Genomic DNA, 57,671 nt, shown 5'->3' on the forward strand with positions numbered 1-57,671 from the left:
AAACACTCTCTGCTGCAACTGCGACAGCACGCTCGGCTACCAGCCGGCCACGCGCAGCGTCAACAGCTTCGAGCAGACCGACGACGGCCTGTGGCGAAGCCTGAACCACAACGATGAAGGCAAGCTCTACAAACAGTGCAGCAATTACGTGCAGCACAATGTCTGCAACTGGATGTTGCCTGCGGACGACCCGCACGAGCTATGCGCCTCATGCCAGCTGACCGTGATCATCCCGGCGCTGACGTCCGAAAAAAACCATATCTTGTGGGCGCGCCTCGAAGCCGCCAAGCGCCGCCTGCTGTTTTCGCTGGCGACACTGAACCTGACCCCGGCCCCGAAGGAAGACGAGCCCGAAACCGGCCTGGCCTTCCAGTTCCTTGAAGACGGTGTGACCGATCAGTGCGTGATGACCGGCCATGCCGATGGCGTGATCACCCTGAACATTGCCGAAGCCGACCCGGCCGAGCGTGAACGCACGCGCGAACAGATGCACGAGCGCTATCGCACCCTGTTAGGACATTTCCGTCATGAAAGTGGGCATTACTATTTCGACCGCCTGGTGGCCAACAGCCCATGGATCGACGAGTACCGCGCCCTGTTCGGCGACGAGCGCCAGGATTACGGCGAGAGCCTCAAGCGCCATTACGCGAATGGGCCGGCCGACGACTGGGCCGAGCGCTTCGTGAGCAGCTATGCCAGCTCGCACCCGTGGGAAGACTGGGCCGAGACCTGGGCCCATTACCTGCATGTCATCGATACCCTGGAAACGGCGCATGCCTGCGGCCTGCAGCTCAAGCCCCGCAAGGCCGACGAGCCCGCAATCGACGGCATCACCCTGCCGACCAGGACGGATGCGTTCGACGATACCCTGAACGACTGGTTCGCGCTGACTTATGTGCTCAACAGCCTGAATCGCAGCATCGGGATGCCTGACTCGTATCCGTTCACCCTCAGTCCCCCGGTACGGGAAAAGCTGGCCTTCGTGCACCGGGTGGTGCGCGCACAAATCAAGAAAGATCCAGCGCCGACCATGCCGGCCGCTGCCACGCCGGCCGCCTGATTCGACGCACCGTCATGAAGCGCGCGCCGCCGTTTTTCCTCAAGACGGTGCGGCGCGCGATGTCCTGGTGCGCCGTCCGCTCACGCCGTCTGGGTCTGGGTTTGCGTCATCCCGGACAGGGTCTGCGTCTGGGACTGGGTTTGCCCTTCTTCGGGCACGGGCGGTTCGATCGGGATCAGGAAGTCGCGGCTGATGCCGTTGCCCAGCGCGTCGACCGACGCCAGGAAGCGGGTCAGGAATGGGTGCAGGCCTTCTTCGAGGATGGCGCCGATCGGCGCCGCTTGCAGCATGGCGTACAGCTCCATGGCCAGGCGCTCGGTGTCGTGCGACTGGGCGTTGCGCACATCCTGCAGGTTGGCTACGACCGCGGCCATGCACGCCACCAGCGAGCGCGGCATTTTTTCCTGCAGGATCAGTAGCTCGGCGACCCGCTTGGGCGTGATGGCGTCACGGTAGACCTTGCGGTAGATCTCGAAGGCAGAGACGGAACGCAGCAGCGCCGCCAGCTGGTAGAACTCGGCCTGCGATCCCGCCTGGACCGCGTCGGACGGCGTGAACCTGAACTTGACGTCAAGAATGCGCGCCGTATTGTCGGCCCGTTCCAGGAAGGTGCCGAGGCGGATGAAGTTGAACGCCTCGTCCTGGAACATGGTGCCCAGCGTAACGCCGCGCGACAGGTGCGAGCGGTACTTGACCCATTCCAGGAACTGGCCGGGATCGTGCTCGAAGGTGCGGTTCCGGAGATGCTGCTGCAGCATCAGCCAGGTCGTGTTCTCGGTTTCCCATACCTCGGTGGTCAGGGCGCCGCGCACGGCGCGCGCGTTCTCGCGGGACGCGCGCAGGCAGCTGGTAATCGAGGACAGGTTGTCCGGATCGCGCACCATGAAGTCGATCACGTCCTTCTGCGTCAGCGCCGGGTACTTGGCCTCGAACTGTGCTTCCAGCTCGGACACGCCCAGCATGCTGCGCCAGCCCTGCTGCTCGGCCTGGGCCGATTGCGGCATCAACGAATACTGGACCCGGACATCGAGCATGCGGGCCGTGTTTTCGGCCCGCTCGGTGTAGCGGGCCATCCAGAACAAATGATCTGCGGTGCGGCTCAACATGCTAGTTCTCCAGTATCCAGGTGTCCTTGGTGCCGCCGCCCTGCGACGAATTGACCACCAGCGAGCCCTCTTGCAGGGCCACCCGGGTCAGGCCGCCCGGCACCATCGACACGGTCTTGCCCGACAAGACGAAGGGGCGCAGGTCGATGTGGCGCGGCGCAATGCCCGCTTCGACATAGGTCGGGCAAGCCGACAGCGCCAGCGTGGGCTGGGCGATATAGCCGTCGGGATTGGCCAGCAGGCGCGCGCGGAAGGCCTCGACCTCGGCCTGGGTCGAGGCCGGCCCGACCAGCATGCCGTAGCCGCCCGCGCCGTGCACTTCCTTGACCACCAGCTCGGGCAGCCGGGACAGGGTGTAGGCGAGATCTTCTTTTTTGCGGCACTGGTAGGTCGGCACGTTGTTCAGGATCGGTTTTTCCCCCAGGTAGAATTCGATCATGTCCGGCACGTAGGGGTAGATCGACTTGTCGTCGGCCACCCCGGTGCCGATGGCATTGGCCAGGCCAACCCGGCCGGCGCGCACCGCGTCGAGCAGGCCCGGCACGCCCAGGGTCGACTCGGCGCGGAAGGCGCGCGGGTCGAGGTAATCGTCGTCGATGCGGCGATAGATCACGTCGACCTGCTTTGGACCGCGCGTGGTGCGCATGTAGACGGTGTCGTCGCTGACGTACAGGTCTTGTCCCTGCACCAGCGCCACGCCCATCTGCTGGGCCAGGAAGGCGTGTTCGAAATAGGCCGAGTTATGCATGCCGGGCGTGAGCACGACCACGGTCGGATCGTCCAGGCCATGCGGCGCCACGGTGCGCAGGTTGTCGAGCAGCAGGTGGGGATAGTGCTCGACCGGCGCCACCCGGTTGCTGGCGAACAGGGCCGGGAACAGCCGCATCATCATCTTGCGGTTTTCCAGCATGTACGACACGCCGGAAGGCACCCGCAGATTGTCTTCCAGGACGTAGAACTCGCCTGCTCCGGCGCGCACGATGTCGACCCCGGCAATATGGGCGTAGATGTCCAACGGGACCTTGAGGCCCCGCATTGCGGGCCGGTACTGCGCATTGTTCAGGATCTGCTCGGGCGGAATGATGCCGGCCTTGAGGATAGTCTGCTCATGGTAGACGTCGTGCAGGAAGCGGTTCAGCGCGGTGACCCGCTGCACCAGCCCGGCCTGCAGCTGGGCCCACTCGGCCGCGTCGATCACGCGCGGGATGATATCGAACGGAATCAGCCGTTCCTTGCCGGCGTTGTCGCCATAGACCGCGAAGGTGATCCCCACCCGTTGGAAGGTCAGCTCGGCCTCGGCCCGCTTTTGCGCGATCAGTTGTGGCGATTGCAGCGCATGCCAGCGCGCAAACGCATCATAATGAGGTCGTGCAGTTGCCGCAGCGGAATACATTTCATCGTAAAAATTCGGCATCGGATCCTCCAGTGACCTAAGTGCAATCAAGAAACGTGCCAGCCGGGCCGACGCCGTACGAGCCGATTATATTGTGGGTATGAATCATGCTTATGTTCTGTTGAAACAGGCACGTATCGACCAGGCTGGTATCGTGCGTGATCACCTCATAAAGGCATCGACGCATGGCTATCCGAATCGCGCTGCACCACAAGACCAGTTACCGCTATGACCGGCAAGTCGCCCTCTCGCCGCATGAAGTGAGGCTGCGGCCGGCGCCCCATGCGCGCACCCCGATCCTGGGATATTCGCTGTCGGTGTTGCCGAAAGAGCACTTTATCAATTGGCAGCAAGATCCATACGGGAATTACATCGGCCGCTTCGTGTTCCCGGAAAAAACGGACACGCTCGAGTTCACAGTCGACCTGATTGCCGACATGACGGTCATCAATCCCTTCGATTTCTTCATCGAGAAATACGCCGAGAATTTTCCGTTTTCCTATCCGGAGCAGCTGCAGGCGGAGCTGAGCGCCTACGCCCAGGCCGAGCCGCCCGGCCCCCGCCTGCTGGCTTGGGTGGCCGCGACGCGGCGCGAACTGCTGGCGCAGCCGATGAATACCAATGATTTCCTGGTGGCGATCAACCAGCGCCTGCAGCGCGATATCGCCTATCTGTTGCGGATGGAGCCCGGCGTGCAGACACCGGAAGACACGCTGGAAAAATGTTCCGGCTCGTGCCGCGACACCGGCTGGCTGCTGGTGTTGATCCTGCGCGAGATGGGGCTGGCGGCGCGCTTCGTGTCGGGCTACCTGATCCAGCTGCGCGCCGACCAGGAAGCGCTCGACGGTCCGAGCGGCCCGCTCGAGGATTTTACCGACCTGCACGCCTGGACCGAGGTGTACATCCCCGGCGCCGGCTGGATCGGGCTCGACCCCACCTCGGGCATGCTGGCCGGCGAAGGCCATATTCCACTGGCCTGCACCGCCATGCCGTCGTCGGCGGCGCCGGTGACGGGCTTCAGCGACAAGGCCGAGGTCACCTTCGTCCACGAGATGACGGTCACCCGCATCCATGAAGACCCGCGCGTGACCAAACCGTATGCGGAAGGCGACTGGCAGGCCATCGACCGCCTGGGCCAGCAGGTCGACGCCGATCTGCTGGCCCAGGACGTGCGCCTGACCCAGGGCGGCGAGCCCACCTTCGTCTCGATCGACGATATGGACGGGCCGGAATGGAATACCCTGGCGCATGGCGACAAGAAGCGCGAACTGGCGGGCAACCTGATGCACCGGCTGAAGAACCACTTCGCGCCGGGCGGCATGCTGCACTACGGCCAGGGCAAATGGTATCCGGGCGAGCCGTTGCCGCGCTGGGCGCTGAACATCTTCTGGCGCGTCGACGGCCAGCCGATGTGGCTCGATCCGTCCCTATTCTCCGACGAAACCGTCGACGACGGCTACGGCGGCGATGAGGCCGGCCGCTTCATCGCCGAGCTGGTCAAGGCGCTCGGCCTGCCCGCCGGCAGCGCCATCCCGGCCTATGAAGACGTGCTGCTGCAGGCCCAGCGCGAACAGGCGCTGCCGCGCAATCTCGACCCCTTGCAGGCCGACCTGAAGGCGCCGGAAGAACGGCGCCGGCTGGCGCGCCTGCTCGAGCGCGGCCTGGGCCAGGTGGCCGGCTACGTGCTGCCGCTGCAGGCGCGGGATTACGATCCGGCGGTCATGCTCGGCAGCAGCTGGCGTACCTCCCCCTGGCCGCTGCGGCGCGAAAACCTGTACCTGCTCGAGGGCGACTCGCCGATCGGCCTGCGCCTGCCGCTGGCCACGCTGCCCTGGGTGCTGCCCGGAGAACGCGATCCAGATTTCGACGTCGATCCATACGCGCCGCGCGCCGCCTTGCCGGCGGTGAAAAAAGACCGCCGGCCGGTACTGGGCCTGGCCGCCGGCAAGACGGCGGACAAGGCCGCCAGGGCGGACAAGCCGGCCACCCCGGCCGCGCCGCCCGAGCCGGCCGCGCGCGACGTGATCCATACCGCGCTGTGCGTCGAGGTGCGCGCCGGGCGCCTGTACGTGTTCATGCCGCCGCAGAAGCGCATCGAGGATTACCTGGCGCTGGTGAGTGCGGTCGAGGCCAGCGCCGCCAGGCTCAAGATGAAGCTGCGGATCGAGGGCTATGCGCCGCCGTGCGACCCGCGCATCAAGCTGCTCAGCGTCACGCCCGATCCGGGCGTCATCGAAGTCAATATCCATCCGGCCGCCTCGTGGAATGAGCTGGTGCACAACGTGACGACCCTGTACCAGGAAGCGCGCCTGACCCGCCTGGGCACAGAGAAGTTCATGCACGACGGCCGCCACACCGGCACCGGCGGCGGCAACCACGCCACCCTGGGCGGCGCCAGCGTCGAGGACAGCCCGATGCTGCGCCGTCCCGACCTGCTCAAGAGCCTGATCACCTACTGGCAGGTCCACCCGGCGCTGTCCTACCTGTTCTCGGGCACCTTCATCGGACCGACCAGCCAGGCGCCGCGGGTCGACGAGGCGCGCGACGACAATCTGTACGAGCTGGCGATCGCCTTCCAGCAAATGGACCAGGTGCTGCCGACCCTGCACCCGGGCGACAAGCCGTGGATGGTCGACCGCTTGCTGCGCAACCTGCTGGTCGACCTGACCGGCAATACCCACCGCGCCGAATTTTCGATCGACAAGCTGTACTCGCCGGACGGCCCGACCGGGCGCCTGGGCCTGGTGGAGTTCCGCGCCTTCGAGATGCCGCCGCATGAGCGTATGAGCCTGCTGCAAATGCTGTTGCTGCGGGCCCTGGTCGCGCGCTTCTGGCGCGCGCCCTGCCAGGCCGGGCTGGTGCATTGGGGCACCGCGCTGCACGACCGCTGGATGCTGCCGCACTTCGTCGCCCAGGATATCCGCGACGTCGCGCGCGACCTGCGTGCGGCCGGCTATGCCTTCGAAGACCACTGGTTCGAGCCCTTCATCGAGTTCCGCTTCCCGCGCTTTGGCACCGTGGTCTACGAGGGTGTCGAGATGGAGCTGCGCCAGGCGATCGAGCCGTGGAATGTGCTGGGCGAAGAAGTCGCGGCCGGCGGCACCGCGCGCTACGTCGATTCGTCGGTCGAACGCATGCAGCTGCTGGTGCGCGGGCTGACCGACGGCCGCCATGTGGTGGCCTGCAACGGCCGCATGCTGCCGCTGCATCCGACCGGCGTGCCGGGCGAGTACGTGGCCGGCGTGCGCTTCCGCGCCTGGAGCCCGTGGTCGGCCCTGCATCCGAGCATCAAGGTGCAGGCGCCGCTGGTATTCGACCTGGTCGACACCTGGAGCGGGCGCTCGATCGGCGGCTGCACCTACCATGTGGTGCACCCCGGGGGACGCAATGAAACCGGCTCGCCGGTCAATGCGAATGCCGCCGAGGCACGCCGTTTTGCGCGCTTCTGGCCGCATGGACACACGCCGGGTCCGATGACGGTGCGCAAGGAGCCACCTAACCCTAGTTTCCCCATGACACTAGATTTACGCTGGCAGCCGGGTTAACCTATCATTCCGTACCATTTGTAACCAGCCGCATGTCCATGCCGAACCAATTGCTTGCCCACTATCTGGCCGCGCCGGATGGTTTCGACGAAATGCTCGACGCGGCCAAGGCGCCGCGCACGCACTGGCGCGCGATGCTGGACCACCTGGCGCACGAGGCGCCCGCCATCATGCGCCAGCGCCAGGAGCTGGTGCAGCGCCAGGTGCGCGAGAACGGCGTCAGCTACAACGTTGCCGCCGACGCCCACGGCCGGCAACGGCCATGGGACCTGAACGTGCTGCCGCTGATCGTGCCGCACGAGGAATGGAGCGGCATCGAGGCGGCCGTGATCCAGCGCGCCACCCTGCTCAACAAGATCCTGGGCGATGTCTACGGCAAGCAGGAGATGCTGCGCGAAGGCCTGCTGCCGTCGGCGCTGATCGACGGCCATGCCGGCTTCCTGCGGCCCTGCCACGGCATGCGCCACCATGACGACGTGGCCCTGCACTTCTATGCGGTCGACCTGGCGCGCGCGCCGGACGGCCGCTGGTGGGTCATGGCCGACCGCACCCAGGCGCCGTTCGGCGCCGGCTATGCGCTGGAAAATCGCGCCATCATCGCGCCCACCTTCCCCGACCTGCTGCGCGAACTCAAGGTGCGGCCCCTGACCAGCTTCTTCCGCACCATGCACGACAGCCTGGTGCACTGGGGCCGCCTGTGCGCTGCCGGCGGCGATGCGCCGGCGCCGCTGCGAGAGGGCGAAGCGCCGCTGATCGTGCTGCTCACGCCCGGCCCACGCACCGCCAGCTACTACGAACAGGCCTACCTGGCGCGCTATCTCGGCCTGCCGCTGGTCGAAGGCGGCGACCTGACGGTGCGCGACGGCGTGGTCTACCTCAAGACCCTGGCCGGCCTGCACCGGGTGCACGTGATCATGCGCCGGGTCGACGACGAATCGTGCGATCCACTCGAACTGCAAAGCTCATTGCTGGGCGTGGCCGGACTGACCCAGGCCGCCATGCGCGGCAATGTGCTGGTCGCCAACAGCCTCGGCTCGAGCCTGCTCGAGTCGGGCGCGCTGCTTGGCTTTTTGCCGGCGCTGTCCAAACGCCTGCTGGACGAGGCGCTCAGGATGCCGTCGGTGGCCACCTGGTGGTGCGGCGAAGAGGCGGCGCTGGAAACCGTGATCGGCAAGCTCGATCGGCTGGTCATCAAGCCCGGTTTTTCGCAACTGCCGCAAGCGGCGGTGTTCGGCCAGGACCTGGACGGCGCCGCGCGCGTGGCGCTGATCGCCCGGCTGCGCGCCAATCCGAACAACTACATTGCCCAGGAACTGGTGCGGCTGTCACAGGCGCCGGTGTGGAAGGATGGCGCGGCGCCAGGCCTGCAGGCGCGCGCCGTCGGCCTGCGCGTGTTTGCCTGCGCCACGCCGAATGGCTATGTGGTGATGCCGGGCGGCCTGACCCGCGTGGCCACCGGGCCGGATGCGCGCGTGCTGACCATGCAGATGGGCGGCGCCAGCAAGGACACCTGGGTCCAGGCACGCTCGCGGGTCGAGGTGCACCGCCTGCAAAAACGCAGCATCACGAGCGCCGACCTGGTGCGCGAAGACAGCAACCTGTCGAGCCGCGTCGCGGAAAACTTGCTGTGGTTCGGGCGCCATGCCGAGCGCTGCGACAATATCGCGCGCCTGCTGCGGGTCGCGCTCAACTTCCTGTTCAATGTGCGTTTCGACCAGCGCGGCGCCGAATGGCCGACCGTCGAAGCGCTGTGCATCTGGTTCGGCCTGATCGACGCCGAAAGGAAGCCGGCGCCCGCGGGCCATGGCGAAGGGGCGGGCCAGGCCAGCGCCATCTTCACCGATGCCGAACTCGAGTCGGCCCTGCTGCTGGCGGTGGTGTCGCCCAATGTGCCTGGCCTGGCGCGCCAGCAGCAGCAACTGCACCGCATCGCCGGCCTGTTGCACGAACGCTTCTCGGTCGACAACTGGCGCGCGTTGAACCGCATGGTGCAGCCGGCCTCGGCCAGCGGCGAGCGGCCATCGCAGTCGGGTGTGATGACGATCCTCGACGACGCCACCGCCGCGCTGATGACGCTGGCCGGCTTCGCCTTCGACGGGATGACGCGCGACCTCGGCTGGCGTTTCATGTCGCTGGGCCGCCGCCTGGAACGCCTGCAGTTCCAGAGCCTGGTGCTGCAGCGCGCGCTCGCAATGGACGAGAACGGCAACCTGGAATGGCTGCTCGAACTGTCCGACAGCATCGTCACCTACCGCGCCCGCTACCGGACCCAGCCCGAATGGCTGCCGGTGCTCGACCTGCTCTTGCTCGACGAGACCAATCCGCGCTCGATCCTGTTCCAGCTCAACGGCATCCTGGGCACCGTGGCCAGGATCGCACAGACCCAGGGCGCCTGCGGCGCCGACACGCTGGCGTCCCTCAAGGACGAGCTGGTCGCACTCGATCCAGGCGCCGACCTGAACCACGGCAACACGATGCTGAGCGGCCTGCTACAGCGGATCGGCCAGGCCAGCGCGGCCCTGTCCGAGCAGATCAGCGTACAATTTTTCAGCTATACCGATAACGGCCGCCAAAGGAACCGCAGCTCATGATCGCGCAGCCCAGGATCGATTTGCCGGCGAGCGCCGGCGTCTGCGCGCGCTATCGCGTGGTGCATGAAACGCGCTACACCTACAGCAGCACGGTCACCCTGTCGCAGCAATACCTGCACCTGACCCCGCGCTCCTTCCCATGCCAGCAGACCGAGTCGCACCTGATCTGGCTCGACCCGGTGATCAGCGACAGCCAGGAAGGTGTCGACTATTTCGGCAACCTGACCCGCCACGTGGCGCTCACCCTGCCGCATGACAGCCTGCTGGTGCACGCCGAATCGACGGTCTCGCTGCGCGCGCGCTACACGCTGGCGCAGATCGCCGGCACCCTGCCATGGGAATGCGTGCGCGACATGATGGGCAAGGAAAAGAGCGCCGCCACGCTGGAAGCCTGCCGCTACCTGTACGCCTCGCCGCTCGTGACCAGTTTCCCGGAACTGGAAGCCTATGCCCGCATCAGCTACACCCCGGGCCGGCCGCAACTCGATGCGGCGCTGGACCTGACCCACAGGATCTTCGACGACTTCGAATTCGACGCCAAGGCGACCGATATTTCCACCCCGCTCGAGCAGGTATTGCGTGGCCGGCGCGGCGTGTGCCAGGACTTCGCCCAGTTGATGATCGGCTGCCTGCGCAGCATCGGCCTGCCGGCACGCTATGTGAGCGGCTACATCCTGACCCACCCGCCGGCAGGCAAGCCGCGCCTGGTCGGCGCCGACGCCTCGCATGCCTGGGTGTCGGTGTTCTGCCCGGCGCTGGGCTGGATCGATTTCGATCCGACCAACCGCTGCCTGGTGCAACACGAACACATCACGCTGGGGTGGGGACGCGACTTCAGCGACGTGACCCCGCTGCGCGGCATCGTGCTTGGCGGCGGCAAGCAGGAGCTCGACGTGCAGGTGACGGTGACGCCGTTGCCGTTGTTGCCGGACGAGGCGTAGAGGGCCACTCAGGCGCCGTCCTTGTGTCCAGGCCCGCCAGGGATGGGCATGCCGGGGCCACCGCCATCCATGCCGCCGCCGTTCCTGCTTCCCGCGCCGCCGCCCTCGCCTTTCGCACGATTGCCACCGCCCTGGGTGCGCGTCGGTCCCTGCAATGGAATCATGACCTCGCCGGGCATCGGATCGAGGTCGAGCGCCGCGCGAATGAAGGTGCGCAGGCTCACCACCAGTTCTGCCGTGTGGATCGGCCGCCCGGCAGCCAGGTCGGCCGCCGCCTGCGCCGTCAGCCGGCAGTGTTCTTCGGTGCCGAGCAGCAGGATGTCCGCCAGCGCGGCTTCGACCGCATCGCGGATGCGGCGTGACCGATCCGAACTCGCCGCGCCATCGCCCGCCTCCTCGCCCGATAGCGCGCGCTCGCGCATCTCACGCAAATGCGTCGGATCGACCGTCAATTGCCCGGTGAACGAACCGCCAAGCGTGCGATAGGCGGCGATCAGGGTTTTCAGTCGCTCGTTGATCTGGCGGTTCATGCGCTCGCGCCGTTGCTGGATGGTCTGCATCATCAGGATGCGGATACCCACGCCGAGAAGGGTAATTACGGCAAGCCCGATGATGGTCGTCATCGCACCCTGCCACGAACTGAAATCCATATAGCGCATCCTGGTTCCGGCTTGATTCTCGAGACAGCCAGTGTACCCATTCAAGAAAAAACGCCTCGGCCAATTGGTTTTTTTTGCGTGAGATGTCACAAGCCTGCCACCTCATTCGTCTTGTCATGGACAGCCGGCGATGTTGCCGGTGTCGACCCATTCACCACTTACGGAAACAAGACAAATGAATCGCGAAAACTGGTTCCAAGCTTCGCCCGAGGGCGCCAAAGCCCTGGGCGGCGTCCACCACTACGTCACGAAGAATACCCAGCTCCCGTCCCAGCTGATCCACCTCGTCTTCCTCCGGGTCTCGCAAATCAATGGCTGCGCGCATTGCATCGACCTGCACTCGCGCGACCTGATCAAGGAAGGCATGTCGGTCGACAAGCTGTTGCTGGTCCCGGTCTGGCACGAAGCCGCTTACCTGTTCTCGGACCAGGAACGCGCCGCATTGGCATGGTCGGAGGAAGTCACCCGCGTCAGCGAAACCCATGTCTCGGACGAAGCCTATGCTGCGGCATCGGCAGCCTTCGGCCCGAGAGACCTGGCCGACCTGACGATTGCCATCGCTGCCATGAACGCGTTCAACCGCATGGGCGTGAGCTTCCGGCTGAAGCCGGCCGCCAAGGCCTAGGCCACACACAGGTTCGGATGACGGTGTATCCGAATGACGTCATTCGAACCTGCGCTTGTTGGCAAGGCTTCGCAAACCGCGCGATATCGCTCCTTTGTCACACGCCTGTCATTACACGGGCGGATGATGGTTCAAAAGTGAGCTCCGGCAAGTGTTCACGCCGGATTGGCCAACGCTACCCGGATGCGAAGACATCATGTATAAAAGCGACAAGAAGCTCCTGATCCTCGATGCGGACGGCACCACCATCGATGCGTTTTCAGCGATCGAAGCGGCATTTTCCCGCCACGGCCTGGTGATCGGGGAAGAAACCCGGTTCCAGAAACGCCATAACCTGCTCAAGTACCTAGGCGGCCTGAAGGAATTCCCCTCGATCATCCGCAAGAACCTGCGCAAGAACAGCCGTGCGCAGCTAATCGACACCCTGACCGGCATCTACCGGCAAGAAGCCAGGCTGTACGACGGCATCGCAGACCTGATCCGCGAATTGATCGCCGCGCCCGACATCACGGTCGGCATCGTGACGCGCAACGTCACGCTCGAGCCGCTGGAAACCCTGCGCCAGCTATTCCTGCGCCACGACATCGATATCGCCGAACTCGACTTCCTGGTCCATATCCCCCTGAAAGAGAAAAAGACCGCCCAGTTCCGCGCCACCCGCGAACAGTTCGGGGTCAACCCGGCGCGCGCCTATATCTGCGGCGACGAGCACAAGGATTTCGCGGCGGCGATCGGCACCGGCATGCACCCGTTCATCGTCTCCTACGGCTTCGAAGACCACGACCGGCTCACGACCAAGTTCGAGATTCCGCACGAGCTGATTTCACGCACCTCGACCGAACTGTGCTGCCGGATCCGGCATGCGCTCGACCTCGGTGTGCTGGCTCAGGCGCCGTACCAGAACAGCAGCAGGCTGATGGCGCCGAATATCCAGTAGTCGACCGGCGCACCCAATGCCCAGTGCTTGTGCCAGGGCACCAGCTCCTGCTTGAAACGGCGCCAGCCGAAGGCGGGATTGATGACGAACCACAGGTAGTCCTCGACGATCCAGAACAGCATGATCGAGGCCGCCACGCTGGCCTCGAGCTCCAGCGACCACTGCCCCATGAAGAACAGCGGGAAGTGGAAGATCAGCCCGATGAAGGCGAACATCCACAGGTGGTAGCCGGTCAGCGCGCGTCCGCCCATGAAGATGTCGAGCAGCGGGTGCTGCTCGATGCGCCAGGTCGGCAGGTTTGCCGCCCAGCCGGCATCGCCCTCGATTTCCACTTCTACCCGCGCGAACAGGTAGGCCGCCACCAGTACCGCACCCACCATCGATACGACCCTGCCACCATCCGACAATTCAACCATAAGCCTCTTCACTTGTTTGTTCGCGCGGCTGTTCGCATTGATACAACACCGTTTCCAGCACCTGCGTGGCCGCATGCGGCCGGCCCAGCGCGCGCGCGCGTTGGGCCATCGCCTGCAGCTGCTCCGGGTGCCCCAGCAGGTAGCGAACCCGGTACTCCAGGGTCGACAGATCGGATGCCTTGAGCGCCGCGCCGTGCTCCAGCAGGTAGTTCGCGTTGTGCTCTTCCTGCCCCGGGATCGGGGCGTTGACGATCATGGGCAGGCCCATCGCCAGGCATTCGGCGCTGGTGGCGCCGCCCGGCTTGGTCACCACCAGGTCGGCGCAGGCCATCAGGCGCTCGACCCGGTCCGTGAAGCCCTGCGGCGCCAGCCGGCCCGGATGGCGCACGGCCAGGCGCTGCAGGGCCGCCAGCTCGGCCGCGTTCTTTCCGGCCAGCGCGATCAGCTGGAAATCGCCGGGAATGGCCAGCAGCTTGTCCGCCACCCGGTTCAGGCCGCCCAACCCGGCGCCGCCGCCCATCAATAAAATGGTTTTCAGTGCGGGATCGAGGCCCAGCGCGCGGGCGCATTCGGCGCGGTCGTGCGGCATCGAAAACGCCGGCATGGTGGGGATGCCGGCCACATGGATCGCTTGCGCCGGGATGCCCTGCTCGCGCATGCGGAACGCCACCTCGTCGTTGGCCGCGAAATAGCCGGCGATGTGCGGGTGGATCCACATGCGGTGCAGGTCGAAATCGGTCACCTGCACCCATACCGGGCAGGTCAAGGCGCCAGCCGCGATCTGCCGAGACAGGATCTCGGCCGGCTGGAAGTGGGTGCAGACGATGGCGTCCGGCGCCAGCGCGGCGACTTCCGCGGCCAGCAGCCGGCAGTCGCGCCGCTCGATCCAGCGCCGCAGGCGGTTGATCCAGCCATCAGGCGCTGCCTCGTCGGTCAGCCGGTACACATGCCGCCACAGGCCGGGCATGCGTTTGACCAGCAGCAGATAGAAGTCGGTGTACACCTTGCGCAGGCGCGGCGTGGCGAAGGCCATCGCGTCCAGGTGGATCGCCTTGACGTCGCCATAATCGGCCGCGGCGCAGGCACGGATGGCTTCGGCGACCCGCGTATGGCCGGCGCCGGCGGGAACGCTGAGCAAGAGAATCTTCTTGCCGGCGATGCCCTGCTGGAAGTCGCCCTCCCTCACGCAGTGCGCCTTGTTGCGCATGCCAACGCCGTCCTGACTGTCGAATTGCTCCACGCCATGCACACGCCCCTCGGGTCACGATATGCCAGCGAATGTAATCGCGGATTGTGACCCGGCCATGACGGCGGGCGGATTGTGGCGGTATGACTCGATTACGCCAGGGCCAGCGACTCGCCCTGCTTGAGGATGGAGCGGAACAGCCGCAGCTGGCCGGCCGTGGTGTCGTCCCAGCTGAAGCGCTCGGCGTAGCGGCGCACGGCCGCGCGCTCGGGATAGTTGGCGCGCAGGCGATTGACGGCTTCGGCCACGCCTTGCGGCGTGCGCTCGTTCATCAGCACGCCCGCTTCGGGCGCCGCCACGACTTCGGGCGTGCCGTACACGCGGCTGGCCACGACCGGGGTGCCGCAGGCCATCGATTCGAGCAACACATTGGCCCAGCCTTCGCGGCTGGACGACAGCACCATCGCATCGGCGGCGCCATACTGCACCCGCAGCTCCTGCTGCGAGACGGCGCCCAAAAAGGTGACGCGATCCTCGAGTTTCAGTTCACGCACGAGGTTTTCGAGCATCGGGCGATTCGGGCCTTCGCCGGCGATCACCAGGCGCACGCCCGGCAGCAGGGGCAAGGCGCCGATGCTCAATTCCTGGGCCTTGACCGGCACCAGGTGGCCCACGGTCACCAGGGTAAATGGCTTGTCTTCCCGTTGTTCCGGTGGCCGGAACAGCTGCAGGTCGACCCCATTGCGCAGCGCGACGACGCGGTTCGGGTCGATGCCCAGGCCGATCACTTCGTCGCGCAGCGCACTGGCAACGGTGATGATGCCATCGGCGCGGCTGGCGGCCCAATGAATCATCTTGCGTGGCAGCGCGAATTTCGGGAACAGCGTGATGTCCGAGCCACGCGCCGTAATCACGAACGGCTTGTTGAAGTAGCGGGCCAGCATCGCCGCCGCCACGCCATCGGGATAAAAATAGTGGGCGTCGATCAGGTCGAAGTCGTAGCCTTCGTCGATCATGCGCGCGATCGTCCCCTTGGCCGCCTGGAACAGCAGCGCAGGCGCCACATTCATGCCGACCTTGGGCACCACCAGGTAGGGCGGGTGTTCGACGCGGATGCCGTGCCGCACCTCGCTGCGCGGCACCCTGGCCTGGCGCGCATACTGACCGAACATCGGGTTCTGCGAAGGGAACCACGGCGCCGGCGCCACCACGCGCGCCTCGACCTGGCCGCTGGCGACCAGGTGGCGCAGCCGGGTTTCGACAAAAATGCCGTGGCCCGGCTTTTCGCTGTTCGGGAACAGCGTGCTGAACGTCAGGATCTTCATCAGGCCGCGGCTCCCGTCAGGCGGCCGTAGATGCTCTTGTAGCGGCCGACGCTGGCTTTCCAGTTACGCTCGCTTTCCACGAACTGGCGCCCGGCCGCGCGCAGCGCCGGCCAGTCGGCCTGGGCGTCGGCCAGGGCGCCGACCTTGTCGGCCAGGGCCTGCGGGTCGTCGGCCTTGAACAGCACGCCGGTCTTGCCGTCGACGATCAGTTCCAGGTGGCCGCCCACGTCGGACGCGGCCAGCACCCGGCCCTGGGCCATCGCCTCGAGCGGCTTGAGCGGCGTGACCAGGTCGGTCAGGCGCATCGACAGGCGCGGATAGACCAGCACGTCGAGCAGGTCGTAGTACATCTGCACCTGCTCGTGCGGCACCCGGCCCGTGAACACCACCTTGTCAGCGATGCCCAGGTCTTGCGCCATCTGGCGCAGGCGCGCGTCTTCCGGGCCGCCACCGACCAGCAGGATGCGCAGGTCGGGCCGCTCGGCCGTCAGGGCCGGCACCGCGCGCAGCAGGATGTCCAGGCCCTCGTAGGCATAGAAGGAGCCGATGAAGCCGATCAGGCGCGCGCCCTGCAGGCCGAGCTTGGTCTTGAGGTCCTGGTCGGCCACGCCGCCGACGGCGAACTTGTCGATGTCGACCGCGTTCGGGATCACGGTGATCTTGTCGGCCGGGATGCCGCGCGCAACGATGTCGCGGCGCAGGCCTTCGCAGATGGTGGTGACGGCATCGGCGCGCTTGAGCGCATGGGTTTCCAGCGCCCGCGTCAGGCGGTAGCGCAGGCCGCCCTCGGTCGAGGTGCCATGGTCGACCGCGGCGTCTTCCCAGAAGGCGCGCACTTCATACACCACGGGGATGCCGAATTTTTTACCTGCGCGCAGGGCCGCGATCGCATTCAGCGACGGCGAATGCGCGTGCAGCACGTCCGGCTTGATCTGCGGGATGATTTCCGACAGGCGCCGCACGAGACCATCGATCACCTGCTTCTGGTTCAGCACCGGCAACTTGGCCAGCGCGCCGTCGAGCGGCGATGTGCGGTAGAAATGCAGGCCGTCGACGGTTTCTTCGCGCATGTCTCCCGAGTTCTGCTTGGAACCCGTCACGTGGAACGTCTCCCAGCCCAGCGCGCGCTGTTCGTGCAGGATCGATCGGGTGCGGAAGGTGTAGCCGCTGTGCAGCGGAATCGAATGATCCAGGACGTGAAGCACACGCATGACGAGTTCCTTTACTGCTTAACGACCGGTGGCGCTGAGGTAGCCGCAGGTATCGATCATCACCTTGTCGGCGAACAGCGACTCCTTGAGCGACAGGAAAGGCCGGTGGTTGACCAGCATGACCACGATCTGCGAACGCGCCAGCGCATCCTGCGGGGTGCGCAGCTCGCCCTTGTCCAGGCTCGCCGGCAGCGCCGAGATGTTCGGCTCGACCACGATCACGCGGCTATTGTGCGTCTTCGCGATCTCGGCGGCGATGTCGAGGGCCGGACTTTCGCGCAGGTCGTCGATATCGGGCTTGAAGGCCAGGCCGAAGCAGGCGATCGTCACGTCCGATTCCTTGCGCTCCGGGTTGGCGGCGAGGTATTTATTCACTTCTTCGCGGACCTTCTCCAGCACCCAGTGCGGCTTGTGGTCGTTGACTTCGCGCGCCGCGCGGATCAGCTTGGACTGCTCGGGCGCGCTGTGCACGATGAACCAGGGGTCGACCGCGATGCAGTGGCCGCCCACGCCCGGGCCCGGACGCAGCACATTGACGCGCGGATGGCGGTTGGCCAGCGCGATCAGTTCCCACACATCGATGCCGAGCTTGCCGCAGATGACCGACAGCTCGTTGGCGAAGGCGATGTTCACGTCGCGGAACGAGTTCTCGGTGAGCTTGCACATCTCGGCCGTGCGCGAATTGGTCTCGATGCACTCGCCCTGCACGAAGGTCTGGTACAGCGCGATGGCGCGCTCCGAGCAGGCCTTGGTGATGCCGCCGATGATGCGGTCGTTCGACACCAGCTCGTGGATCACCTTGCCCGGCAACACGCGCTCGGGGCAATAGGCGAGATTGATGTCCGCTTCGTCGTCCGGGCCGAGCGGGATCTTGAGGTCGGGACGTTCTTCGGCCAGCCATTTGGCCAGGCTCTCGGTGGTGCCCACCGGCGAGGTCGATTCGAGGATGACGAGGTCGCCCTTTTTCAGCACCGGCGCGATCGAGCGCGCGGCCGCCTCGACATAGGTGACGTCCGGTTCGTGGTCGCCGCGGAACGGCGTCGGCACCGCGATCAGGAAGGCGTCGGCCGGCTGCACGGTGGTCGAGGCCTTCAGGTAGCCCTGGTTGACGGCGGCGGCGACGATCATGTCGAGGTCGGGTTCGACGATGTGGGTCTGGCCGCTGTTGATGGTGTCGACCGCATCCTGGTTGATGTCGACGCCGATGACGTTCTTTTTGCGGGACGCAAACATCGCAGCGGTTGGGAGGCCGATGTAACCCAGACCGATCATCGAGATAGTATCAAAGGTGCTGCTCATGTTTTTCTCTTAAAAAGTTGAGGATGCGGGTAGCGGCGGTGCCGTCGCCGTAGGGATTGGTGGCGGAACTCATGCGCCCGTATTCGTCCGGGTCGCTCAGCAGCGTGCGGATGCCGCCGACGATCGACTCGATGCCGGTGCCGACCAGGCGCACCGTGCCCGCCGCTACCGCTTCGGGACGCTCGGTGGTGTCGCGCATCACCAGCACCGGTTTGCCCAGCGACGGCGCTTCTTCCTGGATGCCGCCGGAATCGGTCAAGAGGATCGCCGCGCGGTTCATCAGGTAGACGAACGGCAGGTAGCTCACCGGATCGATCAGGTGCACGTTCGGATTGCCCTTCAGGATGCGCTGCACCGGCTCCTGCACGTTCGGATTCAGGTGCACTGGATACAGCACTTCGACGTCCGGCATGCGGCTGACTTCGTCGAGCGCGCGGCAGATATTCTCGAAGCCGCTGCCGAAGTTCTCGCGGCGGTGGCCCGTGACCAGGATCAGTTTCTTCTTGCTGTCGAGGAAATCGAACTGGGCTTCCATCTCGCGCTTGAGCTGGGTGTCGGTTTCCAGGCGCGCGACCACGTCGAGCAGGGCATCCACGACGGTATTGCCGGTGACGCAAATATTCTCGGCCGGCACGCCTTCATTCAGCAGGTTCTGTTGCGCGTGGTCGGTCGGCGCGAAATGCAGGCTGGCGATCACGCCGGTCAGGCAGCGATTGACTTCTTCGGGCCATGGCGAGTAGATGTTTCCGGTACGTAGGCCGGCTTCCACGTGGCCAACCGGTATCCGCTCGTAATACGCGGCGAGGCTGGTCGCGAATGTCGTGGTAGTATCGCCATGGACGAATACATAATCTGGACGCCACTCGCGCAGCACGCCACGCATGCCCGTGAGCACCTTGGACGTGATGTCCGAAAGATCCTGGCCCGGCGTCATCAGGTTCAGGTCGAAATCGGGCGTGAGCGAGAACAGGCTCAAGACCTGGTCCAGCATTTGACGGTGCTGGGCGGTCACGCAGACCTTGACGTCGACATCGGGAGATTCCGACAGCGCGCGCACGACGGAAGCCATCTTGATTGCTTCCGGCCGCGTTCCGAAAACGGTAAGAACTTTAATAGTCATCTAGAGTATTACTACCAAGTGCATGGGACGGGTCAGGACGAGAAACCGTTGCGCAATCGTCAGGATGTGAACAGCGATTGTTTCCTGAAGGATAATTTTTTGACCAGGAAATTATACCTCAAGCAATCTAGATCGAATTTCAATCGTGCGTTCCTCTTGGAAAGCATTTCAAGCTGTCTGCATGACCTCGCCGAGCGACTTCAGGCGCGAAAGATCCTGCGATACTACAGCATTTGTTAAAACTAAAATAATAAAGTTTTATGGTCAATAACGCAACTTTTCAACTGCTACGTTATTGACCAATTATTACGCCATGTTTACACGACACTATTCCATGACTTCGACAGGCGCATGGCGCAGTTGATCAGGCCAACCATCGAGTATGTCTGTGGGAAATTGCCCCACATTTCGCCCGTGACCGGGTGAGTATCTTCCGACAGCAGCCCCAGGTGGTTGCGCGCCGCCAGCATTGCTTCGAATACCTCGCGCGCCTCTTTCGTACGCCCAATGCGCGCCAATGCATCGATGCGCCAGAAGGTGCAGATATTGAAGGCGGTCTCGGGCCGGCCGAAGTCGTCCGGCGCTTCGTAGCGGCGCATATACGGGCCGTCGCACAGCGATTTTTCGAGCGCGTCGACGGTGGCGACGAAACGTGGATCCTTGGGGTCGATGAAATTAATCTCGGCCATCAGCAGCACGCTGGCGTCGAGGTCGCGTCCGCCCAGGCTTTCGGCAAAGGCCTGGCGCTCTTCGCTCCAGGCTTCGGCCAGCAGGCGATTGCGGATCAGTTCGGCGCGTTCGGCCCAGAAGGCGGCGCGGTCCGGCAATTCCAGCACGTCGGCGATCTTGGCCAGGCGATCGCAGGCAGCCCAGTTCATCAGCACCGACGAGGTATGCACGCGCGCCCGCGTGCGCAGTTCCCACATGCCGGCGTCGGGCTCGGCCCAGACGCGGAAAGCCTGCTCGCCCACCGCCTCAAGATGCTTGAACTCGGCGTGGCCGGCGCGCCGGAACAGGCGGTGGTCGAAGAAAGCCTGGGCTGCACCGAGCACGATATTGCCGTACACATCGTGCTGGAAGTGTTCTTGCGCCTGGTTGCCGACCCGTACCGGACGGTGGTTGCGGTAGCCCGGCAAATGATCGACTATCGACTCGGGCAATTGTTCCTCGAGCCCGATGCCGTATAGCGGCTGGATGTGGCCGCCCTTGGCGCGCGCCACCACATTGCTCAGCCAGCGCAGGTAGTCTTCCATGGTTCCCACTTCGGACAGGCTGTTCAGGGCCCGGATCACGAAGAAGGCGTCGCGCAGCCAGCAGAAGCGGTAGTCCCAGTTGCGTTCGCTGCCCGGGGCTTCCGGCACGCTGGTGGTCATGGCGGCGATGATGGCGCCGGTGTCTTCGTACAGCGACAATTTGAGGGTGATCGCGGCGCGGATCACCACGTCCTGCCACTCGAGCGGCAAGGCCAGGCGGCGCGACCAGGTGCGCCAGTAGCCGATCGTCTCTTTCTCGAAGCGGTGGGCGGTGTCCTGGATGCCGTCGGCCAGCGTCTCATCCGGTCCCAGCATGAAGTTCACCGGGCGGTCGAGCAAGAAGTACGATTCGGCCAGCACATAGCTGAGCGACGCATCGGTGTTCAGGCGCAGGGTCTGGTCGGGGCCGACGTAGCGGATGTGGTGGCTGCCTTGCGTGATCTCGGGCAGCTTGGCGCCATACTCGAAACGCGGCCGCAGTTTCACGCGCACGCGCACGCCGGCGCCCAGCGGCTTTACCCGGCGCACCAGCATCAGGGGGCGGAACATGCGGTCGCGACTCAAGAAGCGCGGCGCGAAATCGGTGATCTCGATGCCGTTGCCGGCGCCATCGTACAGGCGCGTGTGCAGCACCGCCGTGTTCGGTTCATAGACCTGCTCGCTGCGCACGACGCCTTCGAGCTCGATGCTCCACAGGCTGCCGTTTTCGCTGGGGTCGAGCAAGGCGTTGAACACCGGGTCGCCGTCGAAGCGCGGCAGGCAGCACCACACCATCCGGCCCATGCGGTCGATCATGGCGCTGAAGGCGCAATTGCCGACCACGCCGCAATCGAGGGAGCCCGGCGCTTCGTTCACGGCGGTCGAACCTGGTTGTTGGGAAACATCGTTCATGCTGTGTCCTTTCAATTGATTGACGTGGCAGCGGCTTGCGCCAGCGCCTCGCGCACGGCCTGGCTCGAGGCAATCCGGCAGCTCGCCACACTCGGTCCGGGGCCGACCTTGAGGCCGATCCCGCCGACGCGCTGCACGTGGTCGAAGCCGGCTTCGTCGGTGGTGTCGTCGCCGATGAACAGGGGCCGGTATCCGGCGAAAGGCGCCTCGGCCAGGAAGTCGCGGATCGCCGTGCCCTTGCTGACGCCGGCGGCCTTGATCTCGACGATCATCTTGCCTTCCATGAGCAGCAGGCCCAGGCTGGTGCGCACGGCTGCATCCATGGTCTCGACGCACAGCGCCTGCAATTGAGGCGCCTGGCGGTAGTGCAGTGCCAGCGCGCCATGCTTTTCCTCGACCCACAGGCCGGGGTGACGGGCGGCCAGTGCATACGCCTGGGTGCGCACCGCCGTGAAGTCCGGCGCCGGCAACTGGCGCAGCACGCCGTCGAGGCCACGACGCTCCATGCCGTGCACGCCGGCGGCGGGCAGCGCCAACGGCGCCAGCATCCGGTCGAGCTCGGCGACCGGGCGGCCGGACACGATGGCCAGGCGGCCGTCCAGCCGCTGTTGCAGCGCGCCTAGCGCGGCCAGCAATTGCGGCGTCACCACCACCTGGTCGGGGCGCGGGGCGATGTCCACCAGCGTGCCGTCGAAGTCAAGGAAGAGCGCGCAGCCTGGGGCCGCGAGCAGGTCGAGTGCTTCCTGTTCGTTGGTGTCGATGGTCGCATTCATATTGTCCATCATGCCTCCCCCTTTCGTACCCGGTTCTGGCTGAGCGAATTGATCCTGGAGCGCACGCGCTCGCGCTGGCGCAGGCGGGCCGCGTCCTGCAGCATGCGGCCGGCCCAGCGATAGACATTGAAGTCGCGCACCCGCACCCGCATGGTGCGCATGCGCTCGCGCTGCTCGTCGGCCGGCATGCGCAGCGCGCGGTACAGCGCTTCGGCGCCTTCCTCGATGTGATAAGGATTGACGATCAGCGCCTCGTGCAGCTCGCGCGCGGCGCCGGTGAACTGGCTCAGGATCAGCACACCCTGCTCGTCGTCGCGCGAGGCGATGAATTCCTTGGCCACCAGGTTCATGCCATCGTGCAGGCTGGTCACGCTGCACACCTCGGAGGCGCGGAAATAAGTACGCAATTGTGCTTGTTCATGGTGTTCGGTCTTGAGGATGATAGGCAGGTAACTGCCGCTGGAGAAGCGCTGGTTGATGCGCTGGGCCAGCGCGCGCACCCGCGCTTCGAAGTTCTGGTATTCGTCGAGCGAAGAGCGGGTGGGCGCTGCGATCTGCACGAAGGTGAATTTGCCGACTATGTCCGGATGCAGCTCGAGCATGCGCTCGACCGCCTGGAAGCGCTCGACGATGCCCTTGGTGTAATCGAGGCGGTCGACGCCGATGCCCAGCAATTGGTCGGCCGGCAGCGCCAGCGCCTGGCGGATCTCGGCGCGGCAGGCCGCCACGTCGCACTCGTCCGGCACCGGCTCGGGCCAGGCGATCGAGATCGGATACGGTTTCACCTGGGTCAGCTCGTTGCCATAGCTGACGGTCGAGGCTTCGTTCTCGATGCGCGTCTCGAGGTAGCGGTCCACGGTATCGAGGAAATTCTTGCGGTGGAAAGGCGTGTGGAAGCCGAGGATCGTGCTGCCCAGCATGCCGTCGAGGATTTCCTCGCGCCACGGGCAGATGCCGAACGATTCCGGGTTCGGCCAGGGGATGTGCCAGAAGGTGATGATGGTGGCCTTCGGCAGCACCGCCCGCACCATGCGCGGCAACAGGGCGAAGTGGTAATCCTGCACCAGCACCACCGGATTGTCGGAGCGCGCTTCCTGGATCACGGCATCGGCAAAGCGCTGGTTGACCTTGACGTATTCGGCCCAGTCGGACGAGCGGAACACGGGACGCACGTGGGCGATATGGCATAGCGGCCACAAGCCCTCGTTGGCGAAGCCGTAGTAATAGCCCTGCTCTTCTTCCTTCGACAGCCAGACGCGGCGCAGCGTGTAGCTCGGGTGTTCGGGCGGCACCGGCACGTGGTCGTTGGCGTCGACCGTATCGCGGTCGGCCGAGCCGGCGCCGTGCGCGATCCAGGTGCCGGAACAGGCGCGCATCACGGCCTCCACTGCAGTCACCAGGCCGCTGGCGGGACGCTGCACCTTGACGCCATTGGGCGTATTGACGTGGATATAGGGTTCGCGGTTCGAGACCACCAGGATCTGGTCGCCGGCGAGATCCTGGTTCAGCAGCGTCTTGAGCGTGTCGGGGCCCCAGGGCTGCGACTCGACGCCATTGCCCTGCAGCTCGCGGTTGTATTCGTTGAGCAGCGCGCGCAATTCGCTGGCCAGCGGCGCGATCTCGGGCGGCATCGGCCCCTGCGGGCGCGGCGACAGTTCGCCGCGCAGCATGTCGCGCACGCCATTGAGCCAGCCGTGCCAGCTGAGGTGGGCGATCAGCACCGTGATCAGGGAAATCGCCCCGGCCAGCAACACGAACAGGCCGAGGATATATTTCTTGGTGTCTTCGCTGCGGCGCTCGATGAAACTCATGTCCTGCACCAGCACCAGGCGCCCGGCGGCGATGCCGTCCTGGGTCAGCTCGCGGCTCGAGACGTGCACCGGTCCACGCGGCAGCTTGACGACGGGGTTGGCCTCCTCGCCCTCCGCGCCCCGGGGGCAGCCGAGCGAGACCGGGTAGGTATCGGTCTTGTACGCCAGCTTCCCGGAGGGATCGCAGAAGGCGAGCGCATACAGGCGCTCGTCCTGGATCGCACGGCTGAACGCATCGTTGATGCGCGCGGAGTCATTGTCCTCGAGGTAGTTGAGCAGCGGCTGTTGTAGCGTGCTCGATACCAGCTGGGAACGCGTATCGAGATCCCGTACGAACCAGCGCACGGTGAGATTTTCCATCCATGGAATCGCGAAGTAACCGAACAGCGCCAGCACCAGGGCCAGCGGCACGATGAAGCGCATGGATAGTTGTACCGACCTGAACCGCATGTAGCTCCTTCAAGATGGGACGACGTCGCCGACCATTTGAGTATAGCTATTTGCAAATTATCATGTCGCAACGTTGCGCACTGCAACATCCATCGCCCAGGCCGGCCCGGCTGTTATCCCGGCACGCGCTGCAGCACGAATTCGGCGCGCGGCTTGGCATGCCGCTCGAGACGGTAGGTCAGGGTCTTGCCATCTTCGCTGAGGGTGACGGTCCAGACATTGGTATCCGCGCCAGGCACCAGGTCGGCGGTGTATTTGTCTGCCAGGAAGGCTTGGGAGCGGGCCGTGCCGCCATCGCGGGCCATGCCGCCGTACATCGTCACCTTGTCTGGCGTGCCGTCGGCGTGGCGGTGGTCGTGGCGCAATTCCAGGCCGGCTTGCGGCCGGGTGAAGATCCAGGTGCGCGAACGGTCTTCGCCGACCTGCACCGGCATGCGGATTTCCGTCGGGCTGCAATTGACCTGGGTCGAGATCTTCTTGCCGGCGAATTCATTGTTCGGATCGACCGCATACGACTGCCCACCTTCGAAGCGCTGGCCGCACATGCCCTGCAGGGTGGCCATGAAGGCGTCGCGCGAGTCGGCGGGCGCCGGCGTGGCGGCGCAGCCTGCGACCAGGGAGGTGACGGCGAGTATAGGAAGAATGGCTTTCATGGGGTTCCCGGTTGTTATTGGATGATCGACAAGCCTAGCACGGCGGCCCGACGCGACTTGCTTTTGCTTGCTCGACGCATTTACTTAGTTGAATTGATCGCTTGCCAAGCGCGCCGCGCGCGCCGAAGATGAACCATCCCTGACCAGTGTGCATGTCGATGGCCAAGCCCGAACCTTCTCCCGCGACGACGATCCTGTTTGTCGGCAACAGCTTCACCTACGGCGACCCGGCCGGCGACGCACCGCTGGTGCAAGACTTCCGCCCCCACACGGTCAGCGACCTGAACGGCACCAATATCGGCGGCGTGCCCGCCCTGTTCAAGGCCATGACCGAACGGGCCGGCCTGGATGTCAGGGTGAGCCTGGAAACCGAAGGCGGCAAGGGACTCGACTTCCACCACGACACGCGCTACGGGAACATCGTCCAGCCGTGGGACCTGGTGCTGCTGCAAAGCTATAGCACGCTCGATGAAGACGAGCCCGGCAATGCCGACAAGCTGATCCGGTACAGCAGCCTGCTGGCCCAGGCCTTCCACGAACAAAATCCGGCTGTCGACGTGCGCCTGACCTCGACCTGGTCGCGCGCCGACCAGACCTGGCTCGACAGCGGCGCCTGGTATGGCCAGCCGATCGAGCGCATGGCGCTGGACCTGCGCCGCGGCTACGACGCGGCGGCCGCCGCCTCGCCCCTGATCAGCGGCGTGATCCCGGTCGGCCAGGCCTGGAACCGCGCGATCGCGCGCGGCGTGGCCTGCGCCAATCCCTACCAGGCCCTGGCGCCCGGCCAGGTCAACCTGTGGGCGCCCGACGCCTATCACGCCAGCGTGCATGGCTACTACCTCGAGGCGGCGACCATCTTCGGCCATGTAACGGGGCGCGATCCGCGCCTCCTGGGAGCGTTCGACCCGATCGCGCGCGCACTGGGCATCGAGGCCCGGATTGCGGGCGCGCTACAAGCCATCGCGGCAGCACAACTGGCGGCGCCGGCCCGCGTGGAGCGCGCCGCCATGGCGGCGTGAAATAAAATGCAAATATTTGTCAAAAATTGTATAAAAATTGTCGGAAAATCTTACATTTTTTATCCTAAAATAAATAGTCTAGGATATTTCCCTTAGAAATCAAGCATTTGATTTACTGGCACAGTAAATGCTTTTAGTCATCATGCCGTCATAAATCAATGAAGGCAACCAAGGTTCGCGCCGCCTTATCAAGTCGCTGCCGACCGCATACCTATTGGAGCGTACCCGCATGATGAAGAACGTTTTACTCGCAGTCGCCATCTCCGGCGTCATGGCCAGCGCCCAGGCCGGTGTCCTGATCAACGAGGGATTCGATGACGTGTCAGCACTCGGCAGCAAGGGCTGGATCATCGACAATGCCAGTTCGCCGGCAGGCCCCCTGACCTGGTTCCAGGGCGACCAGAGCGTGTTCCGGGCCCAGAATGGCGCGCCGAACAGCTACGCCGCCATCAACTATCTCACTGGCAAGGACGGCGGCACCCTGGCCAATTGGCTGATCACGCCCGAATTCTCCACCGTCATGGGCACCAGCGTCTCGTTCTGGCTACGCGCTGATCCTGTCGCCAACTATTCCGACCAGGTGAAGTTCGGCGTCAGCGCCGGCGGCAGCGCGCTGACCGAATTCGCCCTGTCGCAGGCAGTGACGGTGGCGACCGGCGAATGGACGAAATATGTCTTCAACCTGGCGCCGACCAATGGCACCATGCGCTTCGCGATCCAGTACACCGGCATGGCCGACTCCGCCAATTACCTCGGCCTGGACAACCTGCGTGTGACCGAAATCCCGGAACCGGCCAGCCTCCTGATCCTGGCCGCGGGCGCAGTCGGGCTGGTTGCCGCGCGCCGCCGCAAGCGCGCCTGATCGACCGAGCCGTGCACGCCGAAGCGCCCTGCGCTTCGGACCCCGCTTCGCTCCCCCGCTTTGCTCCCCCATTACCAGGAGATCGTCATGCATTACACCATCCAGTCCGGCCAGCGCCTGCTGCGCGCCGGCATCGCCGCCGCCCTGCTGGGCCTGGCCGGCCAGTCCGCCATTGCCCAGGAAATCCCGGTCCACGAAGCCCACGCTCAGGCGAAGGAATCGCTGACCGTGGTGCGCGACCGCGAAACCGGCGAGCTGCGCAACGCCACCGCCGCCGAACAGGCGGCGCTCAAGGCCCAGGCCGCCTCCAGGTCGCGCAGCGCGCGCGTGGCGCCCCAGCAGGTCCTGCCAAAAACCCACGCCAGCGGCGCCCGTGGCGTGCGCCTGACCGATGACTTCATCAGCTCGTCGGTCGCCGTGCGCAAGGCCGACGGCAGCATCGAAAAGCAGTGCTTCGAATCGCACGGCGGCGCCAGCGGCGCCATCGCGACCGGCCACGTCCACGCCACCCAAGCTGTCACGGAGTAAACATGCGCACCCAACCATCTTCGCCAATCGCCGCACGTTCCCTGCTCGCCGCAGCCAGCCTCCTGACCTGCATGGCCGCGCAGGCCGCCGCCACGATCACCATCCAGAGCCGTGACCTGCCAGGCGTCGGCTTCAACGACACGACCCCGGCCAGGCCGGTCGGTGGCAATGCCGGCACCACGATCGGCCAGCAGCGCATGAACGTCTACCGCCACGTGGCCGACATCTGGGAACGCAACCTGGACAGCAACGTCAACATCACCGTGTCGGCCGGCTGGGAAGCGCTGGAGTGCACCGCCGATTCGGCCGTGCTGGGCAGCGCCGGCGCCTGGAATATCTGGTATGACTTCCCGGGTGGCAAACCCGGCACCTGGTACCCGCAAGCGCTGGCCAACAAGCTGGCCGGCGTCAACCTGAGCGAAGGCCAGCCCGACGACGGCAGCGGCTTCGCCAACGTCGACATCAAGACCCAGTTCAATATCAACCTCGGCAAGGCGGATTGCCTGACCGGCAGCGAGTTCTACCTGGGCCTGGACGGCAAGGAAGGCAGCAAGGTCGACTTCGCCGCCACCCTGCTGCACGAACTGGGCCACGGCCTGGGCTTTGCGCTCGGCACCACCTATACCCCGCTCGGCTATCGCCTGAACGCTGCCGGCACCCACTACGTGGCCACTGGCGGCTTGCCCAGCTTCTGGGAAGAGTTCATGTACGACAACACCATCGGCAAGCGCTGGCTGGACATGACGTCCGCCGAGCGGGCGCGGTCGGCTGTCAATTCGCTGCAATTGGCCTGGACCGGCCCGAACGCGGTGTCTGGCGCACGCCTGCTGGGTCAGCTGCCGATCGTCAAGGCGGCGAGCCCGGCGGGTGCGGTGCCGACCACGGCGTATTCAGCCTCGTCGTTCGGACCTGCAGTCCCGGTCAATGGCAAACTGGGCGTGCTCACGACCATCGCCATCCAGGCAGGTGAACTCGGCCATGGTTGCTCGCCATTCAACGCGGCCAATGCGGCAGCAGCGAAAGGCAAGGTGCCGATCATCAGCCGCGGCGGCTGTAACTTCGCCCTGAAGGTGAAGAACGCACAGGATGCCGGCGCAGTCGCGGTGCTGCTGTCGAACAATGTGAGCGGCGGCTTCGCACCGGGCGGTGAAGACCCGAGCGTCGTCATTCCGTCGGTCGGCATTTCGCAGGAAGACGGCAGAGTGCTGCTCGCAGCGATCGAAGCGGCCAAGCCCTACGGCACGCGTGCCCAGGCGGGCGCGGTCACGGCCTCGCTGGCCACCGACCCGAACCGCAAGGCCGGCGCCGACCGCCAGGGCCGTCCGCTGCTGTACACGCCAAGTGTGCTGGCCCAGGGTTCCTCGGTGTCGCACTGGGACACCTCGGCTTCGCCGAACCTGCTGATGGAACCGGCGATCAGCCGCGACCTGACGCTCGAAGTGAGCCCGCCGCGTGACCTGACGCTGCCGCTGCTGAAGGACGTGGGCTGGTAATTGTCCGAGGGCCACGGTGCAACCGCACCGTGGCTTCTCTCAGGCGCCAGTCATGACCGGCGCGCAAAAGCAAAGCGCCACCCGAGGGTGGCGCTTTGCTTTTCCGGGGACTGACTGCTCTCAACCGAAAATAAAGTACAGGATGACCAGCACGACAGCAGGAATACCCAGCAGCCAACCGATGAAATACTTACCCATGATGAACCCCTTTCGTATGCTCGTGATCGATGGGTCCATGATGCCGCGCACGAATGACCTTGTCGGTTAGATAAGGCACATCCGAGACGAAATTGACCATCTGCTTGTTTCGTCGACGCAAGGACGCGCGCGCCAGGCGACGCGGTGCGCCGGGCATTTTCGTGCAGGGCTATACTGGATCATCACTTGCCGCCACGCAGAAGTCCTGGCTCGACGCTATCGGGGCCGATGCTGGCGATTGCCATCACAACATTTTTACAGGGGGTAATATGCCAACAACCTGGACCATCGCAGCCAATGCCGGCCGTGCACGTGTCTTCTCCGATGCCGACAACACGGCATCCTTGCAAGAAGTGGATGACCTCGTCAATCCAGGCGCGCAGCAGCGCGTACTGGACATCGTCACCGACAAGATGAGCCCGCGTTCCGCGCAAAACAGCGGCCACAATATCGGCGGCGGCCAAGGCGGCGGCTTCCAGCATGCAGCGCCTGCCGGCGCGCAGGGCAACGATTACCAGCCCGCCGTCACGCCGAATGAACACGAGGCACAAAAGTTTGCCAAGGATATTTCTAACTATCTGCAGCAGGCGCACCAGGCAGGCCGGTTCCAGCAACTGGTCGTGGCCGCCTCGCCGGAATTCCTCGGCGTGCTGCGCGCGCAGATCGACCCGCAGCTGAAATCGCTGATCAAGCGCGAGGTCAACAAGGATTACACGCACTCGAACGGGCAAGAGCTGCGCGCCCAGCTGGACGCGCACCAAGACAAGTCGGCGTAATCCAGCAGTATCCCAAGCTGCATGCCCGCACGGGCCTGCAGCTTCGCTTCTACAGTTGCCGGCCATCATGCCCTGCGGTACGCTTGCCGCATGCACATCAGTGAACAACCCACCCACACGCTCGACCTGCGCGTGCGCGAACTGCAGCAGCTGTTCAACTCGCTCGATCCGGCGCCGTTCCTGAACAAGGACCTCGACCACGCCTGCGAGGCGTATATCGAGAACTGGGCGCTATCGCTGCCGCCCGCCAGCCTCCTGCACCTGAACATCCACGTCGCGCAACTGCCGCCCGTGGGACAGGCCGGCGAGATGGTTGCCGATGCGATCCACAACTATTATGGCTACAAGGTCGAACTGGTGCGCGGCGAACTGAAGCAGTTGCTGCGCCAGGGCCGCATCAGCCTGGCAATTGGCATCGCCTTCGTCGTCAGCTGCCTGCTGCTGGCCGCCGTCATCGAGACCTTCACCACCGGCCACGCCGCGAAGATCGCGCGCGAAAGCCTGACCATCATCGGCTGGGTGGCAATGTGGAGGCCGGCGCAGATCTTCCTGTACGACTGGTGGCCGTTGACCGGCCGCATCAAGGTATTCGAGAACCTGCGCTTCGCAAGAGTCAGCGTGGTGCAGGACTGATCACGCGGGCTGGCCCGGCGGCGCCAGCGAGAAGATGGCGCGCAAGTCGTCCGCTTGCAGGCCCGGCGCCAGCTCGCTTTCTCCTTCGTTGGACAGCACCGCATTGGCCAACTCTCCCTTGCGGCGCTGCAGCTCCTGGATTTTTTCTTCCAGCGTGCCGCGCGCGATCAGCTTGTAGACAAACACCGGCTGCTGCTGGCCGATGCGCCAGGCGCGGTCGGTGGCCTGGTTTTCGCTGGCCGGGTTCCACCAGGGATCGTAGTGGATCACGGTATCGGCCGCCGTCAGGTTGAGCCCTACCCCGCCGGCCTTCAGGCTGATCAGGAAGACCCCGACCTTGCCTTCCTGGAAGGCGGCGACGGGGGCGGCGCGGTCGAGCGTGCTGCCGGTGAGCTCGACGAAATCGACCCCGCGCGCCTGCAGGGCCGCGCCGATCAGGGACAGCATGCTGGTGAACTGCGAGAACACCAGCACCTTGCGGCCCTCGCTGGTCAGGGTATCGAGCAGTTCCATCAAGGTGTCGAGCTTGGCCGAGCCGGTCTCGCTCGCCGGCTCGACCAGGCGCGGGTCGCAGCATACCTGGCGCAGCTTGAGCAAGGCCTCGAGGATCACGATATGGCTGCGCGCCAGGCCCTTGCGGTCGATCTCGGCGCGCACCTTGCGGTCCATCGCCACCCGCACCGTCTCGTACAGGTCGCGCTGCGCGCTGCACAGCTCGACAGGCAGCAGGATCTCGGACTTGGGCGGCAACTCGGTCGCCACCTTGTCCTTGGTCCGGCGCAGCATGAAGGGTTTGACGCGCCGCACCAGGAAGTCCTGGCGCAGCGTGTCGCCCCCCTGCTCGATCGGCTTGCGGTAATTGGCCTTGAACGATCGCTCGTCGCCCAGCAGGCCCGGCATCAGGAAGTGGAACTGCGACCAGAGCTCGCCCAGGTGGTTCTGCACCGGCGTGCCGGTCAGGCACAGGCGGTGGCGGGCATCGAGCAGGCGCGCCGTTTGCGCCGCCTTGGCGCGGCTGTTCTTGATGTACTGCGCTTCGTCCAGGATCAGCAAATGATAACGATGCCGCCGCAGCGCATCCTCGTCGCGGCCCAGCAAGGCATAGGTGGTCAGCACCAGGTCGTATTCGCCGATGGCGTCGAACTGCGATACGCGTTCCTTGCCGTGCAGGAGCAGCACCCGCAGGCCGGGCGCGAAGCGGGCCGCCTCGGCCTGCCAGTTCGGCATCAGGCTGGTCGGCGCCACGACCAGGGCCGGCGCATCGAGGCGCCCGGCCTCTTTCTCGAGCAGGATATGGGCCAGGGTCTGGATGGTTTTACCGAGGCCCATATCGTCGGCCAGGATGCCGCCGAAGCCGTATTCGCGCAAGAACTGCAGCCAGGCCAGGCCGCCCAGCTGGTAGGGCCGCAGCGCGGCCTGCAGGCCAGCCGGCGGCGTAACCGACTGGATGCCGCCGAAGCTGTCGAGCTTGCGTCCAAGCTCGCGCAGGCGCTCGCCACCGATCCAGCGCAGCCGTGCGGCGCGTTCCAGTTCGGCCAGGCGCGCGGCATCCATGGCCGGCAGGCGCACCCCATTGCCCAGGCGCTCGCCGAAATACAATTCGCCCAGGGTGGCCAGGATCGGCTTGACCCGGCCCCAGGGCAGGGCGACGCGCTCGAAATTCGTCAACTCGACCAGCAGTTCTTGGTCGTCGCCGCGCGCGGCCAGCGCCGCTGCGGCGAAGTCGCGGGGCGCGGCGCGCACCATCTGCACCAGCAGCGGCAGTAGCGCATGGCGCTCGCCGCCGACAACGATGCCCAGTTCCAGCGAGAACCAGGCGTTGCCGCCCTCGTCTTCTTCGTCGAGCTCGGCGTACCAGTCGTCAACCCTGGCCAGGTCGAAGCGATAGTTGTCCTCCATCTCGATCTGCCAGCCGGCCGCCTGCAGGCGCGCGACGCCCTGACTGGCGAAGGCCAGCCAGGCGCCCTCGTCGGCCAGCGTGAGCACGCCGGGCCAGTCGTCCAGCGGCGAACCGGTCGGCGGCGAACGGAAACCAAGTTCGGAAAGCACGGCGGCGGCGGCGGCTTCGGCGACCGGATCGCGCTCGATGAGTTCGACCACGCCGTCCCGCACCGAGCGCAGCACCGGTCCGTCGACGTCTTCGGTGGAGTGACCGTCGTACTCGAAGGACAGATGCGCGTGGTCGTGCCAGACCTCATTGCGGCCCCAGCCGGCCTCGATGCTGTCGAGTACCAGCCACGGCGTCGGGACCACATCGCCGCGGAGCCGGGTCTCGACCGCCTGCGGCGGTGGCACCAGATGATCCAGCCCCAGGGCGGCCAGTTGCGCGGCCATGCCGGCACGCTGTTCGGCTTGCAGCCGTGGCGCGCCGGCGACCAGGTTCACCAGGGCCGCCGGCGGCAGCGCCGCGAGGGAAGCGCGCAGCGCCAGCTCGCCCAGCGTGTCCTCGCCGAGGTACAGGGGCGGATCGGTCGGCAGTACGCCCATGGGGGAACCATCATCGAAGGACCAGTCGAGCCAGGCGGCATCGTCGCCGGCGGACGAGCGCCAGCCGAGCGTGGCCTCGCGGCGCGGGCCGGGCTGCAGGCAGAACAGGTGATTGCGGCGCAAGTCATCGTCGGACCACGCCAGCAGCAACTGGTCCTCGGCGCAGAGCCGGGTCAGCAGGCGCGCGCCGATCGCGCCCGACACCATGGCATCGCTCGCCACGATGTCCCCTGCCTGCAGCGCCGCGAACAGCCGGAGCGATTCGTCGTCGCCGGGTTCTGGCGATCCCGCCGATGCGCGCAGCAGGGCGTGGACGTCGTGGATCGGCGTAGTGCCGTTGAAGCCGCCGTTCTTGCGCAGGCGCGCCCGGCGCAGGTGCAGGCGCGGCGGTCCGCCGGCCGGTTCCGGGACCAGCACCCAGGCCAGCGTGGACGCCGCGCCAGGATTGGCGGCGGCTTGGGCCAGCGTGGTCCGGGACAGCAGCGCCAGGTCTTGCAGCCACGCTTCGGCGCGCGCCGCGCTTGCCGCCGGCGACTGCGCCATCGCGTGCCGGTAGCGTTCGAGTTCGACCAGCAGCACCGCCACCACATGCTTGCAGTTGTAGCTCATGGGACAGCTGCAACTGCCGTGGAAATCGATGCCGCCACGGCCCGACTTGAAGCGGATGGCCTGGCGGTACAGTTCACCGCCGCTGCCGCCGACTTCGCCGATGAGCTTGTCGTCGTCGCGGCGCGCGCTGCGCACCTTGCCTTTGCGCGTGTAGTCTTCTCCGCGCTGCAGGGTGCCGGCGTCGAAGTTGCGGCTCAGGTCGGCATGGTCGAAGTACATGGGCGGGACGGCGTGGCGGTCAAACCGCCATTATCGCCCACGCCGCCGCTCGCGGTGCTCAGTTGCTCACGACCTTGATCTGCTCGACGTCGAGCTTCGATTCGCCGAACATTTCCTTGTCAAACTCGCCGGTCAGCTCGACCACCGTGTTGTGGTCGACCTTCACGCCCTGCGGGAAACGGTCGGCATCGATCTCGACCGTGATCTTGCCGCTCGCGTCGGTGAACTCGTAGTCTTCGTCGCCCTTGTGGCTGGTCAGCTTGCCTTTCAGGCGCACATACTGGTCGTCCTTGCCCTTGGCCTGCAAGTCCTTGGCCGTCATCATCGGCGCGCCCGACGGGCCGGTATAGCCCGAGACCCGTTTGACGTCGATAGCCGCGCCGGGCGGCGCATCGGCGATATTCTGTGCGGCGGCAGTACCCGAAACAGCGAGCAGCGCGGCGATGCAGGAGAGGTGGAAAATATGCTTCATGATCGATCCTTTGTCCGGGTTGGTTGTCGTCGCCTGCGCCGTAGCGGCAGGCACAGGCGCATTACAACGGCCGGACATTAAACCGATCTTAAGAAGACTCGAGACTGACTCAGAATGCGTCGTCCTGGCGATCCTCCTTGCGCATCAGCAGTGCGATGCGTTTCTTCTTCTTTTTCACGACGACAGCCTGCTCCTGCGCCGGCTTGGTGGCCGGCGGCGGGGCGACGGGCAATGGAAAGCCCAGGAAGGCCATTACGAAGAAGATCGGCAGAAGGACGTAGAACAGGGGCCGCTTCCAGTTCAGTTTCTGTTTCAGCATGCGCAGCACATTGTGCCGGGCCGGCTTAAAACAAGAACAATTTCTTACCCACAGAACATAATCTACACAGGGGGCAGATCCAGCATCACGCCCAGTCCACGGCCATCGATCCCCGGGCCGAACGCCAGTTCGATACCATGCAGGTCGGCGATGCGCTTGACGATCGACAGCCCCAGCCCGCTGCCCTGCTGTCCCTGTCCCAGCACGCGGAAGAAGCGCTCGGTCAGGCGTTGACGACTCTCCAGGTCGACGCCGGGGCCGTTGTCGCGCACTGCAATGCGCGTAGCGCCCGCGTGGTGCACGGCCTCGAGTTCGATCCGGCTGCCGTCCGGGCAGTAGCGCAGCGCATTGTCGACCAGGTTGCGCAGCACGATTTCCAGCATCTGCGGATCGGCCTGCACTTCCTGCACCTCGCAGCGCAGCCCCAGTGCGATGCCGCGCCCGGCCGCTTCCTGCACATGCATGCCGGCCACGCGCTCGAACAGCGGCGCGAGCAGGACCGGCTGGCGCACCAGCTGCTCGCGCGCCAGCGGGTCCAGGCGCGCCAGGGTGAGCAGGCTGTCGACCAGCGCCGTCAGGCGCGCGATGTCCTGGCGCAACTTGTGGAATGGCGCCGCCAGGTCGGGATGCTGGCGCCCCAGCAGCTGCACGTGCATGTGCAGGCCGGCCAGCGGCGTGCGCAGCTCGTGGGCGGCGTCGGCAGTAAAGCGGCGCTCGGCCTGCAGGGCCGCATCCAGCCGTCCCAGCACGCCGTTCAGTGCCTGCACGATGGGCAGCACTTCGCGCGCCTGGCCGGCGGTCGCCACCTGCGCCAGGTCGTCCGGCGTCTTGGCCGCGATGCTGGCGGCGGTGCGGCGCAAGGGTTTCAGGACGCGGCCGGTCAGGATCCAGCACACCAGCGCCAGCAGCAGCAGGAAGCCCAGCACGGGCAGCCACAGCGAATCGGCCAGTTCCTCCAGGATGTCATAGCGCTTGTCGACCTGCTGGCCGACCTGCACCTCGAAGTTGCGGGCTTCGTCGCGCACCACGAACACGCGCCAGCGCTCGCCGTTCGCCAGCGCTTCGGCGAAGCCGTGGTCGTCGTCGAAGTTGGAGACATAGGGCCGCAGCGGCGCGTCGCCGGTGCGCTGGATCACGCGCCCGTCGACCACGATCTGGTATTGCATGTCGACCTTGCGGCCATGTTCGCCGCCGGCGCCGCCCTGCGGCAGCAGGCCGCGTTCGTTCCAGTCGGTCGTCGCCGCCATGATCATATAGCCCGATTCTTCCAGCGCGTCGTCGAACACCTCGTTGGTTTCCTGCCAGGCGATCACGGTCACGATGCCCAGGCTCGCCAGCCACAGCACGGTGCTGGCGGCCACGATGACGGCCAGCAGGCGCCGGCGCAGCGACCACGGCGCGTCCTTGTCGGGTGCCTTACTCGCCATCGCTCTTCAACCGGTAGCCCAGGCCGCGCACGGTGACGATGCTGTCGGCGCCGAATTTCTTGCGCAGGTTGTGGATGTAGACCTCGATCGCATTGCTTTCCACCTCGTCGCCCCAGCCGTACAGGGTTTCCTCGATCTGGGCGCGGGTAACAATGCCGTTCTTTCTGGATAGGAGTGCGTACAGCACGTTGTACTCGCGCGCGGTCAGCGCGACCGGTTCGCCGGCCAGGGTGGCCCCCTTGGTGTCGAGGTTCAGGGCGATCCCGGCGTGGCGCAGCTCGTTGGCGGCCTGGTTGGCCCCGCGCCGCACGGCGGCCCGGATGCGGGCCGACATCTCCTCGAGCTCGAACGGCTTGACCAGGTAGTCGTCGGCGCCCAGGTCCAGTCCCTCGACCCGGTCGGCCAGCGCATTGAAGGCGGTAATCAGGATCACCGGCACGCCGTTGCCGGCCTTGCGTAGCTGCGCCAGCAGGTCGTCGCCCGACAGGCCGGGCAGGCCGCGGTCGAGCAGCACGCAGTCGTAATGGTGCGTCTTGAGGGCGGTGTCGGCCGAATCGCCGCGCTGGACCCAGTCCACCGCGTGCTGGTCCAGGCGCAGCCAGGCCTGGATGGTTTCGCCAAGGGAGATATCGTCTTCGACCAACAGGATGCGCATGCGGAAATCCGGCAACAGGGATACGCCAGTATGGCGTAAACAATTCGCCGCCGAGCATGCCGCGCGCACATGAAGCCGATCTTAAGGCTTCTTGAGCGCCCCGGGCTTGTGCGCCGCCTCGGCGCCGGTCTTGTCGCTCGCCACCAGGTATTCCGGGTTGTCCTTCGACGCCGCCACGTGGTGGCCCTTGATGTCGGTCGGCGAGGTCAGCTTCTTCCTGACCTTGCCCGTGACCGTGCCTTGCGACGACTTCCATTGCACCTTGTCGCCCGCCTTGAATGTGCCAGCCATGCTGCCTCCTGAATGTGATGTGGGCCTATTTGACCATGCTTCGGGTCGACGCCCGCATATGTGCGCGTGACAAACGGGAGACAAGCACCACGGTTTTTTGGCTTGCCGTAAAGACATGATTTTTAAGGTAAAAAATGTAGAATGCGCCGTCCGGCCGCATCGGCGGCGGGCTCGCCGATCCACCCTTTACCTGGGCCTATGATGCAATCTGTCTCTCCGCTAGTCACCAACGATGCCGTCGTGCTCGGCATGCTGGCCGTCATCCTCGGCGCCGTCTTCTGGACCTCTTCCCAGAAATCGGGCGCCTGGAGCAGGTTCTATACCTATGTACCGGCGCTGCTGCTGTGCTACCTGATCCCGGCCCTGCTCAATACCGCCGGCATCATCGACGGCAATGCCTCCGGCCTGTATTCGATGGCGCGCGACTACCTGCTGCCGACCGCCCTGGTGCTGCTGTGCGTGGCGATCGACTTCGGCGCCGTGCTGCGGCTCGGCCCCAAGGCTATCGTCATGTTCCTGACCGGCACCCTGGGCGTCATGCTGGGCGCCATCGTGTCCTTCGTCGCGATGGACTTCATCCATCCCGAAACCGTGGCCGGCGACACCTGGCGCGGCATGACGACCATCACCGGCGCCTGGATCGGCGGCGGCGCCAACCAGGCCGCGATGAAGGAAGTGTTCGAGGTCGACGCGACCCTGTTCGGCCAGTTCGTCGCGGTCGACGTGCTGGTCGCCAGCCTGTGGATGGCGGTGCTGCTGTTCTTGGCGGGACGGGCCCAGGCCTTCGACCGCTGGACCGGCGCCGATGTCTCTGCCATCAATGCGCTCAAGGAGAGCATCGAGCATTACCAGGCCGAACACGCGCGCATCCCCACGCTCACCGATGTGATGGTGGTGCTGGCCGTCGGCCTGGGCGCGACCGGCCTGGCGCATGCGCTGACCGGCCCCACCGTCGCCTGGATCTCGAGCCTGCCGGCCGAATGGCGCCTGCAGGACTACAGCCTGACCTCGAACTTCTTCTGGATCGTGGTCTACGCCACCACCTTCGGCCTGCTGCTGAGCTTTACGCGGGCGCGCAAGCTGGAAGGCGCGGGCGCCTCCACTGTCGGCTCGGCCATGCTGTACATCCTGGTCGCGACCATCGGCATGCACATGGACCTGAACGCCCTGCTCGACCGCCCATGGCTGTTCCTGCTGGGCCTGATCTGGATGGCGGTGCACGGCGGCCTGATGCTGCTGGTGGCCAAGCTGATCCGCGCGCCGCTGTTCTTCATGGCGGTGGGTTCGCAGGCCAATATCGGCGGCGCCGCGTCGGCGCCGGTGGTCGCCAGCGCCTTCCATCCGGCGCTGGCCCCGGTCGGGGTGCTGCTGGCGGTGATCGGCTATGCCCTCGGCACCTACTGCGCCTACATCACCGGCCTGCTGCTGCGCGCCATGGCCACCTGAGTTTTACTGGCGCGCCCCGTCCAGGGGCGCGCTTGTTGCGCTTATTTCTCGACCATCTGGCGCATGCGGCGGCGCAGTTCGCGCTCGCGCTTCTCGTGCGCCGTCCAGTCCTCGCACACGGCGCGATGGAGCGACACCATCATCAGCACGATCACCACCGTGAACGGCAGCGCGAACACGATGGTCGCGGTCTGCACCGCCTTCAGGCCCCCGGCCAGCAGCAGGCTGATCGCGATGCCGGCCACGAGCGCGCCCCACATCAGCTTGGACTTGTTGGACGGGTCCGGATTGCCGCCGCTGCTCATCATGCCCAGCACCAGCACCGCCGAGTCACCCGAGGTGACGAAGAAGATCAGCACCAGCACCGTGGCCACGGCCGACATGATGGTACCGAACGGCAGCGCGTCGAACAGCGCGAACAGCGCGGTCGAGGTGTCGGCGCGCACCGCGTCCGAGATCGGGATGTGCTGCCAGATCTCCATGTGCAGCGCGGTGCCGCCGAAGATCGAGAACCAGACGAAGGCGGCCAGCGACGGCGCCAGCATGGTGCCGACGATGAATTCGCGGATCGTGCGCCCGCGCGAGACGCGCGCGATGAACAGGCCGACGAACGGCGACCACGAGATCCACCAGGCCCAGTAGAAGATGGTCCAGCTGCCGACCCAGGTGCTGTCGCGGAACGGGGTGGCGCGCAGGCTCATGCGCACGAATTCGGTCGCATAGCTGCCCAGCGTGCTGGTCAGCGTGTCGATGATGGCGACCGTGGGCCCGACCAGGAACACCACCAGCGCCAGGAGGCCCGCCATGATCATGTTCACGTTCGACAGCAGCTTGACGCCGCGCCCCACGCCGCTGATCGCCGACGCCAGGAACATGGCGGTCGCGACCAGGATGATCCCGATCTGGGCCGTGTCGCTGACCGCGAGCCCGAACACCTTGTCCAGGCCGCTGTTGATCTGCAGGGCGCCGACGCCGAGCGAGCCGGCCACGCCGAAGGCGGTCGCCACCACCGCCAGGCCGTTGAACAGGCCCGACATGCGTGCGAAGCCTTTCCACGGCAGCGCGCTGATGCTGCTGCTGACCAGGGCGCTGCCGCCGCGCCGGTACTGGAAGAAGGCGATCGCCAGCGCTACCGCGCTATATACGGCCCACGGATGTATGCCCCAGTGGAAGAAGGTGAAGCGCATCGCCACGCCGGCCGCTTCCGGGGTGCCGGACACGGTGCCGGGCGGCGCGTCGATATAGTGCGAGATCGGCTCGGCCACGCCGAAGAACACGAGGCCAATGCCCATGCCGGCCGCGAACAGCATCGAAAACCAGCTGCCGATCGAGAATTCCGGTTCGTCATCGTCGTCGCCGAGCTTGAGGTTGCCGTAGCGGCTGAAGGCCAGGAACACGGCGAAGACGACCATCCCCAGCACCATCCACAGATAGAGCCAGCCGAAGTTGCGCGTAATTGCAGAGAGGGCGGTATCGAAGACCGAGCCCATGGTGGCGGGCGAGATCACGCCCCACAAAACGATGGCAAGGATGAAACCCGCCGAGAGTGCTGTCTGCATATTTTCTCCGTAGACAGTAACGCGCGTCGGCGTTCTTATGATTTAGAATAATTCATCATTTTAAGTGATTTATTAACTTATTGCAGTGCAGCAGTACTACTTGTGTGTCAGTGATATTAGCCTTTTCGCACGAAAGCGCCTGTTCGGTAGGCGTTGGGAGTTGTTGTCGCGGATACACATAGTTCGCCACGGCAGGGGCGTTTGGCCGCATAATCCATTCAGTCTTGTCATGACGTTATGCGATGTCCGCTCCCGCCCTGCCCACCGCCTCTCCCACGCCACGCACGCGCGCCATCGCGCGCGATTCGCGCCTGTACGAGGTGATGGACCTGATGCTCGACTCGGTCGGCGACCCGCTGGCCCTGGGCAGCCTGGCCGCCTCGGCCAGCTATTCGAGCTACCACTTCGACCGCATCTTCCGCGAGCTCACCGGCTTCTCGGCGGTCGAATACCAGCGCAAGCGCCGCCTGCGGCGCGCCGCCCACCTGCTGCGCCACGAGCCGGACGTGCCGGTCGGGCGCATCGCCCAGGATTGCGGCTTCCCGTCCAACGCGGCGTTTTCCAAGGCGTTCCGCCAGCAGTTCGGGATGTCGGCCAAGGAGTGGCGCGACGGCGGCTGGCGCGCGTATATGGACGCCCAGGTCGGACGCGAGAGCGACGTCAGCTTCTTCGTGGCTGAACCGAGCAACCTGGCGGCCCTGCAGGCGCCCTACTGCCCGCCCGAACCGGGCAGCGTCGCCGCCCGCGTCACGCTGCGCACCCTGCCCGCCGTCAAGCTGCGCTACCAGCGCTTCTTCGGCCAGTCGGGCGCCACCCTGTCGCTGGCCTGTAATGCCTTCATCTGCGAGCGCGAGCGCGAAGGCCTCGCGCGCGGCACGCCCTGGTACGGCGTGTTCGACGAGGATCCGGGCTTTACTGGCGAGCGCGAATACTGCTACGACTTCGGCTTTGGCGCCGACGCGCCGGACGGCGACCAGACCCTCGGCCTGCGCCTGCTGCCGGCCGGCGCCTACGCCTGCCTCGACTTCCATGGCGAATGGCCGCGCTTTCGCGCCATGTACGAAGACTGGCTCGAGCGCCAGGCCGTATGGCGGCTGGACGCCACCCGCCCGCACATCCAGCAGGTCGAGCGCGATGGCGACGGCGGCTGGCGCGGCTGGCTGGCGTTGCCGGTCAAGAAGCGCTAGAGGCGCGGGCAGGCTCCGCTTCGAGCCGCATGAAGCGGCTCAGGACCAGCACCGGCACGCTCGCCAGCAAGACCCACAAGAAGAAATCGCGGTAGCCCAGCGCCTGCTGGATGTCGCCGCTGATCGTGCGGAACAGCACGAAGCCGAGCTGCATGAAGCCGGTACCCAGCGCATAGTGGGCCGCCTGGTAGCGGCCACTGGCCACGACCTGCATGATGAACAGGATCACGCCGACGAAGCCGAAGCCATAGCCGAACATCTCGATCCCCAGCAGGCCGACGATCAGCGGCATCGACTCCGGTTGCGCATGGCTCAGGTACCAGAAGGCGGCATTCGGCAGGTTCATCGCCAGGATCAGGATCGGCAGCGCGCGTTTGAGGCTCAGCCAGGCCGTGAAATAGCCGCCGGCGATGCTGCCAACCAAAAAGGCGGCGGTGCCGACGGTGCCGTAGGCCCAGCCCACTTCGGCCGTGCTGAGGCCCAGGCCGCCGACCTCGCGCGCATCGCGCAAGAAGAGCGGGCCGATCGACTGGATCTGCCCCTCGCCCGCGCGGAACAGGATGATGAACAGGATCGCCATCCAGATGCCGGGCTTGGCGAAGAAGGTCTTGATCACGTCCACCAGCGTGTCCTTGATCGCGCCCAGGCTGCGCGCCGCGCCGCCGACCTTCGGCGTGGCCGGCAGCGCGCGCACATGGTACAGCCCGAGCAGCGCCATCAGCCCGCCCAGCAGCAGGAACACCGTGGTCCAGGCGGCCTCGATGCCGAAGCGCTGTTCCAGCGCCCCGGCCAGGATCAGCAAGCCGCCCAGCGAGATGAACTTGGCCGCATTGAAGAAGGCGCCCTGCCAGCCGGCGTAGGCCGCCTGCTCGCGCGCATCGAGGCTGGCGATATAGATGCCGTCGGCGACGATGTCGTGGGTGCTGGAGGCCAGCGAGACGATCGCCAGCAGCGCGATGCATAGCGCAAACCACATCGGCAGCTGCAGCGCCAGCGCCACCAGCGCCAGGCAGGCGCCGCCGATCAGCTGGCAGGCGACCACTGCCAGGCGCCGGCTGGGGGCGAGTTCCATGAACGGACTCCACAGCGCCTTGAAGGCCCAGGCCAGGCCCAATACGCCGGTCCAGCGCGCGATCTGGTCGTTCGGCACGCCCATGCTCTTGAGCATCTGGCCCGCCACCAGGGCCACCGCGTAGAACGGCAGGCCCTGGGCCAGGTACAGGGTTGGAACCCAGGTCAGCGGATGGTGGCGCCGGTCTGTCGGGACCGTGGCGGAAGGAGCGTCGTTCATCGCGGTCATGGCTGTTCCAGATTCAGGGTGACGATGCGGCTGGCGCGGCCCCGAGTATCGAGGCTGGCCAGCTTCACGGTGCGGCTGCCTTGCAAGGCCACCGGCGCCATGTAGCGCGGGCTGTGCGCGCCAGGCTCGCTGCCATCCAGAGTGTAATGCACGGCCAGGCCCGGCAGGGCGATATTCGCATGCAGCACATCCTCCTCGATTACCGCGCCGGGCGGCGGCAGGCGGTAGCCCCAGGGCTGCGGCAGGCGGTCCAGGCGCGGCAGCGCGTGCTGGCCGAGGCGGTTGGCGAATTCGTTCCAGTCACGCGCGAGGTCCCCGGGACTCGTCCAGCCGGGGTCGGGGCTCCAGGCGCGTTCGGCCAGGCCGATCATGCGCGGCAGCGCCAGGTATTCGACCCGCTCGCGCGAACGCGCATTTTCTCCCCACAACTGTCCCTGCATGCCCTTGATCCGCTGGCGGCCCGCGGCATCGAGCGGCGCCAGGGCCGCCACCTGCGCCGCGCCTGGAGCGCGCCCCATCGTGTCGTGCGCGGGCAGCAGCGGCGCATCGAGGGGAACCATGCCGAACGGTTCGCGCGCATCGACGAAGCCGGCCCAGTAATAACCCGGCTCCTGCGGATGCTTGGCGTAGGCGAAATCGAAGTACAGGCTGGCGGCGTTGGACAGCACCACCTCGTAGCCGGCGTTGGCGAGGCGGTTGGCGCAGTCTTCCTGGCCCGAGCCCCAGCCATTGTTCCAGACGTAGACGTCTTCACCGTAGCCCGCGCTGTCCGGGCTGGATGTCAGCGCGGTCTCTTCCCAGCCGCTGAAGGCGATGCCGTGGCGCGCCAGGATCGCGCGGCAGCGCGCCTGGAAATCGTCGCGCAGCTGGCGCGCCTCGACCCAGCCGTGCGCGCGCATGCGCGCCTGGCAGGCGGGCGAGCCGAGCCAGGCGCCGGGCGGCACCTCGTCGCCGCCCGTGTGCAGCACGCGCAAGGGCACGCCGGCCGTGCGGTACAGCGCCGCGACCTCGGCCACCACGGTATCGATGAAGCGGTCGACCGAGGGCAGCGCGATGCACATCACATTGTCATGCCACAGCTGCACCGATTCGTAGGCCGAGACATCGAGCGGGTCGCTCAGCAGATAGGCGTCGGCGCCGGCGACATCGCCCGCTGCGGCCAGGCGCGCATGGCGCACCCGCATCGCCTCGACCGCCGCGCGCGCGTGGCCCGGCATATTGAATTCGGGGACCACCTCGATGTGCAGGCGTTGGGCGTGGCGCAGGATGGCGATGAATTCGTCTGCCGTATAAAAGCCGCTGCCGGCGGGCGAGCCGGTGTCGGGGCCGGAGCCGAACGATGGCGGCAGGCAGGGCGGCTCGCCGGGTGCGGGCACGCCGCGCCGGGCGCCGACCTCGGTCAATTCGGGCAGCGCGGCGATCGCCAGGCGCCAGCCTTCGTCGTCGGTCAGGTGGAAGTGGAAGCGATTGAGCTTGTAGCTTGCCATGCAATCGAGCAGGCGCAGCACGGTGTCGACGCTCGAGAAATGGCGGGCGACGTCGAGCATCATGCCACGGTAGGCGAAGCGCGGCGCGTCTTCTACCTTCCCGCATGGCAGCGTGCCATCCGGCGCCATGAGCTGGGCCAGGCTTTGCAGGCCGTTGAACACGCCGTGGGCGCTGGCGCCACGCACCAGCACGCGGTCCGGGGCGATCTCCAGCAGGTAGGCTTCGGGCGCCAGCCCGGAATCGGTCTCGAGGGCGATTCTGGCGCCCGCCCTTCCCTGCGGCAGTGCCGCCAGCAGCGCCCCCAGGAATGCCGTTTCGTTGTCCAGCGCTGCATCGCCATCGATCGGCGTGGACTGCCCCAGCTGGCAGCGGCGCGTATCGAACGACGCCGTGCGCGGTCGCGGCGTGATGCGGCCGACCGCATCGCCATCGAGCAGCGACAGCGCCGCATTCTGTTCGAAGCGCCAGGCCGCGTCGGCCGTCGGCAGCAGGTCGCCGCGCATGCGGTGGCGCTGTTCCGGCCGCACGAACGGGGCGATCTGCGGGTCGCCCAGGTCGACCGCATTGCCGGCCGCATCCAGCAGATAGAAGCCGAGCGGCGCATCGGTGACGCTGATCGCCCAGTGCAGGGAGTCGTACACGACGACATATTCCTGCCCCGGCAGCCAGGGCCCGCCGTCCGGCAGCTCCAGGCTGAACAGGTCGCCGTTCAGGTGCGCGGCGCGAAAGCCCGCGCTGACGGTCTCGGGGAGGATCTTGCGGCAGGTGTTGAAGTACAGGGTCCAGCCGGGCGCGATCGCGTGCTGGCCGTCGTTGCGCAGCGTGAGTTGCGCCGTGAACGCGTCGTCGCGCGTGAAGTTGGAAAGGCATTCCCAGGCGATCGAGATCGCCGGGCCGCCAGTGGGTCGGTCCGTCATGAGTCGTGTTCCAGATTTGGGGAGGCGGCCAGCCGCCTCCCCGGGTGGCTTACAGCTTGCCGCGCAGGCCGAGGTAGAAGGTACGGCCGTTCGAGTAGAAGGCGCGCGGCCGGTCCTCGTTCTCGGCGTACATCTTGATGGTTTCGTTGGTGAGGTTCAGCGCATCGAAGGTCAGGGTCAGCTTATCCGTCAGCTTGACGTTGACCGAAGCCGCCAGCGACGGCATGTCGTCCACGTGCTGGCTGGCGCCGCGGTCCACGCCGGCCTTGTACTTCGAGCGCCAGTTGTAGGCCAGGCGCGCCGAGTAGCGTTCGTTCTCGAAGTAGCCGGTGACGTTGTACGTGTTCTTCGAGGAGTTGAGCAGCTCGCCGCCATCGTCCAGCTCACCGTCGGCATAGGTGTAGTTGACCAGCATGCCGAAGTTGTTCAGGAAGGGCTGCTGCCAGCTCAGCTCCACGCCGCGGTTACGTCCGCTGGTGTTGTAGGGCGACGTGATCTGGTACTCGGTGAAGGTCTCGCGCTTGTTGTTGTAGTAGCTGCCGGTCGACGTGCCCTGGGCCACGATCGAGCGCAGGTCCATGTAGAACAGGCCGGCCGAGAGCAGCGCCTTCGGTGCGTAATACCACTCGGCGCCGATGTCGAAGTTGGTCGAGCGCACCGGGTCGAGCTGCACGTTGCCGCCGCTGCCGCTCAGGGCGTCGTCGTTGAGCGAGACCGAGCCGCCCAGCGCGCTGTAGTCAGGCCGCGCAATGGTCTTGGCCAGCGCGGTGCGCAGGGTCAGGTCGGGCGTCACGTTGTACTTCAGGTTGGCGCTTGGCAGGTAGTCGCGGTAGGTGCGCTCGAAGGTGGTCGGCGTGTACGGGCCGAAGGCCGACCCAAGGATCGGCGCCGGGCCGCCCGGCAGGTTGACGACCGTGCGCTGGCGTGTCTCGATCGCGCGCAGGCCGATATTGCCGCTCCAGCCGTCGCCGCCGAAGTCGACCATGCCGTACAGCGCCGTCGTCTTCTCGGCCACCTCGAATTCGTTCATCCAGTTATGGCGCAGCACGTAGTCGAGCAGGCGGTTGCCTGGGATCGCGCCCCAGGCGCCGAGCGCGGCGCCATCGTACTTGAAGTATGGGATGCCGCTGTAGCCGCCGATGTCGCTGCCAAAGTCGTCCGGGTACATCTGGCCGTTCCAGGCCGGCTGCGGATTGGTGAAGCCGACCGGGCCCGGGCGGGTCTCGAGCGGATGCTCGGCGGTGCGATTGTGGTCGGTCCAGCGCGCGCCGAAGCGCACCGACTGGAACGTTGGGTGATCGAGACGCAGCTCGCCGTCGAGCTGGGCGTATTCTTCCTTGTCCACCGATTGCGATTCGCCGCCGCCGGCCCAGGCGGTCGAGCCGGGCACGGCGGTATTGCCGCCGGGGTAGCTGACCGAAGCCGGCGAGAGGCCATTGAGCGCATACGCCATGCCGCCGTCGACGTTGTTCTGGTAATAGACGTCGTCGCGGTCCCAGCCCACGCCATGGGTCTTGCCGACCTTGCCGGACAGGCTGAAGCGGTCGCTCACGCGCCATTTGCCGTTGAAGTCGAGGTACCAGGATTTGCCGCCCGCATCCGGACGGTAGATATTGTCGACCTCGCCCGCATTGCGGGTGAATTCGGCCCCCACCAGGGTGCCGTTGCGCACCACCGGATTGATGGGAATCAGGCCCAGGTTGTTGATCGAATTGGCCGGCGCCGCCAGCGAGTTGGTGTTCTGGTGCGGCGCCTCGAGTTTCGAATAGAAGCCGTTCAGGTCCAGCGTCAGGTCGCGGTTCGGGCGCACTTCGAAGTCGAAGGCGCCGCCTTCGCGTTTCTTCTTCTGCTCGAACAGGGCGGCGCCGATAAAGGTCGGCACCACCACGCCGGCCAGCGACGGATCGGCGACCGCCGCCGCGCTGGTCGCGCTGATCGGGGTATAGCCCAGGATTTCCTGGCCGTCGCGGCGCACGCTGGCTTTTTCGGAGAAGCCCTGGATCAGGAAACCGGCGGTATTGCTGGCGTTCTTCCAGCTGACCAGGCCCGACAGGTGCGGCTCGGTCTTGCCCGACAGGTCGTTGTAGTTGGCCTGCACCGAACCCTCGACCGTCAGCTGCTGCTTGAAGTCGAGCGGACGGCGCGTGATGACATTGATGGCGCCCGAGACGCCGCCCTCGACCAGGTCGGCCGTCGGACTCTTCTGGACCACGATCGAGCCCACCAGTTCGGACGGCAGGAGCGAGAAGCTGCTGGAGCGGCCGACGTTGCCGCCGATCTGGTTCAGCACGAACCAGTCGCCGGTGCTGATCGCGTGGCCGTTGAACAGGGTCTGCTGCAGGCTGGGGCTGGTGCCGCGCAGGCTGACGCGGTCGTTCTCGCCGAAGCCGCCCTCGCCGCCGGCCGAGGATTGCGTGTTCACGCCCGGCAGGCGCTGGATCGCATCGGCCACGTTTTTATCGGGCATCTTGCCGATGTCTTCGGCGGTCACGACCTCGACCACGGCGTCGGCATTCCTCTTCTGGCGCAGCGACTGCTCGAGGGCGGCGCGCACGCCGGTCACCACCACCGTCTGCGGCCCGGCCACGGGAGCCTCTTGCGCCTGCGCCTGCCCCATCGACATCGCCACCCCTGCCACCGCCGCCGCGATCGCGGTGCGCTGGTACTGCCGTGCCTTCAACTCGTTCATGTGTCTCTCCAAAACCAGGTTGATTATTCTCTACACACCCCTGCGCTCGCGACCAGGGCGCCTTGTGGTTCTATTTATGAAACGCATTCTGGCGGCATCCGATACACCGGTTTTGTCAAATCTTGCTATCTAATCTGCAATTTTCATCGTGGCGACATCTGCACGTGGTAGGCGTGCTACGTCCTTCGCGGCGCCGCGCTAGGATGCATTGGCGACCATACTGTGATGGAGGCGGTCATGCTCGGCGCAACGAACGGCAGCTCGACTTCGGTCTGGATGGATACCGCCACGGTGCCCGTCTTTCCGCCCCTGGTGGGCGCGCAGGAAGCGCAAGTGTGCGTGATCGGCGCCGGCATCGCCGGCCTCACCGCCGCCTATCTGCTGGCCCGGCAAGACCGGGACGTGGTCGTCATCGATGCGCTCGGCGTCGGCGCCGGCGAGACCGGCCGCAGCACCGCCCATTTCTTCCCGCCCGACGAGTGGTACCACGGCATCGAGCGGCGCTTCGGCTATGCGCAGGCAAAACTGGTGGCCGGCAGCTATGCCCACGCCCTGCAGATGGTCGAATCGATCGTGCGCCGCGAAGGCATCGCCTGCGACTTCGAACACCTCGACGGCTACCTGGTCGTGCAGCACGACGACGACCAGCCGACGCTGGAGCGCGAGTGCGATGCCGCGGTGCGCGCCGGCGTACAGGCCGAACTGGTCAGCGGCGTGCCGGGCCTGGAGTACGGCACCGGTCCCGCCGTGCGCTACCCGGGCCAGGCCCAGTTCCATCCGCTCAAGTACCTCGACGGCCTGGCGCGCGCCTTCATCCGCCGCGGCGGCCGCATCCACGGCGCCAGCCACGCGCGCCGCATCCAGGGCGACCACCGGCGCCAGGTCGTATCACTCGACCAAGGGCAAGTGCGGGCGCAGCATGTGGTGGTGGCAACCCACACGCCGTTCAACGACCGGGTGGTGATGCATACCAAGCAGGTCGGCTATCGCAGCTATGTGATCGGCTTGCGGGTACCGCACGGGACCTTGCCGCACCTGTTGCTGTGGGACCTGGGCGATCCCTACCACTATGTGCGGCTGGCATCCGGCATCGATGGCGACGAGGTGCTACTCGTGGGCGGCGCCGACCACAAGACGGGCCAGGACGGGCATCCCGGCCACCGCTACGACGAGCTGGAACGCTGGGCCCGCGAACGCTTCCCGCTGGCGCGCGAGCTCGCCTGGCGCTGGTCGGGCGAAGTGATGGAACCGAGCGACGGGCTGGCCTTCCTGGGCCGCAATCCGATGGACGACGACAACGTCTACCTGATCACGGGCGACTCCGGCAATGGCATGACCCACTGCACCATCGGCGCCATGCTGGTGACCGACCTGATCATGGAGCGGCCGAATCCGTGGAGCGCACTGTACGACCCGGCACGCAAGCCTGTGCATGGGCTGGGCGAATTCGCCAGCGCGCAAGCCAATGTGGCGGCGCATTATGGCGAGTGGCTGGGCGGCGGCGAAGTAGATTCGGTGCAGGCAATAGCGCCCGGCGAAGGCGCGGTGCTGCGCGAAGGCTTGCGGCGGGTGGCGGTCTACCGCGATCCCGAGGGAGCGCTGCATGCGCTGTCGGCCAGGTGTACCCACCTCGGTTGCGCCGTCCACTGGAATAGTGCAGAAGAATCCTGGGATTGCCCCTGCCATGCCTCGCGGTTCGATGTCGAAGGTAATGTGCTGCACGGGCCGGCGCCGGCGCCGCTGGCGAGGATCGTGCTGGCGCCGGGCGACGTCCCGCCACCGCAGGATAGACGCAGCAGTGCGCGCGGCGGCATGCGGTAGATAGCGTTACGCGGCTGGATGCGCGAACACCGGCGCGAGCCGGTGTTCGGGATGGCGGCCGGGGAAGCCGCCCTTGCTGCTTGAAGCGCTACGGCTGGATCAGTAGCCGCGGCCGGTGGTGCCAGTCGTACCGGTTGTACCGGTCGTACCGGTCGTACCGGTGGCGCCGGTCGTCCCAGTGGTGCCGGTCGAGGTGCCGGTGCGGCCAGTGTCATCCATGGTGCCGGTGGAACCGCTGGTGCCGCTGCTGCCGCTGGTGGTGCCGGTAGTACCGGTAGTGCCGGTCGTTCCCGTAGCGCCGGTGGTGCCCGTGGCGCCAGTCGTACCCGAGGTTCCGGTCGTGCCGGTGGCGCCCGACGTGCCGCTGCTGGTGCCGGTTTTGCTGCGGCGATCGCGGTCACGCTTGTCTTGCGGATCGGTGCTCTGCATGCTGCCGGTCGCCCCGGCCGACGAGCTGCCGCTGGTGCTGTCGCTCATGGTGCCGGTCTGGCTGGTGCCCGAGACGCTGCCGATCTGGCCCGACGTGCCGGTGGCCGACGTGCCGGTGGTGCTGGTTTGTGCGTGGACGGCAGTGGCACCGAACATGGCGGCGGCGACCGATGCGCCGAGCATTCCTTTGAGTAGCGTATTCATTTTCATGGTGTTCTCCTCAATTTCACAATGTATCAGGGGGCGGTACCCGGCGCGCAGCAATTAATGGTTGGCGTTTTGCGTCGAGTGAGGATTCCAGTGTAAGGACATGCTACGGATGGGAGCGCACGGTAGCCGCGCGGAAACACATCATCGTCTTTTAATTTCGCGTATTTTGCTCGCATCTTCCATTTATTGCAGAGCTCCCGTAGCAGCCTGTGCCGAGAGCGTACCGAGCTGCGTGTAGAGGGGAAGCACCACGCTGCGGTCGTCTGGATAGACCCGGTTCGACAGGAAGACATAGAAACTTTGTGAACTCGGATCGGCCCACAGGATGCATCCGGTGAATCCCGTGTGACCATAGCTGCCGACCGAATACAGATTGCCGCGCGGCCGCTTGGCATACGGCGAATCGATGTCCATGCCCATTCCCCGCAGCGCGGCGATGCCTGGCGGCGACTGCGTCGTCGTCAGCAGGCGCACGCTTTCCGGCGTGAGTATGCGCGCCCCGTCGAGTTCTCCATTGCCCATCAACATGCGCGCGAAGCGGGCGACGTCGCCCACGGTCGAGAACACGCCGGCCGAGCCGGCCCCGCCACCCATGCGGCGTACGGTCGGATCGTGCACCACGCCCTGCAGCGCCGCGCCCGGCGCCAGGTCGCCATGGGCGGTAGGCAATTGCGCCGCTTCGGTGGCGCCGCGCTGGGTCGGTGCGATTACCGTCGCCGGCATGCGCTCCAGCGGACGGTAGCCGGTAGTGCGCATGCCCAGCGGCGCAAAGATGCGCTGCTGGGCGAAGCGGTCGAGCGGCATGCCGGCCGTGCGCTCGACCAGCAGGCCGAGCAGGATGTAGTTGATGTCCGAGTAGCGGAAGAAACTGCCCGGCGGATGGGTTACCGCCTGCGCGCAGGCCAGCGCCAGCGCAGCGGCCTGGCCCTGCCACGCCGGCTTGGCCGGCAGGCCGGACGCAAGCCCCGAGGTATGGGTAAGCAACTGGCGCACCGTGATCGCCTCCTTGCCGCCGCCGCTGCATTGCTCGAAGTAGCGCGTGATCGGCGCCTCGAGGTCGATGCTGCCCTCCTCGGCCAGCATCAACACCGCGGGCGCCGTGACCAGCACCTTGCTCAGCGAGGCCACGTCGAAGACGGTGTCTTGCGTGACGGCGTCCGCGCCTTCTTCATAGCTGAGCTTGCCGTAGCCGCGCTGGTAGCGGGCGGCGCCGCGTTCCAGGTGGTACACCGCGCCCGGCAGCTTGCGGGCGGCGATGGCGCCCTCGATGGCGTGGTCGATTACCGCTACGCGGGCGGGATCGAATTGGGTGTCGGCTGTCATGGTGGCGGGCGTCGGTTGGTGAACGCAGCTGGCGAGCAGCATGGCAGCGGGAAGCATACGAAAAGAATATCTCAGCATCATGAAGAAATAGTACTACTACAGCAGGCACGGCGAGCGGACACGGCGTTTTTGGGTGGCCGCGCACGCGATTTTTTCCATCGGCGTATCATGGATCCATGATTCCTTTCTCGATACTCGACCTCTCGCCGATCGCTGAAGGCAGCGATGCGGCCACCTCGTTCCAACGTTCGCTCGACCTCGCACAGCATGGCGAACGCTGGGGTTACAACCGCTTCTGGCTGGCCGAACACCACGGCATGCCGGGCATCGCCAGCGCCGCCACTGCGGTGCTGATCGGCCACGTGGCGGCCGGCACCTCGCGCATCCGCGTGGGCGCCGGCGGCATCATGCTGCCGAACCATTCGCCGCTGGTGATCGCCGAACAATTCGGCACGCTCGAGGCGCTGCATCCGGGCCGCATCGACCTGGGCCTGGGCCGCGCGCCCGGTTCCGACCACACTACCGCGCGCGCCCTGCGCCGCAACCTGTCGTCGGATGCCGACGAATTCCCGCAAGACGTGGTGGAGCTGATGGATTATTTCGCCGGCTCGACCCGCCGCCCGGTGCAGGCCGTGCCCGGCGCCGGCCTGGACGTGCCGGTCTGGATCCTCGGCTCCAGCCTGTTCGGCGCCCAGCTGGCGGCCCACCTCGGCCTGCCGTATGCATTCGCTTCGCACTTCGCGCCGCAGATGATGATGCAGGCGATCGATATGTACCGCAGCAATTTCCGCCCGTCGGAACAGCTCGACAAGCCATACATCATGCTGGGCTTTAATGTGTTCGCCGCCGAGACAGACCAGGAAGCGCATTTCCTGGCGACCTCGATGCAGCAGGCTTTCGTCAACCTGCGCACCGGACGCCCGAGCAAGCTCAAGCCGCCGGTGAGCGGCTACCTGGAAGCACTCGACCTGCCCGAACGCATGATGCTCGACAGCGTGCTGTCGTGCTCGGCGATCGGCTCGCGCGTAACGGTGGCGCACCAGCTGCGTGCGTTCATCGAGAAGACCAAGCCGGATGAGTTGATGATCACGTCGCAGATTTATGACCACGCGGCGCGGCTGCGGGCGTACGAGATCACGGCGGAGATCCAGCGCGCCGCTTGACCGCTCCTGAACGACACGTAAAAAAACCGCCCGTCCGGCGCATGCCGTACGGGCGGTTCCTTTTACTGCATGTCGTTACGGCAGCGGCTTGCCGTCCACATCGATCTTGCGCACCTCGCCCAGGTTCAGGGCGCGGATGTCCTTCTCGACCTTGGCCATGTCGCCGACCACCACCCACACCAGGCGATCCGCGATGAAGCTGCGCGATGCCAGGGCGTTGGCCTGTTGCGGCGTGAGCGCCAGCGCCTTCTCGGTGTAGGTGTTGTAGTAGTCCTCGGGCAAGCCGTACTGCAGGATCGTGGAATAGGCCCCCGCCAACTGCCCCGCGGTCTCGAAGCTGCCCGGCAGGCGCAGGGTTTTATTGTCCTGCGCGAACTTGAGCTCGTCGTTCGCGATCGGCTTGGCGCCGGCAATGTTGCGGTACTCGCCAACCAGTTCCTTCAGCGCGTCGCCGGTCTTGTCGGTCTGTACCGGCGAGATACTCATGAACTGGCGCTGGCCGATCGCCGGCGACACCATGCTGCGCACGCCGTACGACCAGTGCTTGTCCTCGCGCAGGTTCATATTGATGCGCGAGCTAAAAGTGCCGCCGAACACGTCGTTGACCAGTTCCAGCGGCAGCGCCTCGGGGCTGTTGCGCGGCGGCGCCAGCTGGCCGCCCAGGATCACGCTCTGCAGCGCGCCGGGACGGTCGACCAGGTAGACCACTGGCGCCGCGCGCGGCGCCACCTCGGCGATCGCCTTGTTCGGCACTTCTCCCGCTTTCCACGACGCGAACGCTTTCTCGAGCATCGGCTTGATCTCGGCCAGCGTGGTGTCGCCCACCACCAGCAGGGTGGCGTTGTTCGGCTTGAACCAGGTCGCGTGGTAGTTCGCCAGGTCGGTGCGGGTCATGCGCTTGACGGCGTCCTCGGTACCGGTGCCGGTGCCGGGCTTGGCGTACACATGGTTGGCGCCGTACAGCAGCGCCGGCGCCACGCGCATCGCGATCGATTGTGGATCGGACTTCTCGCGCGCGATCGCGGCCAGGCGGTCTTGCTGCAGGCGCGTGAACTCGTTCTGCGGGAAGGACGGGTTCAGCACCAGGTCCGAATACAGGTTCAGCGCCTGCGGCAAGGTGGCCTTGAGCGCATTCATGCCCACGAAGGCGCCATCCAGGTTGGTGCTGGCGCCGAAGGTAGCGCCCAGGCTTTCCAGCTCTTCGCCGATCTGCAGCGACTTGCGGGTGCGCGTGCCTTCTTCGAGCATGCGCAGCGCCAGGCTGGCGACACCCGGCATGTCGGCGCTGTCCGAGGCGTAGCCGCTGTCGACCAGCAGTTGCAGGTTGACCACCGGCGCCTCATGGCGCTCGGCCAGCACGACCTTCAGGCCGTTCGACAAGGTGGTGCGCTGCATCGACGGCAGCTTGAGCGACATCGCCTTGCCCGCTTCCGGGGTCTTGCTGCGGTCCAGGCCGGTCTCGGTGGCGGCCAGGCCGGTCGGGAACGGATCGATCTGCAGCACGAAGTCGCCGTCGCCGAGCCAGTCGTTCATCGCTTTCTTTACCGTGGCCGGGGTCGCATCCTTGATGCGCTGCAGGTAGACCTTGTAGCAGTCCGGGTTGCCGGTATAGGTCTCGCACGAGGCCAGCAGGTCGCTCTTGCCGCCGAAGCCGCCGACGCGCTCGATCATGCGCGTGTACTGGGCCAGGATCGCGGTCTTGGCCAGGCGCAGTTCGGCGTCCGTCGGGCCGCTCTTCATCAGCGCGCGCAACTCGTCGTCGGCGACCTTTTCCATATTGGCGACGTCGCCGCCCGGACGTGCGGTCAGGGTCATGCTGAACTGGCCGCCGATCTCGGACGAGCTGTCGCTCGCGGTGGCGCTGGTGGCCAGCTGGTCCTGGTACACCAGACGCTTGTACAGGCGCGAGGTCTTGCCGCCGCCCAGCACGCGCGCGCCCAGGTCGAGCAGCGCTTCCTCTGGCGTGTGTGCGCCCGGCACGTTCCAGGTGCGGTAGACGCGCGATTGCGGCACGCGGTCCTGCGCCACCGTGCGATGGGTGCCGGTGCGCTTGGCGATCCAGGCGTCATGCTTGGCCAGCGGCGGGCCTGGAGGAATCGCGCCGTAGTACTGCTCGACTTTCTTGCGCGCTTCTTCCGGCGAGATGTCGCCAGACAGCACCAGCACCGTATTGTTCGGGCCGTAGTTCTGCTTGAACCAATCCTGCACGTCGGTCATCGAGGCCGCGTCGAGGTCTTCCATCTTGCCGATCACGGTCCAGGAATACGGGTGGCCGGCCGGATAGGTATTGGTCGTCAGCAATTCCCAGGCGATGCCGTAGGGCTGGTTCTCGTACTGGCGCTTTTCGTTCTGCACCACGCCGCGCTGGATGTCGAGTTTCTTCTTGTCGACCGTGCCCAGCAGGTGGCCCATGCGGTCGCTCTCGGCGAACAGCGCATAGTCGAGCATCGAGGTCGGCACGTTCTGGAAGTAATTGGTGCGATCCTGGTTCGTAGTGCCGTTCAGGTCGGTCGCGCCGATGCGCTCCATCGCATTCAGGTAGGTGTGGTTGAAGTTGTCGCTGCCGCTGAACATCAGGTGTTCGAACAGGTGGGCAAAGCCGGTCTTGCCCACTTTCTCGTTCTTCGAACCCACGTGGTACCAGGTATTGATCGCCACCACCGGCGTCTTGCGGTCTTCATGGACCAGCACCGTCAGCCCGTTCTTGAGCGTGAACTTGGTGTACTTGATGTTTGGGATCGGGATGTCCGGCACGGCGGCCGGCTTGGCCGGTGCGGCGTGGAGGGAAGATACGCTGGTTGCGAGCGCGAGCGCTGCCGCCAACTGGATGCTGCGACGAACGGAAACTGCCATGCTGCTCCTCCTGAAAGAGTCGGGGAAGGACGGAATGAAACTGCAAGGCGCGCCCCGAGGGACGCGCCTTGCCAAACATTCATTCTAGGCAGGTTTCACGTTGTCAACAAACAAAAACATGCGTGCATACGCCGGGCTGGCGCTACTTCATGCGCCGCGCATCGCCCGGGGACCTCATTTTGGAACAATACGCAGCAGGCTGCCCTTGGCTTCGTCGGTCAATACATACAGCTGGCCGTCCGGGCCCTGGCGCACGTCACGCACCCGCTTGCCGACCGGCAGCAGTTCCTGGGCCGTTACCTTGCCCTGGGCGTCGAGCTGCACGCGACGCACATCCTGGCCGGCCAGGCTGCCGCTGAACAGGCTGCCCTGCCATTGCGGGAAAGCCTTGCCCGTATAGAAGGCCAGCCCCGATGGCGCCGGCGACGGCGTCCATACGACGATTGGTTGCTCCGTGCCCGGCACCACCTTCATGCCGATCGGTTCGCGCGTGCTGTAGTCCAGCGTATAGCTTTGCAGCGGCCAGCCATAGTTCTTGCCCGCCTCGACCACGTTGATCTCGTCGCCGCCGCGCGAGCCGTGCTCGTTGGCGTACACGCGGCCGCTCTTCGGATCGCGCGCCAGGCCCTGCACATTGCGGTGGCCGTAGCTATGGATTTCCGGGCGCGCATTGGCCTGCCCGGCGAAGGCGCCCTTGCCGACCGGCTGGCCGGCATCGGTCAGGTGCAGGATCTTGCCGGTGTGCGAAGCCAGGCTCTGGGCATGGTCGCGCGCCAGCATATTGCCGATGCGCTGGGGCGTGTTGCCGCCATCGCCGATGCTCATCAGGAGCGTGTTATCGGGCAAGAACAGCAGGCGCGAGCCGAAGTGCTGGCCGCCGCTCTTGGCCAGGTTGACCGCGAAGAGTTGCTTGATGCCGGTCACGCGCTTGCCGTCGAATACGCCCTGCACCAGCACGGTCCGGTTTGCTTCATCGGTGCCGCTCGACATCGTCAGGTAGATGCGCGGATTGGTTTTATCGGCGGGGTGGACCGCGATGTCGAGCAGGCCGCCTTGGCCGCTGGCATACAGGTTCGGCAAGCCGTCGAGAGGAATTTGCTGGAAGCTCTTGCCGTTTAACACATGCAGGGTGCCCTGCTTGCCGGTGACGAGCATGCGGCCATCCGGCAGCCAGGCCATGCCCCAGGGTTGCGGCGCGCCGGTGGCGACCGTTTCAAGTTTCCAGCCCTTAGCGAGCGGCGGCTTGTCGACCGGCGTCACTTCCTGGGCCAGCGCCGTTGCACCGACCGTTGCCAAAGTGGCGGCAAGAACCAGTTTTTTGCTCAAGAACTTCCTGACAATACTCGGCATAACTTCCTCTCTCAAAAAACATTGAACACTTGACATCGTAGCTGATTCGCCGCATTTTCCGTCATTTTATCTGCACGATCGCAGCAATCGGCGTATCATTGACGGTTCAGTGAACCAGCGTAAGGACCTCCTTCAATGATTCAGCGACGCTCCTTCCTCAAGAGCTCCCTCCTCCTCGCATCTTCCTCCCTCGCCCTTCCAACCCTTGCCAAGAATACATCACCTGACAGCAGCATCCTGTCCGGCGAATGCTGCCTGCGTTTCTACAATACGCACACTGGCGAGAAACTGAAGAGCACGTTCTGGGCCGAAGGCGAGTTCGTCCCTGATGCCCTGAAAGACATCAATAAAGTGCTGCGCGACCACCGCAGCAACAAGATCGCGGAAATCGACCCTGAACTGCTGCTGCTGCTCGGCCAGCTCAATGGCAAGCTCGACAACAGCAAGGAATTGCACATCATCTCGGGCTACCGCGCACCTGAATCGAACGCCTTGCTGCGCAGCCGCGGCAGCGGCGGCGTCGCCAAGCGCAGCCTGCACATGGATGGCAAGGCAATCGACATCCGCCTGCCGGGCACCGACCTGCGCAACCTGCAGAAAGCGGCAATGTCGCTCAAGGGCGGCGGCGTCGGCTATTACGCCAGCTCGCAGTTCGTCCATATGGATACCGGCCGCGTACGGTATTGGTAAGAGCATGACGCGG

At 65.8% G+C, this 57,671-nt stretch carries 44 protein-coding genes (1 of these 44 only partly in view); 17 read left to right on the top strand and 27 right to left on the bottom strand.

Going from position 1 to position 57,671, the window contains the following annotated elements:
* Positions 1 to 1,060, top strand: partial view of a putative zinc-binding metallopeptidase gene (locus E8M83_RS04140; RefSeq protein ID WP_137172127.1) — the 3' portion only. It extends 47 nt beyond the left edge of the window; only the last 1,060 of its 1,107 coding nucleotides appear in the window; its start codon lies off the left edge, out of view; the stop codon is at positions 1,058 to 1,060.
* A gap of 80 nt (positions 1,061 to 1,140) precedes the next feature.
* On the opposite strand, the gene E8M83_RS04145 is transcribed toward E8M83_RS04140, so the two are convergent.
* Entirely contained in the window at positions 1,141 to 2,166 is a 1,026-nt protein-coding gene (locus E8M83_RS04145) for an alpha-E domain-containing protein (protein WP_137172128.1), read from the bottom strand.
* A gap of 1 nt (position 2,167) precedes the next feature.
* Complete coding sequence (locus E8M83_RS04150) at positions 2,168 to 3,580, bottom strand: circularly permuted type 2 ATP-grasp protein (RefSeq protein WP_137172129.1); 1,413 nt, start codon at positions 3,578 to 3,580, stop codon at positions 2,168 to 2,170.
* A gap of 164 nt (positions 3,581 to 3,744) precedes the next feature.
* Here E8M83_RS04150 and E8M83_RS04155 point away from each other — a divergent pair, with 164 nt between their 5' ends.
* From E8M83_RS04155 to E8M83_RS04165, 3 genes are read left to right on the top strand one after another with little or no spacing between them, the layout of a single operon-like run.
* Positions 3,745 to 7,104, top strand: coding sequence for a DUF2126 domain-containing protein (locus E8M83_RS04155; RefSeq protein ID WP_137172130.1), 3,360 nt, complete (start codon positions 3,745 to 3,747; stop codon positions 7,102 to 7,104).
* Between the two features lie 32 nt (positions 7,105 to 7,136).
* Positions 7,137 to 9,695: a circularly permuted type 2 ATP-grasp protein gene (locus tag E8M83_RS04160; protein ID WP_229491414.1), complete on the top strand. Its 2,559-nt coding sequence runs from the start codon at positions 7,137 to 7,139 to the stop codon at positions 9,693 to 9,695.
* Entirely contained in the window at positions 9,692 to 10,636 is a 945-nt protein-coding gene (locus E8M83_RS04165) for a transglutaminase family protein (protein WP_137172131.1), read from the top strand. Before E8M83_RS04160 ends, E8M83_RS04165 begins: the two co-directional genes overlap by 4 nt.
* An 8-nt stretch (positions 10,637 to 10,644) precedes the next feature.
* Here E8M83_RS04165 and E8M83_RS04170 read toward each other — a convergent pair whose 3' ends face one another.
* Positions 10,645 to 11,295: a hypothetical protein gene (locus E8M83_RS04170; RefSeq protein WP_137172132.1), complete on the bottom strand. Its 651-nt coding sequence runs from the start codon at positions 11,293 to 11,295 to the stop codon at positions 10,645 to 10,647.
* Between the two features lie 175 nt (positions 11,296 to 11,470).
* Between E8M83_RS04170 and E8M83_RS04175 the strand changes: the two genes are divergently transcribed.
* Entirely contained in the window at positions 11,471 to 11,920 is a 450-nt protein-coding gene (locus tag E8M83_RS04175) for a carboxymuconolactone decarboxylase family protein (protein ID WP_137172133.1), read from the top strand.
* Positions 11,921 to 12,116: 196 nt separating this feature from the next.
* Entirely contained in the window at positions 12,117 to 12,857 is a 741-nt protein-coding gene (locus tag E8M83_RS04180) for an HAD family hydrolase (protein ID WP_137172134.1), read from the top strand.
* Here the strand turns inward: E8M83_RS04180 and E8M83_RS04185 are convergent.
* The 10 genes from E8M83_RS04185 to E8M83_RS04230 all read right to left on the bottom strand — a co-directional run bounded on the left by E8M83_RS04185 (position 12,806) and on the right by E8M83_RS04230 (position 25,245).
* Positions 12,806 to 13,273 carry a hypothetical protein gene (locus tag E8M83_RS04185; protein ID WP_137172135.1) on the bottom strand — a complete coding sequence of 156 codons (468 nt, stop codon included), beginning with the start codon at positions 13,271 to 13,273 and terminating at the stop codon, positions 12,806 to 12,808. The two genes, E8M83_RS04180 and E8M83_RS04185, sit on opposite strands and share 52 nt — an antisense overlap.
* The gene (locus E8M83_RS04190) at positions 13,266 to 14,480 is read right to left on the bottom strand and encodes a glycosyltransferase (RefSeq protein ID WP_170976690.1); all 1,215 of its coding nucleotides are present in this window, start codon (positions 14,478 to 14,480) and stop codon (positions 13,266 to 13,268) included. Before E8M83_RS04190 ends, E8M83_RS04185 begins: the two co-directional genes overlap by 8 nt.
* 131 nt (positions 14,481 to 14,611) lie before the next feature.
* Positions 14,612 to 15,784: a glycosyltransferase family 4 protein gene (locus E8M83_RS04195; protein ID WP_137172136.1), complete on the bottom strand. Its 1,173-nt coding sequence runs from the start codon at positions 15,782 to 15,784 to the stop codon at positions 14,612 to 14,614.
* On the bottom strand, positions 15,784 to 16,995 hold the full coding sequence (locus tag E8M83_RS04200; RefSeq protein WP_137172137.1) for a TIGR04063 family PEP-CTERM/XrtA system glycosyltransferase: 1,212 nt from the start codon (positions 16,993 to 16,995) through the stop codon (positions 15,784 to 15,786). Before E8M83_RS04200 ends, E8M83_RS04195 begins: the two co-directional genes overlap by 1 nt.
* A gap of 18 nt (positions 16,996 to 17,013) precedes the next feature.
* Positions 17,014 to 18,294: a UDP-N-acetyl-D-mannosamine dehydrogenase gene (gene wecC, locus E8M83_RS04205; RefSeq protein ID WP_137172138.1), complete on the bottom strand. Its 1,281-nt coding sequence runs from the start codon at positions 18,292 to 18,294 to the stop codon at positions 17,014 to 17,016.
* A complete protein-coding gene (gene wecB / locus E8M83_RS04210) occupies positions 18,278 to 19,414 on the bottom strand; it encodes a non-hydrolyzing UDP-N-acetylglucosamine 2-epimerase (RefSeq protein ID WP_170976691.1) in 1,137 nt (378 codons plus the stop codon). Before wecB ends, wecC begins: the two co-directional genes overlap by 17 nt.
* Positions 19,415 to 19,731: 317 nt before the next feature.
* The gene (locus E8M83_RS04215; RefSeq protein WP_137172139.1) at positions 19,732 to 21,558 is read right to left on the bottom strand and encodes a glycoside hydrolase family 15 protein; all 1,827 of its coding nucleotides are present in this window, start codon (positions 21,556 to 21,558) and stop codon (positions 19,732 to 19,734) included.
* 11 nt (positions 21,559 to 21,569) lie between these two features.
* Positions 21,570 to 22,343 carry a trehalose-phosphatase gene (gene otsB, locus E8M83_RS04220; protein ID WP_137172140.1) on the bottom strand — a complete coding sequence of 258 codons (774 nt, stop codon included), beginning with the start codon at positions 22,341 to 22,343 and terminating at the stop codon, positions 21,570 to 21,572.
* Positions 22,340 to 24,592 carry a trehalose-6-phosphate synthase gene (locus tag E8M83_RS04225; protein WP_137172141.1) on the bottom strand — a complete coding sequence of 751 codons (2,253 nt, stop codon included), beginning with the start codon at positions 24,590 to 24,592 and terminating at the stop codon, positions 22,340 to 22,342. The genes otsB and E8M83_RS04225 overlap by 4 nt, the downstream gene beginning before the upstream one ends.
* 113 nt (positions 24,593 to 24,705) lie before the next feature.
* A complete protein-coding gene (locus E8M83_RS04230) occupies positions 24,706 to 25,245 on the bottom strand; it encodes a hypothetical protein (protein ID WP_137172142.1) in 540 nt (179 codons plus the stop codon).
* A 152-nt stretch (positions 25,246 to 25,397) separates the two neighbouring features.
* Between E8M83_RS04230 and E8M83_RS04235 the strand changes: the two genes are divergently transcribed.
* The 6 genes from E8M83_RS04235 to E8M83_RS04260 all read left to right on the top strand — a co-directional run bounded on the left by E8M83_RS04235 (position 25,398) and on the right by E8M83_RS04260 (position 30,754).
* Complete coding sequence (locus tag E8M83_RS04235; protein ID WP_137172143.1) at positions 25,398 to 26,264, top strand: PEP-CTERM sorting domain-containing protein; 867 nt, start codon at positions 25,398 to 25,400, stop codon at positions 26,262 to 26,264.
* 229 nt (positions 26,265 to 26,493) lie between these two features.
* Entirely contained in the window at positions 26,494 to 27,126 is a 633-nt protein-coding gene (locus E8M83_RS04240; protein WP_137172144.1) for a choice-of-anchor J family PEP-CTERM protein, read from the top strand.
* A gap of 87 nt (positions 27,127 to 27,213) precedes the next feature.
* Positions 27,214 to 27,654, top strand: coding sequence for a post-PEP-CTERM-1 domain-containing protein (locus E8M83_RS04245; RefSeq protein WP_137172145.1), 441 nt, complete (start codon positions 27,214 to 27,216; stop codon positions 27,652 to 27,654).
* 2 nt (positions 27,655 to 27,656) lie between these two features.
* Positions 27,657 to 29,147, top strand: coding sequence for a PA domain-containing protein (locus tag E8M83_RS04250; RefSeq protein WP_137172146.1), 1,491 nt, complete (start codon positions 27,657 to 27,659; stop codon positions 29,145 to 29,147).
* Positions 29,148 to 29,437: 290 nt separating this feature from the next.
* Positions 29,438 to 30,121 carry a host attachment protein gene (locus tag E8M83_RS04255; protein ID WP_229491415.1) on the top strand — a complete coding sequence of 228 codons (684 nt, stop codon included), beginning with the start codon at positions 29,438 to 29,440 and terminating at the stop codon, positions 30,119 to 30,121.
* A 90-nt stretch (positions 30,122 to 30,211) separates the two neighbouring features.
* Positions 30,212 to 30,754 carry a hypothetical protein gene (locus tag E8M83_RS04260; RefSeq protein WP_137172147.1) on the top strand — a complete coding sequence of 181 codons (543 nt, stop codon included), beginning with the start codon at positions 30,212 to 30,214 and terminating at the stop codon, positions 30,752 to 30,754.
* Here the strand turns inward: E8M83_RS04260 and E8M83_RS04265 are convergent, their stop codons facing one another.
* The 6 genes from E8M83_RS04265 to E8M83_RS04290 all read right to left on the bottom strand — a co-directional run bounded on the left by E8M83_RS04265 (position 30,755) and on the right by E8M83_RS04290 (position 37,233).
* On the bottom strand, positions 30,755 to 34,069 hold the full coding sequence (locus E8M83_RS04265; RefSeq protein ID WP_137172148.1) for a DEAD/DEAH box helicase: 3,315 nt from the start codon (positions 34,067 to 34,069) through the stop codon (positions 30,755 to 30,757).
* A 58-nt stretch (positions 34,070 to 34,127) separates the two neighbouring features.
* Positions 34,128 to 34,541 (bottom strand): YgiW/YdeI family stress tolerance OB fold protein, encoded by a 414-nt coding sequence (locus E8M83_RS04270; RefSeq protein ID WP_137172149.1) that lies wholly within the window; start codon positions 34,539 to 34,541, stop codon positions 34,128 to 34,130.
* A gap of 109 nt (positions 34,542 to 34,650) precedes the next feature.
* Complete coding sequence (locus E8M83_RS04275) at positions 34,651 to 34,860, bottom strand: hypothetical protein (RefSeq protein ID WP_137172150.1); 210 nt, start codon at positions 34,858 to 34,860, stop codon at positions 34,651 to 34,653.
* Positions 34,861 to 34,922: 62 nt separating this feature from the next.
* Positions 34,923 to 36,287: an ATP-binding protein gene (locus E8M83_RS04280; RefSeq protein WP_137172151.1), complete on the bottom strand. Its 1,365-nt coding sequence runs from the start codon at positions 36,285 to 36,287 to the stop codon at positions 34,923 to 34,925.
* A complete protein-coding gene (locus tag E8M83_RS04285) occupies positions 36,277 to 36,942 on the bottom strand; it encodes a response regulator transcription factor (RefSeq protein ID WP_137172152.1) in 666 nt (221 codons plus the stop codon). Before E8M83_RS04285 ends, E8M83_RS04280 begins: the two co-directional genes overlap by 11 nt.
* An 81-nt stretch (positions 36,943 to 37,023) precedes the next feature.
* On the bottom strand, positions 37,024 to 37,233 hold the full coding sequence (locus E8M83_RS04290) for a DUF2945 domain-containing protein (protein WP_137172153.1): 210 nt from the start codon (positions 37,231 to 37,233) through the stop codon (positions 37,024 to 37,026).
* A gap of 198 nt (positions 37,234 to 37,431) precedes the next feature.
* On the opposite strand from E8M83_RS04290, the gene E8M83_RS04295 reads away from it, so the two are divergent.
* The gene (locus tag E8M83_RS04295; RefSeq protein WP_137172154.1) at positions 37,432 to 38,679 is read left to right on the top strand and encodes a DUF819 domain-containing protein; all 1,248 of its coding nucleotides are present in this window, start codon (positions 37,432 to 37,434) and stop codon (positions 38,677 to 38,679) included.
* Positions 38,680 to 38,720: 41 nt separating this feature from the next.
* Here E8M83_RS04295 and E8M83_RS04300 read toward each other — a convergent pair whose 3' ends face one another.
* Positions 38,721 to 40,238, bottom strand: a complete 1,518-nt coding sequence (locus E8M83_RS04300) for a BCCT family transporter (RefSeq protein ID WP_137172155.1) — start codon at positions 40,236 to 40,238, stop codon at positions 38,721 to 38,723.
* A 242-nt stretch (positions 40,239 to 40,480) separates the two neighbouring features.
* Between E8M83_RS04300 and E8M83_RS04305 the strand changes: the two genes are divergently transcribed.
* The gene (locus E8M83_RS04305) at positions 40,481 to 41,425 is read left to right on the top strand and encodes a helix-turn-helix domain-containing protein (RefSeq protein ID WP_137172156.1); all 945 of its coding nucleotides are present in this window, start codon (positions 40,481 to 40,483) and stop codon (positions 41,423 to 41,425) included.
* Here the strand turns inward: E8M83_RS04305 and E8M83_RS04310 are convergent.
* Genes E8M83_RS04310 through E8M83_RS04320 form a run of 3 tightly spaced genes read right to left on the bottom strand, consistent with a single transcriptional unit; the run spans position 41,412 to position 47,819 of the window.
* Entirely contained in the window at positions 41,412 to 42,725 is a 1,314-nt protein-coding gene (locus tag E8M83_RS04310) for an MFS transporter (RefSeq protein ID WP_137172157.1), read from the bottom strand. The genes E8M83_RS04305 and E8M83_RS04310 overlap by 14 nt on opposite strands.
* The gene (locus E8M83_RS04315) at positions 42,722 to 45,130 is read right to left on the bottom strand and encodes a family 20 glycosylhydrolase (RefSeq protein WP_137172158.1); all 2,409 of its coding nucleotides are present in this window, start codon (positions 45,128 to 45,130) and stop codon (positions 42,722 to 42,724) included. The genes E8M83_RS04310 and E8M83_RS04315 overlap by 4 nt, the downstream gene beginning before the upstream one ends.
* A 49-nt stretch (positions 45,131 to 45,179) precedes the next feature.
* On the bottom strand, positions 45,180 to 47,819 hold the full coding sequence (locus E8M83_RS04320; RefSeq protein WP_137172159.1) for a TonB-dependent receptor: 2,640 nt from the start codon (positions 47,817 to 47,819) through the stop codon (positions 45,180 to 45,182).
* Positions 47,820 to 48,056: 237 nt separating this feature from the next.
* Between E8M83_RS04320 and E8M83_RS04325 the strand changes: the two genes are divergently transcribed.
* Positions 48,057 to 49,640, top strand: coding sequence for an FAD-dependent oxidoreductase (locus E8M83_RS04325; RefSeq protein WP_137172160.1), 1,584 nt, complete (start codon positions 48,057 to 48,059; stop codon positions 49,638 to 49,640).
* Between the two features lie 99 nt (positions 49,641 to 49,739).
* On the opposite strand, the gene E8M83_RS04330 is transcribed toward E8M83_RS04325, so the two are convergent.
* Both E8M83_RS04330 and E8M83_RS04335 read right to left on the bottom strand, forming a co-directional pair.
* Positions 49,740 to 50,279: a hypothetical protein gene (locus E8M83_RS04330; protein WP_137172161.1), complete on the bottom strand. Its 540-nt coding sequence runs from the start codon at positions 50,277 to 50,279 to the stop codon at positions 49,740 to 49,742.
* Positions 50,280 to 50,462: 183 nt separating this feature from the next.
* A complete protein-coding gene (locus E8M83_RS04335) occupies positions 50,463 to 51,602 on the bottom strand; it encodes a serine hydrolase (RefSeq protein ID WP_229491416.1) in 1,140 nt (379 codons plus the stop codon).
* Positions 51,603 to 51,778: 176 nt separating this feature from the next.
* Here E8M83_RS04335 and E8M83_RS04340 point away from each other — a divergent pair, with 176 nt between their 5' ends.
* Positions 51,779 to 52,765, top strand: coding sequence for an LLM class flavin-dependent oxidoreductase (locus tag E8M83_RS04340; protein ID WP_137172162.1), 987 nt, complete (start codon positions 51,779 to 51,781; stop codon positions 52,763 to 52,765).
* A 75-nt stretch (positions 52,766 to 52,840) separates the two neighbouring features.
* Here E8M83_RS04340 and E8M83_RS04345 read toward each other — a convergent pair whose 3' ends face one another.
* Both E8M83_RS04345 and E8M83_RS04350 read right to left on the bottom strand, forming a co-directional pair.
* A complete protein-coding gene (locus tag E8M83_RS04345) occupies positions 52,841 to 55,618 on the bottom strand; it encodes a pitrilysin family protein (RefSeq protein ID WP_137172163.1) in 2,778 nt (925 codons plus the stop codon).
* A 174-nt stretch (positions 55,619 to 55,792) separates the two neighbouring features.
* A complete protein-coding gene (locus tag E8M83_RS04350; RefSeq protein ID WP_229491417.1) occupies positions 55,793 to 56,944 on the bottom strand; it encodes a PQQ-dependent sugar dehydrogenase in 1,152 nt (383 codons plus the stop codon).
* Between the two features lie 159 nt (positions 56,945 to 57,103).
* Between E8M83_RS04350 and E8M83_RS04355 the strand changes: the two genes are divergently transcribed.
* A complete protein-coding gene (locus E8M83_RS04355; RefSeq protein WP_137172165.1) occupies positions 57,104 to 57,658 on the top strand; it encodes a DUF882 domain-containing protein in 555 nt (184 codons plus the stop codon).
* The last annotated feature ends 13 nt before the right edge of the window (positions 57,659 to 57,671 follow it).

Source organism: Massilia sp. HP4 (assembly GCF_005222695.1).
GTDB lineage: Bacteria > Pseudomonadota > Gammaproteobacteria > Burkholderiales > Burkholderiaceae_D > Telluria.

Excerpts from the sequence above, each read along its gene's own strand:
- E8M83_RS04325 (WP_137172160.1), top strand. The coding sequence starts at position 48,057 with ATGCTCGGCGCAACGAACGGCAGCTCGACTTCGGTCTGGATGGATACC.
- E8M83_RS04170 (WP_137172132.1), bottom strand. The coding sequence starts at position 11,295 with ATGCGCTATATGGATTTCAGTTCGTGGCAGGGTGCGATGACGACCATC.
- wecB (WP_170976691.1), bottom strand. The coding sequence starts at position 19,414 with ATGACTATTAAAGTTCTTACCGTTTTCGGAACGCGGCCGGAAGCAATC.
- E8M83_RS04195 (WP_137172136.1), bottom strand. The coding sequence starts at position 15,784 with ATGAAGATCCTGACGTTCAGCACGCTGTTCCCGAACAGCGAAAAGCCG.
- E8M83_RS04345 (WP_137172163.1), bottom strand. The coding sequence starts at position 55,618 with ATGGCAGTTTCCGTTCGTCGCAGCATCCAGTTGGCGGCAGCGCTCGCG.
- E8M83_RS04280 (WP_137172151.1), bottom strand. The coding sequence starts at position 36,287 with ATGGCGAGTAAGGCACCCGACAAGGACGCGCCGTGGTCGCTGCGCCGG.
- E8M83_RS04165 (WP_137172131.1), top strand. The coding sequence starts at position 9,692 with ATGATCGCGCAGCCCAGGATCGATTTGCCGGCGAGCGCCGGCGTCTGC.
- E8M83_RS04270 (WP_137172149.1), bottom strand. The coding sequence starts at position 34,541 with ATGAAGCATATTTTCCACCTCTCCTGCATCGCCGCGCTGCTCGCTGTT.
- E8M83_RS04225 (WP_137172141.1), bottom strand. The coding sequence starts at position 24,592 with ATGCGGTTCAGGTCGGTACAACTATCCATGCGCTTCATCGTGCCGCTG.
- E8M83_RS04190 (WP_170976690.1), bottom strand. The coding sequence starts at position 14,480 with ATGCGCAACAAGGCGCACTGCGTGAGGGAGGGCGACTTCCAGCAGGGC.
- E8M83_RS04335 (WP_229491416.1), bottom strand. The coding sequence starts at position 51,602 with ATGACAGCCGACACCCAATTCGATCCCGCCCGCGTAGCGGTAATCGAC.
- E8M83_RS04245 (WP_137172145.1), top strand. The coding sequence starts at position 27,214 with ATGCATTACACCATCCAGTCCGGCCAGCGCCTGCTGCGCGCCGGCATC.
- E8M83_RS04315 (WP_137172158.1), bottom strand. The coding sequence starts at position 45,130 with ATGACGGACCGACCCACTGGCGGCCCGGCGATCTCGATCGCCTGGGAA.
- E8M83_RS04340 (WP_137172162.1), top strand. The coding sequence starts at position 51,779 with ATGATTCCTTTCTCGATACTCGACCTCTCGCCGATCGCTGAAGGCAGC.
- E8M83_RS04160 (WP_229491414.1), top strand. The coding sequence starts at position 7,137 with ATGTCCATGCCGAACCAATTGCTTGCCCACTATCTGGCCGCGCCGGAT.
- E8M83_RS04150 (WP_137172129.1), bottom strand. The coding sequence starts at position 3,580 with ATGCCGAATTTTTACGATGAAATGTATTCCGCTGCGGCAACTGCACGA.
- E8M83_RS04145 (WP_137172128.1), bottom strand. The coding sequence starts at position 2,166 with ATGTTGAGCCGCACCGCAGATCATTTGTTCTGGATGGCCCGCTACACC.
- wecC (WP_137172138.1), bottom strand. The coding sequence starts at position 18,294 with ATGAGCAGCACCTTTGATACTATCTCGATGATCGGTCTGGGTTACATC.
- E8M83_RS04330 (WP_137172161.1), bottom strand. The coding sequence starts at position 50,279 with ATGAAAATGAATACGCTACTCAAAGGAATGCTCGGCGCATCGGTCGCC.
- E8M83_RS04250 (WP_137172146.1), top strand. The coding sequence starts at position 27,657 with ATGCGCACCCAACCATCTTCGCCAATCGCCGCACGTTCCCTGCTCGCC.
- E8M83_RS04310 (WP_137172157.1), bottom strand. The coding sequence starts at position 42,725 with ATGACCGCGATGAACGACGCTCCTTCCGCCACGGTCCCGACAGACCGG.
- E8M83_RS04175 (WP_137172133.1), top strand. The coding sequence starts at position 11,471 with ATGAATCGCGAAAACTGGTTCCAAGCTTCGCCCGAGGGCGCCAAAGCC.
- E8M83_RS04265 (WP_137172148.1), bottom strand. The coding sequence starts at position 34,069 with ATGTACTTCGACCATGCCGACCTGAGCCGCAACTTCGACGCCGGCACC.
- E8M83_RS04305 (WP_137172156.1), top strand. The coding sequence starts at position 40,481 with ATGTCCGCTCCCGCCCTGCCCACCGCCTCTCCCACGCCACGCACGCGC.
- E8M83_RS04230 (WP_137172142.1), bottom strand. The coding sequence starts at position 25,245 with ATGAAAGCCATTCTTCCTATACTCGCCGTCACCTCCCTGGTCGCAGGC.
- E8M83_RS04185 (WP_137172135.1), bottom strand. The coding sequence starts at position 13,273 with ATGGTTGAATTGTCGGATGGTGGCAGGGTCGTATCGATGGTGGGTGCG.
- E8M83_RS04320 (WP_137172159.1), bottom strand. The coding sequence starts at position 47,819 with ATGAACGAGTTGAAGGCACGGCAGTACCAGCGCACCGCGATCGCGGCG.
- E8M83_RS04155 (WP_137172130.1), top strand. The coding sequence starts at position 3,745 with ATGGCTATCCGAATCGCGCTGCACCACAAGACCAGTTACCGCTATGAC.
- E8M83_RS04240 (WP_137172144.1), top strand. The coding sequence starts at position 26,494 with ATGATGAAGAACGTTTTACTCGCAGTCGCCATCTCCGGCGTCATGGCC.
- E8M83_RS04285 (WP_137172152.1), bottom strand. The coding sequence starts at position 36,942 with ATGCGCATCCTGTTGGTCGAAGACGATATCTCCCTTGGCGAAACCATC.
- E8M83_RS04295 (WP_137172154.1), top strand. The coding sequence starts at position 37,432 with ATGATGCAATCTGTCTCTCCGCTAGTCACCAACGATGCCGTCGTGCTC.
- otsB (WP_137172140.1), bottom strand. The coding sequence starts at position 22,343 with ATGATGGACAATATGAATGCGACCATCGACACCAACGAACAGGAAGCA.
- E8M83_RS04300 (WP_137172155.1), bottom strand. The coding sequence starts at position 40,238 with ATGCAGACAGCACTCTCGGCGGGTTTCATCCTTGCCATCGTTTTGTGG.
- E8M83_RS04355 (WP_137172165.1), top strand. The coding sequence starts at position 57,104 with ATGATTCAGCGACGCTCCTTCCTCAAGAGCTCCCTCCTCCTCGCATCT.
- E8M83_RS04180 (WP_137172134.1), top strand. The coding sequence starts at position 12,117 with ATGTATAAAAGCGACAAGAAGCTCCTGATCCTCGATGCGGACGGCACC.
- E8M83_RS04215 (WP_137172139.1), bottom strand. The coding sequence starts at position 21,558 with ATGAACGATGTTTCCCAACAACCAGGTTCGACCGCCGTGAACGAAGCG.
- E8M83_RS04200 (WP_137172137.1), bottom strand. The coding sequence starts at position 16,995 with ATGCGTGTGCTTCACGTCCTGGATCATTCGATTCCGCTGCACAGCGGC.
- E8M83_RS04275 (WP_137172150.1), bottom strand. The coding sequence starts at position 34,860 with ATGCTGAAACAGAAACTGAACTGGAAGCGGCCCCTGTTCTACGTCCTT.
- E8M83_RS04260 (WP_137172147.1), top strand. The coding sequence starts at position 30,212 with ATGCACATCAGTGAACAACCCACCCACACGCTCGACCTGCGCGTGCGC.
- E8M83_RS04235 (WP_137172143.1), top strand. The coding sequence starts at position 25,398 with ATGTCGATGGCCAAGCCCGAACCTTCTCCCGCGACGACGATCCTGTTT.
- E8M83_RS04290 (WP_137172153.1), bottom strand. The coding sequence starts at position 37,233 with ATGGCTGGCACATTCAAGGCGGGCGACAAGGTGCAATGGAAGTCGTCG.